General features: G+C 30.5%; 55 protein-coding genes, 1 pseudogene and 1 riboswitch. Of the genes and pseudogenes, 50 read left to right on the top strand and 6 right to left on the bottom strand.

The window, feature by feature from the left end:
* Positions 1-223 precede the first annotated feature (223 nt).
* The 3 genes from RR409_RS12205 to RR409_RS12195 all read right to left on the bottom strand — a co-directional run bounded on the left by RR409_RS12205 (position 224) and on the right by RR409_RS12195 (position 4,144).
* Positions 224-1,291, bottom strand: coding sequence for an XdhC/CoxI family protein (locus RR409_RS12205; protein WP_332558038.1), 1,068 nt, complete (start codon positions 1,289-1,291; stop codon positions 224-226).
* Between the two features lie 541 nt (positions 1,292-1,832).
* Positions 1,833-3,560 carry an MFS transporter gene (locus tag RR409_RS12200; protein WP_332558037.1) on the bottom strand — a complete coding sequence of 576 codons (1,728 nt, stop codon included), beginning with the start codon at positions 3,558-3,560 and terminating at the stop codon, positions 1,833-1,835.
* Positions 3,561-3,610: 50 nt separating this feature from the next.
* Complete coding sequence (locus RR409_RS12195; protein WP_332558036.1) at positions 3,611-4,144, bottom strand: helix-turn-helix domain-containing protein; 534 nt, start codon at positions 4,142-4,144, stop codon at positions 3,611-3,613.
* Between the two features lie 362 nt (positions 4,145-4,506).
* On the opposite strand from RR409_RS12195, the gene RR409_RS12190 reads away from it, so the two are divergent.
* The 3 genes from RR409_RS12190 to RR409_RS12180 all read left to right on the top strand — a co-directional run bounded on the left by RR409_RS12190 (position 4,507) and on the right by RR409_RS12180 (position 7,446).
* Positions 4,507-4,956 carry an NUDIX domain-containing protein gene (locus RR409_RS12190; protein WP_332558035.1) on the top strand — a complete coding sequence of 150 codons (450 nt, stop codon included), beginning with the start codon at positions 4,507-4,509 and terminating at the stop codon, positions 4,954-4,956.
* A 171-nt stretch (positions 4,957-5,127) separates the two neighbouring features.
* Complete coding sequence (locus RR409_RS12185) at positions 5,128-5,664, top strand: signal peptidase II (RefSeq protein WP_332558034.1); 537 nt, start codon at positions 5,128-5,130, stop codon at positions 5,662-5,664.
* Between the two features lie 375 nt (positions 5,665-6,039).
* Positions 6,040-7,446: an amidase family protein gene (locus RR409_RS12180; RefSeq protein ID WP_332558033.1), complete on the top strand. Its 1,407-nt coding sequence runs from the start codon at positions 6,040-6,042 to the stop codon at positions 7,444-7,446.
* Positions 7,447-7,752: 306 nt separating this feature from the next.
* On the opposite strand, the gene RR409_RS12175 is transcribed toward RR409_RS12180, so the two are convergent.
* Positions 7,753-8,304: a hypothetical protein gene (locus RR409_RS12175; RefSeq protein WP_332558032.1), complete on the bottom strand. Its 552-nt coding sequence runs from the start codon at positions 8,302-8,304 to the stop codon at positions 7,753-7,755.
* A gap of 272 nt (positions 8,305-8,576) precedes the next feature.
* Here RR409_RS12175 and RR409_RS12170 point away from each other — a divergent pair, with 272 nt between their 5' ends.
* The 18 genes from RR409_RS12170 to RR409_RS12085 all read left to right on the top strand — a co-directional run bounded on the left by RR409_RS12170 (position 8,577) and on the right by RR409_RS12085 (position 22,762).
* A complete protein-coding gene (locus RR409_RS12170; RefSeq protein ID WP_332558031.1) occupies positions 8,577-9,098 on the top strand; it encodes an STM3941 family protein in 522 nt (173 codons plus the stop codon).
* 97 nt (positions 9,099-9,195) lie between these two features.
* Positions 9,196-9,456 (top strand): TfoX/Sxy family protein, encoded by a 261-nt coding sequence (locus RR409_RS12165; RefSeq protein ID WP_332558030.1) that lies wholly within the window; start codon positions 9,196-9,198, stop codon positions 9,454-9,456.
* 43 nt (positions 9,457-9,499) lie between these two features.
* On the top strand, positions 9,500-10,144 hold the full coding sequence (locus tag RR409_RS12160) for a class I SAM-dependent methyltransferase (protein WP_332558029.1): 645 nt from the start codon (positions 9,500-9,502) through the stop codon (positions 10,142-10,144).
* A gap of 460 nt (positions 10,145-10,604) precedes the next feature.
* Complete coding sequence (locus RR409_RS12155) at positions 10,605-11,189, top strand: YdcF family protein (RefSeq protein WP_332558028.1); 585 nt, start codon at positions 10,605-10,607, stop codon at positions 11,187-11,189.
* Between the two features lie 88 nt (positions 11,190-11,277).
* Positions 11,278-11,820, top strand: a complete 543-nt coding sequence (locus RR409_RS12150) for a GNAT family protein (RefSeq protein ID WP_332558027.1) — start codon at positions 11,278-11,280, stop codon at positions 11,818-11,820.
* Between the two features lie 320 nt (positions 11,821-12,140).
* The gene (locus RR409_RS12145; protein WP_332558026.1) at positions 12,141-12,539 is read left to right on the top strand and encodes a GNAT family N-acetyltransferase; all 399 of its coding nucleotides are present in this window, start codon (positions 12,141-12,143) and stop codon (positions 12,537-12,539) included.
* A 96-nt stretch (positions 12,540-12,635) separates the two neighbouring features.
* Positions 12,636-13,163, top strand: a complete 528-nt coding sequence (locus RR409_RS12140; protein ID WP_332558025.1) for a GNAT family N-acetyltransferase — start codon at positions 12,636-12,638, stop codon at positions 13,161-13,163.
* Between the two features lie 80 nt (positions 13,164-13,243).
* A complete protein-coding gene (locus tag RR409_RS12135) occupies positions 13,244-14,137 on the top strand; it encodes a hypothetical protein (RefSeq protein WP_332558024.1) in 894 nt (297 codons plus the stop codon).
* A 133-nt stretch (positions 14,138-14,270) separates the two neighbouring features.
* On the top strand, positions 14,271-14,558 hold the full coding sequence (locus tag RR409_RS12130) for a sodium ion-translocating decarboxylase subunit beta (protein ID WP_332558023.1): 288 nt from the start codon (positions 14,271-14,273) through the stop codon (positions 14,556-14,558).
* 200 nt (positions 14,559-14,758) lie between these two features.
* On the top strand, positions 14,759-15,664 hold the full coding sequence (locus RR409_RS12125) for a helix-turn-helix domain-containing protein (protein WP_332558022.1): 906 nt from the start codon (positions 14,759-14,761) through the stop codon (positions 15,662-15,664).
* A 295-nt stretch (positions 15,665-15,959) separates the two neighbouring features.
* On the top strand, positions 15,960-16,433 hold the full coding sequence (locus RR409_RS12120) for a GNAT family N-acetyltransferase (protein WP_332558021.1): 474 nt from the start codon (positions 15,960-15,962) through the stop codon (positions 16,431-16,433).
* 62 nt (positions 16,434-16,495) lie between these two features.
* Positions 16,496-17,023 carry a GNAT family N-acetyltransferase gene (locus RR409_RS12115; protein ID WP_332558020.1) on the top strand — a complete coding sequence of 176 codons (528 nt, stop codon included), beginning with the start codon at positions 16,496-16,498 and terminating at the stop codon, positions 17,021-17,023.
* A 272-nt stretch (positions 17,024-17,295) separates the two neighbouring features.
* Positions 17,296-17,745, top strand: a complete 450-nt coding sequence (locus tag RR409_RS12110) for an NUDIX domain-containing protein (protein ID WP_332558019.1) — start codon at positions 17,296-17,298, stop codon at positions 17,743-17,745.
* 170 nt (positions 17,746-17,915) lie between these two features.
* Positions 17,916-18,515, top strand: a complete 600-nt coding sequence (locus RR409_RS12105) for a DUF3137 domain-containing protein (RefSeq protein ID WP_332558018.1) — start codon at positions 17,916-17,918, stop codon at positions 18,513-18,515.
* A 150-nt stretch (positions 18,516-18,665) separates the two neighbouring features.
* On the top strand, positions 18,666-19,622 hold the full coding sequence (locus tag RR409_RS12100; RefSeq protein WP_332558017.1) for a GNAT family N-acetyltransferase: 957 nt from the start codon (positions 18,666-18,668) through the stop codon (positions 19,620-19,622).
* 4 nt (positions 19,623-19,626) lie between these two features.
* The gene (gene murC, locus RR409_RS12095) at positions 19,627-21,051 is read left to right on the top strand and encodes a UDP-N-acetylmuramate--L-alanine ligase (protein ID WP_332558016.1); all 1,425 of its coding nucleotides are present in this window, start codon (positions 19,627-19,629) and stop codon (positions 21,049-21,051) included.
* Positions 21,052-21,207: 156 nt separating this feature from the next.
* The gene (locus RR409_RS12090) at positions 21,208-21,723 is read left to right on the top strand and encodes a hypothetical protein (protein ID WP_332558015.1); all 516 of its coding nucleotides are present in this window, start codon (positions 21,208-21,210) and stop codon (positions 21,721-21,723) included.
* A gap of 370 nt (positions 21,724-22,093) precedes the next feature.
* Positions 22,094-22,762, top strand: coding sequence for an epoxyqueuosine reductase (locus RR409_RS12085; RefSeq protein WP_332558014.1), 669 nt, complete (start codon positions 22,094-22,096; stop codon positions 22,760-22,762).
* Positions 22,763-22,945: 183 nt separating this feature from the next.
* Here the strand turns inward: RR409_RS12085 and RR409_RS12080 are convergent, their stop codons facing one another.
* Positions 22,946-23,392 (bottom strand): hypothetical protein, encoded by a 447-nt coding sequence (locus RR409_RS12080; RefSeq protein WP_332558013.1) that lies wholly within the window; start codon positions 23,390-23,392, stop codon positions 22,946-22,948.
* Positions 23,393-23,764: 372 nt separating this feature from the next.
* Here RR409_RS12080 and RR409_RS12075 point away from each other — a divergent pair, with 372 nt between their 5' ends.
* The 28 genes and pseudogenes from RR409_RS12075 to RR409_RS11940 all read left to right on the top strand — a co-directional run bounded on the left by RR409_RS12075 (position 23,765) and on the right by RR409_RS11940 (position 45,094).
* Entirely contained in the window at positions 23,765-24,649 is an 885-nt protein-coding gene (locus RR409_RS12075) for a class I SAM-dependent methyltransferase (protein ID WP_332558012.1), read from the top strand.
* Between the two features lie 190 nt (positions 24,650-24,839).
* The gene (locus RR409_RS12070) at positions 24,840-25,505 is read left to right on the top strand and encodes a UDP-N-acetylglucosamine pyrophosphorylase (protein WP_332558011.1); all 666 of its coding nucleotides are present in this window, start codon (positions 24,840-24,842) and stop codon (positions 25,503-25,505) included.
* A gap of 139 nt (positions 25,506-25,644) precedes the next feature.
* The gene (locus tag RR409_RS12065; RefSeq protein WP_332558010.1) at positions 25,645-25,968 is read left to right on the top strand and encodes a DUF3784 domain-containing protein; all 324 of its coding nucleotides are present in this window, start codon (positions 25,645-25,647) and stop codon (positions 25,966-25,968) included.
* Positions 25,969-26,033: 65 nt separating this feature from the next.
* On the top strand, positions 26,034-26,702 hold the full coding sequence (locus RR409_RS12060; protein WP_332558009.1) for a stage II sporulation protein M: 669 nt from the start codon (positions 26,034-26,036) through the stop codon (positions 26,700-26,702).
* Positions 26,703-26,934: 232 nt separating this feature from the next.
* Positions 26,935-27,030, top strand: a riboswitch (guanidine-I (ykkC/yxkD leader).
* A 105-nt stretch (positions 27,031-27,135) separates the two neighbouring features.
* Positions 27,136-27,456: a quaternary ammonium compound efflux SMR transporter SugE gene (gene sugE, locus RR409_RS12055; protein WP_332558008.1), complete on the top strand. Its 321-nt coding sequence runs from the start codon at positions 27,136-27,138 to the stop codon at positions 27,454-27,456.
* 207 nt (positions 27,457-27,663) lie between these two features.
* Complete coding sequence (locus RR409_RS12050; RefSeq protein WP_332558007.1) at positions 27,664-28,371, top strand: B3/4 domain-containing protein; 708 nt, start codon at positions 27,664-27,666, stop codon at positions 28,369-28,371.
* An 18-nt stretch (positions 28,372-28,389) separates the two neighbouring features.
* Positions 28,390-29,079: a radical SAM protein gene (locus tag RR409_RS12045; protein WP_332558006.1), complete on the top strand. Its 690-nt coding sequence runs from the start codon at positions 28,390-28,392 to the stop codon at positions 29,077-29,079.
* A gap of 687 nt (positions 29,080-29,766) precedes the next feature.
* Entirely contained in the window at positions 29,767-30,891 is a 1,125-nt protein-coding gene (locus RR409_RS12040) for a radical SAM protein (protein ID WP_332558005.1), read from the top strand.
* Between the two features lie 456 nt (positions 30,892-31,347).
* Entirely contained in the window at positions 31,348-31,620 is a 273-nt protein-coding gene (locus tag RR409_RS12035; protein ID WP_332558004.1) for an ABC transporter substrate-binding protein, read from the top strand.
* 255 nt (positions 31,621-31,875) lie between these two features.
* Positions 31,876-32,718 carry a GNAT family N-acetyltransferase gene (locus RR409_RS12030; RefSeq protein WP_332558003.1) on the top strand — a complete coding sequence of 281 codons (843 nt, stop codon included), beginning with the start codon at positions 31,876-31,878 and terminating at the stop codon, positions 32,716-32,718.
* A gap of 334 nt (positions 32,719-33,052) precedes the next feature.
* On the top strand, positions 33,053-33,682 hold the full coding sequence (locus tag RR409_RS12025; RefSeq protein ID WP_332558002.1) for a hypothetical protein: 630 nt from the start codon (positions 33,053-33,055) through the stop codon (positions 33,680-33,682).
* A 150-nt stretch (positions 33,683-33,832) separates the two neighbouring features.
* Positions 33,833-34,783, top strand: a complete 951-nt coding sequence (locus RR409_RS12020; protein ID WP_332558001.1) for a DUF2971 domain-containing protein — start codon at positions 33,833-33,835, stop codon at positions 34,781-34,783.
* 188 nt (positions 34,784-34,971) lie between these two features.
* Positions 34,972-35,319, top strand: a pseudogene (locus RR409_RS12015) (type II toxin-antitoxin system PemK/MazF family toxin); the annotation flags it as partial.
* A complete protein-coding gene (locus RR409_RS12010; RefSeq protein ID WP_332558057.1) occupies positions 35,302-35,862 on the top strand; it encodes an ATP-binding protein in 561 nt (186 codons plus the stop codon). The pseudogene RR409_RS12015 and the gene RR409_RS12010, both read left to right, overlap by 18 nt.
* A gap of 234 nt (positions 35,863-36,096) precedes the next feature.
* Positions 36,097-36,534 carry a helix-turn-helix transcriptional regulator gene (locus RR409_RS12005; protein ID WP_332558000.1) on the top strand — a complete coding sequence of 146 codons (438 nt, stop codon included), beginning with the start codon at positions 36,097-36,099 and terminating at the stop codon, positions 36,532-36,534.
* 118 nt (positions 36,535-36,652) lie between these two features.
* Positions 36,653-37,189 (top strand): hypothetical protein, encoded by a 537-nt coding sequence (locus RR409_RS12000; RefSeq protein ID WP_332557999.1) that lies wholly within the window; start codon positions 36,653-36,655, stop codon positions 37,187-37,189.
* Between the two features lie 38 nt (positions 37,190-37,227).
* Positions 37,228-37,389: a hypothetical protein gene (locus RR409_RS11995; protein WP_332557998.1), complete on the top strand. Its 162-nt coding sequence runs from the start codon at positions 37,228-37,230 to the stop codon at positions 37,387-37,389.
* Positions 37,340-38,842 (top strand): recombinase family protein, encoded by a 1,503-nt coding sequence (locus tag RR409_RS11990; protein WP_332557997.1) that lies wholly within the window; start codon positions 37,340-37,342, stop codon positions 38,840-38,842. The genes RR409_RS11995 and RR409_RS11990 overlap by 50 nt, the downstream gene beginning before the upstream one ends.
* A complete protein-coding gene (locus RR409_RS11985; RefSeq protein ID WP_332557996.1) occupies positions 38,799-40,433 on the top strand; it encodes a recombinase family protein in 1,635 nt (544 codons plus the stop codon). The genes RR409_RS11990 and RR409_RS11985 overlap by 44 nt, the downstream gene beginning before the upstream one ends.
* Before the next feature lie 149 nt (positions 40,434-40,582).
* Positions 40,583-41,242: a hypothetical protein gene (locus RR409_RS11980; protein WP_332557995.1), complete on the top strand. Its 660-nt coding sequence runs from the start codon at positions 40,583-40,585 to the stop codon at positions 41,240-41,242.
* A 299-nt stretch (positions 41,243-41,541) separates the two neighbouring features.
* Positions 41,542-41,886, top strand: a complete 345-nt coding sequence (locus tag RR409_RS11975; protein ID WP_332557994.1) for a hypothetical protein — start codon at positions 41,542-41,544, stop codon at positions 41,884-41,886.
* Positions 41,887-41,958: 72 nt separating this feature from the next.
* A complete protein-coding gene (locus RR409_RS11970; RefSeq protein ID WP_332557993.1) occupies positions 41,959-42,159 on the top strand; it encodes a hypothetical protein in 201 nt (66 codons plus the stop codon).
* Positions 42,160-42,233: 74 nt separating this feature from the next.
* Positions 42,234-42,473, top strand: coding sequence for a hypothetical protein (locus RR409_RS11965; RefSeq protein ID WP_332557992.1), 240 nt, complete (start codon positions 42,234-42,236; stop codon positions 42,471-42,473).
* Between the two features lie 113 nt (positions 42,474-42,586).
* The gene (locus tag RR409_RS11960) at positions 42,587-43,087 is read left to right on the top strand and encodes a hypothetical protein (protein WP_332557991.1); all 501 of its coding nucleotides are present in this window, start codon (positions 42,587-42,589) and stop codon (positions 43,085-43,087) included.
* 78 nt (positions 43,088-43,165) lie between these two features.
* On the top strand, positions 43,166-43,468 hold the full coding sequence (locus RR409_RS11955) for a hypothetical protein (protein ID WP_332557990.1): 303 nt from the start codon (positions 43,166-43,168) through the stop codon (positions 43,466-43,468).
* Positions 43,469-43,539: 71 nt separating this feature from the next.
* Positions 43,540-44,001: a hypothetical protein gene (locus RR409_RS11950; RefSeq protein WP_332557989.1), complete on the top strand. Its 462-nt coding sequence runs from the start codon at positions 43,540-43,542 to the stop codon at positions 43,999-44,001.
* Positions 44,002-44,045: 44 nt separating this feature from the next.
* Positions 44,046-44,321, top strand: coding sequence for a hypothetical protein (locus RR409_RS11945; RefSeq protein ID WP_332557988.1), 276 nt, complete (start codon positions 44,046-44,048; stop codon positions 44,319-44,321).
* Positions 44,322-44,698: 377 nt separating this feature from the next.
* On the top strand, positions 44,699-45,094 hold the full coding sequence (locus RR409_RS11940; protein ID WP_332557987.1) for a hypothetical protein: 396 nt from the start codon (positions 44,699-44,701) through the stop codon (positions 45,092-45,094).
* A 141-nt stretch (positions 45,095-45,235) separates the two neighbouring features.
* Here RR409_RS11940 and RR409_RS11935 read toward each other — a convergent pair whose 3' ends face one another.
* Positions 45,236-45,406, bottom strand: a complete 171-nt coding sequence (locus RR409_RS11935; RefSeq protein ID WP_332557986.1) for a hypothetical protein — start codon at positions 45,404-45,406, stop codon at positions 45,236-45,238.
* 196 nt (positions 45,407-45,602) lie between these two features.
* Here RR409_RS11935 and RR409_RS11930 point away from each other — a divergent pair, with 196 nt between their 5' ends.
* A complete protein-coding gene (locus RR409_RS11930; RefSeq protein WP_332557985.1) occupies positions 45,603-47,267 on the top strand; it encodes a recombinase family protein in 1,665 nt (554 codons plus the stop codon).
* Positions 47,268-47,314 lie beyond the last annotated feature (47 nt).

Below are 47,314 nucleotides of genomic sequence, written 5' to 3'. Positions count from 1 at the left end.
TTCCATTGATTTTTTTCATATCGTCACTCCAAACATAAATTTATATTTTTCTTTATGGCTTAATGGTGATCAAACTTAATAACCATTAAATTAAAGAGAAGCATATTTAAATTAGTAATTATAATATATAGATTTTATGATACCTATATTATATTAGCATTTATTCTAGATAAATGCCAATTAACTACCTTTTGGAATGATAGTATTGCACATGAGTTTACAATTAAAGAACTTCCACTAGAACTTCCATAGTTCCACCACAAACCATGCCTTCAGATTCTGCTACTTCCCCAGTCATATCAACATGTTCAATGAAAAATCCCTTGGTTAGCATGATTTCTCTTGCCTTAGTTATTACTCCTGATTCGCTACAACCTCCACCTATACTTCCAATGGTTCTACCATCTAAATAAGCCACCATTTTAGCACCTGCTTTTCTTGGAACAGAACCTTTAGAAGATAATATAGTTATAAGAGCTCTTGGAATTTGTGATTTCTCACAGAGATTTTGTGCTACTTCAATATCAAGTTCAGGAAGAATAAAGGGTTCATTAGCCCTATTAGTAACACCTTTATTTTTGAAGCTAATAAGCTGAGATACTATGGAAATTGCAATTTCATCTGGAGTGATGGCACCTATATCTAAACCAATAGGAGAATTAACTAATTGAAGCTTATCCTTAGAAAACCCTTCCTCTAATAATTCTTCCATCATACCTTTTACCCTTCTCTTTGACCCAATCATTCCAACATAACTAAGGTCATAGTTTAAAACTTCACGCAAAACTACTCCATCATGTCTATGACCTCTTGTGATAATAACAACAAAATCAGAGCTTCTTAGATTAATTAAATCAAAGGACTTCTCAAAGGATTCACAAATAATTTCTTCCGCTTCTGGAAAACGTGAGGAATTAGCGAAAAAAGGTCTGTCATCTATAACATTAACAGAAAAGCCTACCCTTGCTGCAAATTCTGATAGGGGCTTGGCTATATGTCCACCTCCAAATACAATTAAACGAGGTTTTGGGATGAAAGGCTCAATTAAAAGAGCTTTATTTTCTTCTAGATGAATTATTTGAAGCTTTCCGGTATCCAAAGAAACGCCAATATGTTCATTGATCTTATCATTAAAAGGAAAAACTTTGTTATCTATATCTCTATTAGTTAAAAGCATTTTATCAGAAATTAAGCCAGTTATTGGAGTAGTTAAATCGAGATAGGTTAAAACTGCACACTTATTACCCTGATTAATTTTTGTCAGTAAGGTTTTATATAAATCTTCAAACATTTTATCGACCCCCAGTATGAAATTTTTACATAACAAACTTTCTATATAAGAATATTATAATACAAATTTTGGAAAATGTAATTAGAATCCATAAATGGTATACGGGGCATAAAGTAAAGTAGAAAATTATTAAGCGATGACCAAGTTCATTTTGATGAGGCACTTTTGGAAGGAGATTTGAATAACAAAGTAATCTTTCTTAGAACAAAGCCGCCCTTAGGAACAAAAAGATTTTGTTGAATCAAAACTTGATTTTTACTACAAGACTCCCACTTTAAGTTTGGTTAAATACTGATGAGTAGGGGACAATCATTCTTCAAAGATGTTGTTAAATCCTAGTAGGCTAATTGGGTCTAATAGCTTAGCACGCAGATTTACACTTAACAAAATGCCTTTGTAAACAAAAAAATTTTGTTACACAAAAGCAATTTTATAAACTGAAGAGAAGTCAATTATATAAGCTTCAAAAACACTGCTAAAAAGGCGCTAGGAATAAAATTCCCAACGCCTTTTTATATATGAAATAAAATGAAGAGGTCGTTTAACTATTTAAGTTAGGATCTATTTTAACTGACTTAGTCTTACTCTTAAGCATTATTGATAAAACTAAGCCGATAAAAGCGATAACTGCAGCTCCTATGAATAGTTTACTAAAACCACTATTCAAGGTGTTTTGGAAAGTGCTTTCTATTAGGGCTCTAGAGCCCTCCATTTGAGTGAGATAATCAGTTTTCATTGCAGCAATAGTTGCATCTGGGGAAACTCCTGGAGGAAGTTTACCAGTTAAAGCTTGTTTTATCATTGGTGCAACTTTATCTAGCATAGTAGAAGCAAAATCCTTAAGTACATCTACAACAGTAGTTACATCAGCACTTTGAAGGCTAGCTAAAGCTTCAGGAGAAATGCTATCACCACTAAAGGCAGAAGTTGGAGCACCTGTGCCCATAGATATCTTTGGCATAACCGCCATTAAGTCACCTTGAAGATTTTTCGCTGCATTTGTAATGAAATTAATAAGAAGGTTTGGAGAAATTGCAACTCCAATTGATCTTATTAAGGATAAGGTTGCTTGAGCTGTAGCGGTTTCATCCTCAGATACATTAGCTTGAATTAAGTAGTTAAGGGGAGTACCCATAGTGAACCCCATTCCAAAGCCAATGAAAGCAAGTCCAAGGCCTAAAGTGTAAATGGAAGGATAACTAATAGCTAAGGTAGCCATAACTAAAGTTCCAATAAACATACAAGAGAACCCTAAAACCAAGATAAATTTAGCTGAAAACTTATCTATAAGCTTGCCGCCGAAAGGTGCACAAAAACCAGCAAACACAGCCATTAAGGTTACAAGATAACCTCCTGAACCAGTTTTTATCTTAAGTACATTCTCACCAAATTGAGGAATGAAAATTATTCCCATCATCCCCGCTCCAGTCATAAAGCCTATAGCAAGGGTTAGAGCTATTTCACGACTAGTAAAGTATTTTAAATTTATTACTGGATCTTCTGCTCTTTTCTCAACAAATAAGAAAATAGGAAGAAGTATAAGGAAAGCTATTAAATAAGGATATACATTTGTAGCTTTTATACTATTTGCAAAGTCATGGAATTTTAAGTTAGTTAAAGCATACATAAGACAAAGAATTAGTGCAGTTACAACAAAGCTTCCTGTGATATCCATCTTTGTTGAAGGCTTTTTCTCACTTTCATCTTTGATTCTAAAAGATGCTATAACCACCATAATACATATTGGTACGTTTATTAAAAATAAAATTCCCCAATTAGAAGTTCCTGCAATGTCTAACAGAAAAGAACCAGCTGTTGGTCCTAACACATTGGCAATTCCGTAGATTCCACCAACTAGTCCAAGGGCAGCACCTCTTTTTTCAGGGGGGAAGCTCTCAGCCACGAAAGCAGTAGCTATTGGAATAATTCCTCCACCACCTAGAGCTTGAATAACCCTAGATATTAACAAGAAGGAAAAACCTCCATAGTAGTTAGATAGGCCACATAATAAAGAACCTATACCGAAAATAATAATACTAAAAGTAAATAATTTCTTTTTACCATATCTATCAGACAGCTTACCAGCTAAAGGCATAGATACAGCATAAGCCAAAGTGTAAATGGTAATTATCCAAATACTATCACTTGCAGAGATGGATAAAGAATTTGCCATAACTGTCCTTGCAGGAGAAACTATACCAGAGTCAAGAGCTCCAATAAAGATACCAAGCAAAAACATAACTAGTAATAATTTTTTGTCATTTTTCATTTTTTTCTCCTTTCTGAATGGTGTTCATTTAAAACTAAAAAAATAATATATTAATTTAAATTTAATATATTATAAAAGTCTTCAAAAGTTAAATCCTTTTCCCTTGGTATAAAAAACATAACAGGCACGAGGATTTTTGCAAGTTTAAAAGAACTTAAGCAAGGGTTTATTTCTCCCTTGGATATTGAAGTGTTTAGCATACCTTCCACAATAGTATGTAGCTGGGAAAAAATCTTTTCCCTAGGGCATTGGTTTGCATTGTTTGCCGTCATAGCTGTGAATACTTCAGAATAAGTATTGAAAAAGCTATCTAACTGCTGAGATAAAGTCAGAAGTTTAGTTCTTATTGTTTCATCACTAGAGGATAAGTTATCTATATTAATTAGAACTTTCATCCAATGATTAAGAACGATTTCTCTAACCAAATCATCTTTATTAGAAAAGTAATTATAAAAAGTACCTACAGCAATGCCAGAGTTTTTTGCTACATCTCTAATATTAAGATTGTTATATCCATTAGCATGAAGCATTTCGATACCTTCTGAAAGAAGGGTTTCTTTTACGTTTTCTAAAATTTTTGGCATTGGTTCTCCTTTCATTTTTCAAAAAAATGTTTTATGAACAGGATTCATTATAAAATTATTATACTCCTCATATAAAATTTTAGCAATAAGATTAATAAAGTTTTGTGATGTAAAACTTCAAGTTATAGGGGTATGCTTACTTGTCCAAGCTTCATTCATTATATGGAAATGTGTTAAAGGGTATTTTCATATTTTTTCGAAAATTTGGTGATTTAATGGTAAAATATAACTATGGAGTAATTTTCAAGGGAAGTGCATTGTGAATTAAGCAATTTTTTCGTGATATGCAAATAAGAAATACATTTAGATTTGTGCAGAATAAATGAATCTATGAAGAAACAAAAGAAAGGAAAATGCTAAAAATGGATTATGTGAAATACATACGTGATAGAGTTGGACACGATGCAATAAATTTAACTGGAGTAAATCTACTAATAATTAATGAAAAGGATGAAGTTCTACTTCAAAGGAGAGGAACCTTTCCATACAAGTGGGGATTAGTTGGTGGAATCACAGAGCTTGGAGAATCCCTAGAAAACACTGCCATAAGGGAAGCAAAGGAAGAAACAGGACTTGAGGTTAAGGAAGTAAACTTTCTTGGCATTACCTCAGGAGAAAAATGTTATATTGAGTTTCCTCATGGAGATAAGGCTTATTTTATTACCATTGGATATTTTACAAAGGAATTTAGTGGAACTTTAAAGATAGATGACTTGGAAACTAAAGAGTTGAGGTTTTTTAGTTATGAAGAACTACCAAATAATATACCAGCCACCCATAAAATCATGTTAGATAAATATTATAGGAAGTAATGCATTGGTACTTCTCACATTTTGTGATCAATTTATTCATTTGGCTTAAAATCAATAAAAATTATCACTGAATAAATGAAGTTATACAGTAGTTGTATGATAAAATAGGACTAGAATATCTATTCACAAAGAGATTTTAAAAGACACATTATTTGTATTGGGTGGTGCAGAATGAATATGAAGATTCAAAACAAAATAACCTGGCTAACAGTGCTGATTTTAGTAACAATAGAGCAAGTGATTAAAGTTGTAATTAATAATAACTTTCTTGATAAAACAGTTGCTATATTGCCTCCGGTGGTGTACTTTGAACCTATGTTTAATAGGGATTATTCATGGTTTAACTCCATGCTGCAATTAGGAGTGAGCAAGTGGTTACATATTATAATAGTAGCAATTATGGGGACATTGATATATTTGTTTTATAGATATCTAAATCATAAATTTGGGTCAAATAAATTTATTAATGTTATGTATGCCTTTATATTCTCAGGTGCTATGTGTTCCCTTATTGATAAGGTGTTTTGGAATGGCAGCTTAGATTATATATTAATAAATGGTTTTTTCACCTTTGACTTAAAGGATGTATATGTTAATGTTTTTGTTGGATTATTAATCCTATCCATGTTTATAAAAAACAAAGTTTTAGAGCAAATTGATGATAATATAGTAAAAGACTTCACTAAGTATGTTTTAAAAGGCTTATAAAAAATAATTAGTTATGGAAAAGAGCACTAGTCTTTAGGAGATTAAGTGCTCTTTTTTTTATGCTAGTTTCACTTGGAGAAAAGTTAAATAAGGAAAATACTTAAAGGTGATACAAAGCATTATTATTTTCATAGTTAAAGTAAGCGTAACGTAAGACTTATAAATTTATTTATAGAGGCAAGTAAATAAAAAGCCTAGGCTTATCTAAACATACCTCTGTTTAATGAAGACTTTTAGAAAGTACTCAGTTTGATAAAGAAAAAAACGATTTAAATTTGAAAGGTATCTTTTCTGTAGCTTAATACCATAAAATTACTTATAATATATATAGTGGTAAAATGTTTACGGTTAAGTTATGTAATGGGGGCGAATATAATGGAAAATTTAAATATACTACAAATTCAGGCATTGATAGAGGAAGGTAAGTTAACGTCAAGTGAATTAACGCAGTATTATATAGAAAGAATAAAGAAATATAATGATAAGTTTAATGCGGTGTCAGAAATCAATGAAGAGGCCATTAAACTCTCTAATGAATTAGATGAGGAGAGAAGGGTTAGTGGCAGAAGAAGTCTCCTTCATGGAATTCCAGTGCTACTTAAGGATAATATAAATACGGACTGTAACAAGAAGTTACACACTACAGCAGGAGCTATAGTTTTAAAAGATTTATATGCTAATTATGATGCCTTTATTGTTAAGAAGTTAAAGGACGCCGGGGCGGTTATCCTTGGTAAGACAAAGCTTTCAGAGTTTGCCAACTTTATATCAGTGGATTCTCCTAATGGCTTTAGTGCTCTTGGGGGACAAGTTATAAATCCTTATGGAAATTTTGATGTAGGGGGATCGAGTTCAGGTTCTGGAGTAGCTGCTGCGACAGGAATGTGCCAGGTTGCCATTGGAACTGAAACCTCTGGGTCCATCATAAGTCCAGCTTCTAGAAATTCTGTAGTAGGAGTGAAACCAACTGTAGGACTTGTAAGTAGATATGGAATTGTTCCATTATCTTGGACCCAAGACATTGCAGGGCCCATCACAAGGAATGTGATAGATTCAGCTATAACTTTAAACATTATTAGTGGAAAAGATGTTAAAGATAAAACTACTTATGGACTGGAAGAAAGAGAAATTCCAAATTATCTAGACTTATTAGATGAAAACTCCATAAAAGGTATTTCTATAGGGGTGCCAAGCTGCAATTTTAATGAGGATGAAGATGAGGAAACCTTAGAGGTATTTAAGGAAGCTATAAGGGATTTAGAAAAATTAGGAGCTAACATTGTAGAGGTAAATATTAATGAAGAGAAATATGATATAAATGGAGATGTGTTGTTTTATGAATTCCCCAAAGCTTTAGAGGAGTACTTTAAAACCTTAGGGGATTTGGCTCCAGTAAAAACCTTACAAGAGGTTGTTGATTTTAATAAGGAAAACTTAAAAGAAAGAGTTCCATATGATCAAAGAAGATTTGAAAAATCCGTGGAATTTGAAAAGGACTTTGAGGAAAAGTATTCTTCAGCCCTTGAAAACAGCGTTAAATATGGTAAGGAAATAGATGTAGTGATGAAGGAACATAATTTAGATGTTTTAGTTTCTGCAAACACTAACGGAGTAGACATTGCAGCTAGAGTAGGGTATCCTTCTGTTACAGTTCCAGCTGGGTATACAAAAAACAATGAGCCAGTGGGGTTAACCTTTACTTCTACAAGTTTTACTGAGGAGAAGTTGTTAGCTTATGCATATGCTTATGAATGTGCATACAATAAGAGAAAGAATCCATAGTAGAAGAATTATATAGGGAAATATTTAATCACATTCTGCAAGGATAAGTGTACCAGCTTTTTTAGGTAGGAGTCGTCCTTAGTAAGCGAAACTTTGGTGGGAGCGAAATCTCCTTCCAAAGGGGCTTACCAAAATGAACTTGCTCATTATTTAATTATATAAAATTGAGAGTTACATATGATGCGGTGAGCCAATAAACATATGTAACCCAGGCTTTACTAAAGCCTACAAACAGTATTGTGGAGTGGAAACATCCGTAGATTTTTATAAATCAAATTTGTGGAGCCACTTAATAGTATCAAAGAATTAGTCTGAAAGACTATTACCAATATTGAATATGTAGTCTTCTATATGACTTCTAGTGTATATAGGAATTATAATATCTTCTCTAATTGTTTCATTTATAGCTGAAGTGTTTTTTGATAAGGTTTCAAGAAATGCCTTATGTTCACTCAAGAACTTTCTATCCGATTCATTGAATTCACTTATATCTTTTTCTTTTAACGTTTTCATTGTATCCATTGTACTAAGGACTTTCTTTGAAAAATCTATAGATAAGTTTTTTATATTTTTATCAGCTATAGTATATTCATTTAAGTTAAAAAACCAATTCATAGTATTACGTAGTCTGCTTTGTTCGGCGCTTAGTACGGTATTTTTGAAATCATTACTAACATCAGTACTGGATGCTAGTTTTTCAAGGGATTCTATCGAATAAGAGTCTTCCATCAGTTTTGTTGTTTCAGTTCTGAATAACCCCAAAAGATTTTGTGAGTATTTTACGTTTTGTGATAGCAAATAAACCACAAGTACTCCCAGAATTACCTGTGCAATTGACCGTATTTTTTCATATCTCATAATTAACCTCCATATCCATAAGTTGTAAGTAAATTATAACACAAAAAACATGTAAATTATTATTCACAATCAAATCAGTTCTATCACAAATTTGGAGCAGAGGTTATAACACAAGATAGTCAGATGGGTGGTAGACTTTTGGTAGATGTGTTCTTGGGAGATATGTTGATAATGAAAAGGAATATTGAGAAGTCGTTAAAGAAATATATAGGATTATAAGAGAAGGTAAAATGAATTATGTATAGATAATTCATTTTGTGAAAGGTGAGAAAATGAAGGAAGTAATAATTAATGAAAATAAAAGCAAGATGATAAAACTTTTAATATTAGGAAGTGTCATGCTACTTGCTAGTATCTATATTTTAGTAAATGGATTAATCGAGACTAAGGCATTTTTTATAATTATGGGGGCAGTGGCTACGATTTTTTTTGGTGGTTGTTTTATATTTATCGTTAAAAGGGCACTAAATCCTAAACCATTACTATTGATAGGAGAAAATGGCATAACAGATATGTCAACTGCTTCTAGCGTTGGATTCATCTCATGGGAAGAAATTCAAGCTATAAAGGTTCAAAAAAGTTTTACTGAAAAGTTCATAGGGATAACTGTTTATGATTTAGATAAATTAATGAAAAGGATTTCTCCAGGGAAACAAATAGTTATGAAAATAAGCTTAATTTTAAAATATACACCTATATCAATATCTTTAAACACAGCAGAGATAGAATTTGATACAGTGCTTGCTTTATTACAGAATAAGTTAGAAGAGCATAGGATGAACCCAAAAGAATAATTAATTATTACTATACAGATTGGATGTAGCTTATATATACTAATAAGATTCATAGGTTTATTGAAACATGCACAAGAAGAAAAAAGGAGAGGTTTTTATGGAAAAATTATCAGATATGCCTAACATTGGTTCAACCTTAGAAAAGAAACTTATGAAGGTTGATATATTAGATCCTGAAACTTTAAAACAATTAGGAAGTAAAGAGGCCTTTATAAGGATAAGAAATATTGATGATACTGCTTGCTTAAATATGCTTTGTGCCCTAGAGGGGGCGGTGCAAGGTATGAGGTGGCATGGTTTATCACCTGAAGATAAGAAGGATTTAAAGGATTTTTTTCAGATATTGCAAAGGGGATAAATTATTTTCTTAATATTAGATATTTTATTTTGTGGAGGTTGTAATGATTAATTCAAAAGAATGGAATTGGGCAGTGGTAAAAGATGATATTTGGAATGAACCAAGTGAAGATATTTATTATTATGTGGACAGGTGGAAAAAGAAGAACTTTAAGTGTTTCTTAGACCTAGGGTGTGGACTTGGAAGGCATTCTATTTTATTTGCTAAAAATGGTTTTGATGCCCATGGTCTTGATTTATCTCAGTATGGAATAGATGGGTTAAATAAAAAAGCTACAGAATTGGGGCTAAATATTAAAACCACCATTGGAGATATTAATAAACTACCTTTTGAGGAAAATATGTTTCATTGTTTATTAGCTTATCACGTAATATCTCATACAGACACCAAGGGAATTAAAATTATCATAAGTGAAATCAACAGAGTATTAAAAAGTCAGGGAGAATTTTTTATTACTTTATGCTCAAAAAATAGTCCGTCATTTACTGAAAAAGGTTATCCAAAAATTGATGAAAACACTATTATTAAGACTGAAGAACCAGAATTAAATGTTCCACATTTTTATTCAGACATAGATACTGTTAAGGATTTGCTTAAGGATTTTGAAATAATTAGAATTAGGCATATCGAAGATATTTTTAATGATTCAAGCAGTTGGCATTACTTTATTCATGGAAGAAAAAGATGATGGAATTATAGCATTAGATCATAATGATATCTATACCAGATATTATTTTTATAATGGATATACCATCAATTTAAAACAAACGAAAAATCCTATGGATTTTTAAAATGGTATTATGACTTTCAATATAATAAACAATTAATAGATAAAGATTTAATTATAGATGAAGTTCATTGCTCTCAAAGCTATGATAAATTTCAAAATATTGGTTTTATAGTTGAGCTGCTGTGCAGAAAAGTTTAGAAGAAAAGAAGAGTAATTAAGTTTGTTTGAGGTGTTCAGCAAACTTTTTTATTTAATAAAAGTATATACAGAGATGGCTTTGCTTGAAATTAATATGTAAGTAAAATACAAAAATGGTATAATTGGTTTATATTGTTTTAGCAAAAAGTTGATATTTACTACACTGGTGTTGTAAACGTAGTGTTAGATGCAATACCGAAGGTTAATGGAGGTTATAACAATGGGTTATCCATTTGATTGTATAAGTGATCTAGTATTTGTCAAAACAGATATACAGACTGCAGATATAATTTTAGTGCCAGGAGGTAGCCATCCACAATTGATGGAGAAGGCAGCAGAATTATATAAGCTGGGGTTAGCACCATATATATTACCAAGTGGGTCAGTTAATCCTAAAATACCAGAGTATAGTTCAGAATGGGAATTCTTAAAATCTATAGGAGTAAAATTAGGTGTACCAGAAGAAAGAATATTAAAGGAAAATCAAGCAACACATACTTTTGAAAATGCAGAGTTTTCATGGAGAGTAATAAAAGAAAATAAGATACCAGTAAAAAAGGCTATCTTGGTTTGTAAGGCATATCATTCAAGACGTGCACTACTAACATATCAATCTGTATTTCCTAAAGATATAGAAATTTTTGTTGTATACGTTTCAGACAAAAAAGAAATTAGAAAAGACAATTGGTTTTTGGATGAAGAAAAAATAAAAATCGTCATGGGGGAAGTTGTGAAAATAGGCAAGTACTTTGAACCTTATATAAAAAAATTTCAAGATGAAAAGAGCTCATCTATAGAGGATTAATGGAACAAAAGAGAAGGAGCATAGTTAGTTCACTTTTGTAATTTATGGGGAATTTAAATTTATTATTATGATTTATGGGGGATTTATAATGATTTATTACCAAGATGAAAATATTAAGATTAGAGAGATATGTAGTGAAGACGTCATTAGCTTATTTTCTTGTACAATAGACAAAGAATTAAACTTGCATGACCCAAGACCAATGCCTAACACAAGTAAAGAGTTAGTGGCTGAATGTATAAATTACTGTAATAGATTTGATATTGAAATAATGAATGAGAACATTGAAGATAGAAAATATAAGTATTTTATTATTACAAACAGTGATGGTAATTTTATAGGATTTATTAATTTTTTTGGCATAGACAAAGTTAAAAAACAAGGTGAAATGGGAGTAAGTATAGCAGATAAGCGATATTGGAAAAAAGGTGTTGGCTACACCGCAATAAATGTAGTAACAAAATATATATTCGATAACATGGAAATTAATAGAATATACATTGAGACTGGTGAAACTAATAAACCTGCATTAGGATTATTTCATAAACTTGGTTTTAATAAATGCGGAGAGTACCTTGAAGATGAGGATTTCAAATTCATAGTTATGGAAAAATGGAGGACTTATTCTTAGAGAATAGGTTGCAGCGTTTCTTATATGATGAATTAACAGAGTTTTTTTCATATGGATACTTTATATTAAGTAAGTATGTGACACCACTCATGCGCTAACAATGCACTCAAGTCCACTCTGGATAGTAGAGGGTAAGCCTTAGAAGAAGCAAAAGCACATTCTTTTGCCAAGCAAGGTCTCGCTAAGGCTCAGGAGCGTCTTTAATTGATAAACCTTATTTAAAAAGCCATGGTTACTTAAACCTAGAAATAATAAAATAAGACGGTTCAATAAAAAAGTGTGAAATATAGATAGATACATTTAATAAAGGAGATTAATTAATGGAAGTTAGATTTACAACAGAATTACCACAAAAAGAAGATTTATTTAATCTTTATGAACATCTTGATTGGAATAGGTTTTTGAAGTTAGATTCAAAGCAGTTGTTAAAAGCTATGAAGGGTTCTTATTTTTCTGTTTACGCATATTCTGAAAATAGTTTGATAGCCACTGGAAGAATTATTTCTGATGGTGTAATGAATGCTTATCTATGTGGGTTAGGTGTACATTGCGATTATAGGCATAAAGGTATTGCAACAAAAATAATAAAAATGCTAATACAGCATTGCAGAGAAAACAATCTTCATATTCAATTCTTTTGTGAGGAGCATTTAGTACCATTTTATGAGGAAATGGGTTTTGATAAATTTGCAATAGGTATGAAAGTAAAAGAGGACTAATGGCACATAATGAGTAGATTATAGTTAGCTTATTTTTGTAATTTAAAGTAAGCTAATATTTACAGATTATTATCTTTGAAAATAAGGGGGGTAGAAATGATTTATTATAATAATGATACTTTAACTATACGCTCCATGATGGAAAGTGACATAGAAAAATTTGTTCATGGTTTCACAGAGCAAGGTTGGCATAAATCATATGAATTATTTAATGAATATTACAATCAGCAAGAAAATAATGAAAAATTAGTTATTGTTGCAGAAATAGGTGGTGATGTTGCTGGTTATGTAACATTACTTCCATATACTAAAGTTGGTCCTTTTGCATATAGGAACATACCTGAAATCGTTGACTTTAATGTGCTTATTAAGCATCAAAAAAGAGGTATCGGGAATAAGATTATGGATATTGCCGAGAATCTTGCAAGAGACAAAAGTGACTATGTTTCTCTTTCAGTAGGTATTCATAGTGGATATGGTTCTGCTCAAAGAATGTATGTAAAACGAGGATATATTCCAGATGGCACAGGGGTTTGGTATAACGGAAAACAATTAGAACCCTACTCAAAATGTGAAAATGATGATGATTTGACATTATACTTTTTGAAGTTCTTAAAAGAATGAAAAGAATATTTATTTAGTTAACAAAATTAAAAAACGAGATAAAAGAAAAAATATCATTACAAGATAAAAGGGGGATTATATTGGACAGTAAAACTTATAAAGAGTTGGGAATAGGGGCATGTATTAGCTTTTTCGTTGCTTTGTTTGGTGTAATATCATCTTATAAAGCTTTTATAAGGTATGGAACCGACAAGTATATAGGCGAAACTCAATCTATTAGTTATTATCTTAATAATATTTTAGAAGTATTTTTTATAGTTAGCATTATATTAGTATTATACTTTTGCTTGAAAATCATTATTAAGGCTTTCAAAGATCTTCAAAACAAAAGGGGTGAAGGGGCTTTAATAAGTGCCTTTGGTTTTCTATCAAGTTCTGTGCTTATAGTAATGGCACTAGTATCTGAATATAGTTTAGGGCTGCTTTATGATTTTTTAAATGGTTCACTTGAAGTATTTATTGCAACCTTAATTGATATACCTTCTTTAATTGGCATACTGACATGCATATATTTTTACTTTATTCTTCTCTTTCATCTTAAAAAATCACAAGGTAGTGATTTAAAGAATTATAAAAAGCTTGGAATTGGTGCAGGTGCAAGCTTCATAGTTTCTTTCTTTGCAGTTATATCAAGAAAAGTATTTAGTCAACAGGTTTCTAATGATGAACGTTTAATAATATATGTAAGCTACTGTTTTGGTAGGATTCTAATAGCCTTTTCTTTAATTGGTATGATAATGGGACTTTATTTTTTATTTAAAATTATAGTAAAAGTTCTTATAGATTACAAAAAGAACAAACTAGAAAAAAGAATGTTATTTTTATATGGATTTTTAGCAAGTATCTCCATTTTAATATTAACATCTGTTTATGTACTAATAGATGTCACACTTCCATTTTATATAGCTATGTTTACTTGTATATATTTTTATATTAGTTATTTTCTTCAAGTACTAAAGAAAAACAAAAAGTAAATATAAATAATTGGAGTTTCTAAAATGAAATATATTAATTAAGATAAAGGTTCATTAAAAGTCTCACTCACAACAAAGCCATGGTAAATGAGCAATTGTAACTTATTGCGTATATATATGAGGTGAATAGAAAATGAAAGCATTTAAGAATAAAAAGGTAATTACTGTACTTACTATAACAACTACTATAATAACTCTTATTAGTGCAAGTTTTAGTTTTTTGGTCCGTACCTATGTATCTTATAGATTTAACATTAATTTAAATAAAGCGAGTTCAATAGGTATAATCGGTGGTTCAGATGGACCAACATCTATTTTTATAGCTGGTATACCTTCTTCAAATTCTATTACTTTAATTTTTGCATTACTATCAATAGTTGGATTTGTATATTTAATTTCTATGAAAAGATTCCAGAAGTAACTTTGATTTAATGGAGTCATGAATGATATAAAAGTAGGCCTGAATGTCCGTCAATCACAAGAGTGATATTAATGAACTTTAGTAAAAAAATTGTGTGTAACTTATAGCGTATTTATAAGGGTACTACATATTTGTACCTAGATTGCAGGGTAGTTTAATACTGCCTTTGCTAAAATTAAAGTATGAAAGGAGGGTGCAGTATGGAATGGATAGAGAGAATAACAGCAACCATAGATTACATTGAAAGTCATTTAGATGACGATATTATGTATGATGAAGTAGCAAAAATTGCTTGCTGCTCAATGCATCAGTTTGGACGTGTCTTTTCTTATATTACAGGAAAATCTTTATCAGAATATATTCGTCAAAGGCGATTAACTCTTTCAGCATTAGATTTACAAAGTGGCAATACAAAAGTGATTGATATAGCAATGAAGTATGGATATAGTTCTCCTGATGCATTTACTCGTGCTTTTGTAGAAATGCATGGGGTCACACCAAAGGCAGCACGCACTTTAGGGGTAAGGCTTAAAGCTTATCCACGCATCACCTTTCATATTTTAATAAAGGGAGATGTAGAAATGGAGTATCGTATCGAAGAAAAACAAGAAATTAATTTGGTTGGAATGGTTAGACAGCTTAAAAGGCAATCAGCAAATGAAACTGCTAATGATTGGAAAGAAGCTTCGGGTGAGATATGGAATACATGGAATGAATTTTTAAATGAAGGTACAGATGAGAAACTAGCATGTAGTTATAAGCTTTATCGTAAACCTATGTGGCAGATGGGCTTTACAAAAACTTTGGATAACGGTGAAACTATACTTGCAATTGGAGCAGAAGCAGATTCAAATACTATAACAAATTTGCAGAATTATACTATCCCAGCAAATACATGGGCAATATTTACCGTAAAAGGTAGCCTAAGTGGTAAAGAGCATCCAATAGATGCTATGTGGGCAAGAATAACAACAGAATGGTTTTCAACGTGCGGGTATAAGAGGTCTGCTGACTATGAAATTGAGGTTTATCCACCCGGAGATACAAATTCTGATGATTATACTTGTGAAATTTGGGTTCCTATTACCAAAGAAAAGTTATTTTAGCTCATGGTTGAAAATTTTCTTATAAACAATAGTTTAAATACCGTATTATTCAGAAGTGAATTTTACGGTATTTTTGCGTTGCAATTCAAATATAGTGAGACATAACCTTTGAATTTAAACATAAGAACAATGTTCGTTGAAAGCTGAATGATACAGTTTTAAATAATAAAAGTTATCTTAAGTATATGGAAATTAATGCAATAAAATGGTAAATATGATACGCTTTTCTTATGGGTTTAGACATAGTTGTAATATATTGTGAAATAAAGCTAGTACTAATATGAGAGGTGATACTATGGGGATTGATATTGAAGTAAGGCTGGCTACACTAGATGATTTATTCTCTTGGATGGAATTAATTAGATTAGTAAGTTGGAATTTTCCAGGTCTTGAAACTGAGGAATTGATTACAAGCTATCAGGACACCGTTATAAAAAATATAAATAGAAACACTGCAATTTGTGCTACGAATCATGAAGTGGTAGTTGGTATATTATTATTTTCGGTTAACCACAGTATGCTTTCTTGCATGGCTGTTCATCCTAGCTATAGAAGATATGGAATTGCAACTAAAATGATAGATCTAATGCTGACTCAATTACCTAACAATATTGACATAGTTGTTACAACTTTTCGAGAAGAGGATGAAAAGGGGATTGCCCCTCGTGAATTGTATAAAAAGATTGGCTTTACCGAAGGCGAGTTATGCTATGAGTTTAATCATCCACAACAGAGATTTATCCTGCATAGAAATGATCGGAATTCATAGTGTGTTAATTCACTCTTTTCTTAAATAGTTATAAATAAATAACTCAATAAAGGAGAATTACTATGAAAACACCAGTTTTAGAAACAGAGAGGTTAATACTCAGACCATTTAAAATGGAGGATGTAAAAGATGTATTTGACGGATGGGAAAGTGATCCTGACGTTGCAAAGTATATGACATGGACGAGCCATAATGATATTAATAAAACGATAGATTGGTTAAAATTTGAAACTGACCAGATTGAAAAAGATGAATGGTACAGATTTGCTTTAATAAAAAAGGAAACAGGAGAATTAATAGGAACTGGTCTCATTTACTATGCTCACCAAGTACTATGCTGGACAGTAGGCTATAACCTTGCAAAGAAATACTGGGGAAAAGGTTACACAATGGAGGCAATGAAAGAAATATTGAAATTTGCAAAAGAAAAATTAGAAATAAATGAAATCATCGGTAGTCATGCAAAAGAAAATATAGCATCAGAAAATGTAATTAGGAAATTGGGATTCCAATATGAAAAAGACATCCCCTATGAATGCAACAACGGAACAGTAATGAGAGAAGGAAAATTACATAGATTATATTTATAAAACATGTATGAATTCCAATTTACAGAGTTGAAAAATACACAATTTTTGGTGTTAGTATGCCATAAACTTCTTATTAAGTGACGTAAGCAAAACTTACGTCGTTTTTAATTTAAAGGATATAGCAAATTAAACTTAAAAATTTATATTAGGTTTTAATATAAAGGATTTTTTGAACTATTATGGAATATAATTGCAAAGGTATAATTGTAATATATAGTAAATATAAAATACATTTAAGAGCTTAACACAATTATTAGAAAGGAAGAAAAAGTATGTTCATTCAAGAAATAGAGTGTGGTAATAAAATTGATGGTATTAAATATATAGAGAGAATAGGGGCATATGCACTGATTGTTAATTCAGATAATGAAATTGCTTTAGTAAGAAGAGATAATAATTATTTCTTGCCAGGTGGTGGAGTTGAGAAGGATGAGACTTTTGAAGAATGTTTAAAAAGAGAATGCTCAGAGGAGCTAGGATACAATTTAGAGATAGTTGAGTACGTTGGAAAGTTATCGAATTATACTAAATCTATTAGACATAATAAATACTTTAAATTAGTTGGACATTTTTATATAGGGAAGTTATTAGACATTAACTATTTAAAAATCGAAGAAGATCATGAACTTATTTGGGTTCCTATTAAGGACTCCGCAGAAAAAATGCAGGAAGAATTTCAAGCATATGCTATAAAGGAATATATAAAACAGCAAAATTTATAATATATTCTGAGTCAGATTATTCTTATATGATGCTTAATAGAGTTTTTTAATATGGATAATTTTATATTAAGAAAGTATGCGATATGCTTAATAAGCTAATAGTGCACTCAAGTTCGCTTTAAACATATGTTTATTTATAAATGATTTAAATGTTAAGAGGGGGAAATTTTATGGGATTATTTGGTCCAAGTAAAAAAGAAATTTGGCAACAGCTAGCTGGGGAAATTCAGGCTGATTATGTAAATAAGGGGTTTTGGTCGGGGGACAGAGTAGAAGCCCACATAGATAATTGGATAGTTGTATTAGACACCTATACTGTATCCACAGGAAAATCATCAATAACATATACAAGGATGAGAGCACCTTTTGTTAATCTTAATAATTTCTATTTTAAAATATATAGATCTGGAATTTTCACTGGGCTTGGTAAGATTTTAGGCATGGAAGACATAAACATTGGGTACGAGGAGTTTGATGAGGATTTCGTTATAAAAAGCAATAGTGAAGAAAAGGTAATGCAGTTATTTTCAAATAAAAGCATCAGGGATTTAATACAAGAACAGCCACAAATCAGTCTTGAAATAAAAGATGATGAGGGATTCTTCAATACACGTTTTCCTGAAGGGATAGACGAATTATACTTCCAGGTCACTGGAGTTATAAAGGATATTGATAGACTTAAAGAACTATATGAGCTTTTCGCACTGGTACTGAAGGAATTGTGCAACATGGGCTTAGCAAGTGTTGAGGAGCCAGGAGTAGTATTATAGTTCACATCGAAAATTCTTTTAAGTCAAATGATAATTTTAAGTGAGTTTCTAAGCTTTAACGAGCTTAAGTTTGGTTGATATTAAAGAAAATATTTCTTACATTTCGTGGGGATTTAAAAGAATTTATAAATTATTAAGTGGGGTAAGAAAATGCAATTTGAAAAGCTAAATGAAAAGTATATAGAAGATGCAGTGAAGCTAGCTCAAGCACAATATGATATGGAGCAAAAACATATAAAAGCTTTATATGAAAAGGATTATAAAGAGATTCTCACTGCGTCCATACAGGATATGTTTAAGGGTAACTACGGAACAGTGGCAGTTGAGAGAGGAAAGGTAGTGGGATACTTAAGCTTTTGGGGAGGCATCAAGGAGCAGTTTGGGAAGGTGAAAGGCTCATTTTCTCCAATGTTTGCAAATGCTTATGATGGAGAAGAAAGGGGTAAAATAGTATCACTTCTATTTCAACATGCATCAGAGGAAATGATTAAGGAAGAGATTTTAAGTTATGCAATTTGTGCATATAGTCATGATACTGAAGTCATCACAGCCTTGTCATTGAATGGATTTGGCATCAGGTGTAGCGATGCAATCAGAAATGTTCACAAGCCGCTGAATATTGAATTTAACTCAAACTATTCCTATGAGGAAATACATTATAGCAAAGCAGGTTCTTTGTTATCATTAAAGAACAGTTTGGCGAGGCATATGGGAAGGAGCCCTATATATTTTCCAAATAAAGAGCTCTCTGAAGAGAGTTTTATTGAGCTTTGTCATAAGAGACAATCACGTTTCTTTGTTGCTAAGGATAAATCAGAAATAATAGGATATTTTGAGGTTGATAATTCTGGAGAAACCTTTATTACTGAAGAACCAGACTATCTCCATATTTGTGGAGCATATTTAAAAGAAAACTATCGTGGTAAAAATATACTTCAGAGTTTACTTTCCTTTGTTCTTGAAACATTAAAAAATCATGGGGTAAATCGTTTAGGGGTGGACTGCGAAACAATTAATCCCACTGCATTAAGATTTTGGGGAAAGTATTTTGATAGTTATACCTATAGCTTTGTTAGAAGAATTGATGAAAGAATTCAAAAGGAGTAATTTTATGGATAGGAAGTTACATGTACATTTCATGGGAATAGGCGGAAGTGGAATGGCGCCTATTGCAGTAATAGCAAAGAAAACAGGATTTGAAGTGTCTGGATGTGATTGTAATGAAGCAAGTTATTATAGTGAGGCACTACGTGAAAGTGGAATTGATATAAAGTTAGGGCATAGCGAAGAACATTTAGAGGGTGTGGACATTTTAGCAGTTACACCTGCTGTTTTTGATATTAATCCTAACCATCCTGAAATTGTTGAAGGAAGAAAAAGGAATATATTAATGACCTGGCAGGAATTTATGGGTAAATATCTTCATAACGATAAATTCCTCGTTGCAATAGCAGGTACTCACGGAAAATCAACTACTACAATCTTAACAGGACTTGCATTAGAAGCTGGTGGACTAGATCCAATAGTAGAAGCAGGAACTGTATACAAGCCATGGGGAGGCGGTTTTAGAATATCAGAGTCCAATTATTTTGTTTGTGAGGCAGATGAATTTAATTGTAATTTTTTAAACTACTCTCCATCCCTAATTATCATCAATAACATTGAGATGGATCATCCTGAGTTTTTCAATGACTTTACAGAATTTAAGTTGGCGTTTAAAAGGTTTATTGGGAACATGAAGCACCAAGGTACTCTTATAGTAAATGAAGAAAGTGAAGGAATAAGAGACGTACTAATAGAAATGAAAAAGTGGCTGCAAGAGAAAAACATTAAGGTGATTGGATATTATTTAAAAGATAAATTTGATTTTCCGTTCAGTGCTGAGTATAAGGGTGAAATTAATAGCTTTACTGAAGATGGGGTAGAATTTCAGGTTTATGGACCAAACTTTAAAGAGGCTTTTAAGCTAGGTCTTCTGGGAGCACACAATGTTTCAAATTCCTTAGGCGTGCTTGGGGCTGCTATTGAATTGGGGATAGATCTAGAAACTCTTAAAGGTGTTTTTGAAAAATATAAAGGCATTGGAAGAAGAACTGAACTGATTGATGAAGTGAATGGAATAAAAGTATTTGATGATTATGGACACCATCCTACTGCCATAGCAGCAGTTTTGGACACATTTAAGACTACTTATCCAAACAAAAAAGTATATGCAATAGTTGAACCTCATCAAATATCAAGATTAAAGTTATTTCCAAAGGAACTAATTGCTGCATTAAATAAAGCAGATGAAGCAATAGTAACAAAAACTTATGTTGGTAGAGAAATTAACAAAAATCTAGAACCTGTGGATATGAATTTCCTTGTGAGTAAAGTTGATGCTGGTAAGGCTTCCTATATCGAAGATTTCAAAAATGTTGCGGATACAATTTCTTCAAAAGCCAAAGAGGGTGATATAATCATTGTTTTTGGTGCTGGGAATTCTCATAAACTTACTAAGTTAATCGTTGAAGGTTTAAAAAACAATAAATATTAAACTTTAGTACAACATCACTTTATATTATTTTATTTGGAATTTAACAGGGCATTCATTGTTGAATGTCCTTAAATTTAATTTAAAATTCATCAATGACCGAACTTTCATTGATGAAAATTAGTAAAACGGTGAAGTCTATTTAAGGGGGATTCAGTTTTGAAAAAGAAAATTTCCTTAATTTTAATGTTATTGGTGTTTCTTATAACATTGGTGGCATTCCCTAAAAAGGAAGATAAATTAACTTTAAAAGATGACTCAAAAGTATTGGCAAAAGTAAATGGAGCAAATATAACACAACAGAAGGTAGACACTTTGAGAAAATCCAGCATTTTTTCTGAAAAGGAAATGATAGAAAAGCTCATTAATGACGAGCTGTTATTGATAAAAGCTAAAGATTTAAAAATAAAAGTTACAGATAAAGAAGCAAAAGCAGAAGCGGAGAAGAATAGGGAATTAATAAAAAGGGCAGACGATATAGAAGATGTAAAGGCAACCATAGATGATATAATCCTAAGATTAGGAGTAACCGAAGAGGAATATTGGGATAAATATGCTATCCAAAGTTATAAAAGATTAATCACCATTGGCAAAACAAGACAGAGTTTGGGAGCCGATGTTGATAAAGCCTTAAAACAGTTAAGAGAAGAAGTAAAAATAGAATATTATAATTAGGATTAAGACTATCCTTGAATAAATGGCTTTATCCTTTATGAGCACTTGGTATGATACCTAAAAATCATTAATAAAACTTTAATTCAAGGTACATATTCAATGAAATCTTATCTGATTTTCAAGTGGATATCATTATCGAATTAGTTAGTGTAGATAGAGATATCATAAAGGCTAAAAGAGTAATTGAAAGTTGCTTAGTATGTAATGGGCTATGTAAATGCTAGGGATATTTTCCCAATATGTTATGGGTAGCACATTTTCATTTATGAATCAATTATGAGGTTGCTGCAACCATAAACGGAATGTTAACATTTAAGCAGAAGTTTTATAAATAAATTTATAATGGACAATCTGATTAGAGGTGTTATATATGCTAAGTGAGTTAATTTCTGAGTTAAATATCCGTGGTGCTAATTTTGTTAAAACAGTTGATATATCAATGCTATCGGAAAAAGAAAATAGAGGATACCATACGGCTATCTTAATAGGGATAATTCTAAGTCCCGAGTTTATCCTGGGTTTTTCAAAAGGAGATATGACAGTCCGTTCCAAGTATGGGGATAAGGAGCACCTTACTCAGGAACTTTCAGAATGGGCGGCAGATTTTATCGTTGAAAGAGGTTTTAAAGCCTTTGCTCAATCAGATGGAAATATAATAAATGGATACTTTGAAGAAGCCACAAAAACTTCTGTACTCCCACATAAGAAAATTGCTATATTATCAGGAGTGGGATGGATTGGTAAAAACAATTTATTGATTACTGAAGAATATGGGTGTGCATTATGTATAGGTACCGTTTTAACAAATGCACCATTACCTATTGAAAATAGGCAGATGGTAATGCCTAAATGTGGTGGTTGTAATGTTTGTAAAGATATATGCCCTACCAATGTAATTCACGGTACTACTTGGGAGCCAGGTATGAACAGAGATTTAATAGTTGATGTATACCACTGTGAATGCTGCTTAAAGTGTCTAGTACATTGTCCATGGACGCAAAATTATATGAAGAATAATATAACAACTAAGACAAATTAATTTATGATTTTCTTAAAAAGTGACTAACGGGGGTAAAATACTATCTTCTTAAATTTTACAGTGAATTTAAATTTAAATAAAAAGGCTATCTCAAATTCAACAACTAATTTGAGATAGCCTTTTTGTATTAAAGACCCAGCAAGCTGCTTAGGTCTAACAGCTCAAGAGGGATTATCATTTTACTTATTTCTTAATACTTTTATAAAAATCCATTATAAAAGTAAAGTCAATTTCTCCGTTAACAACTGTAAAAGCTTTTTCATTGATCATGATTTCCTTACCCACTGGAGTAATAATATTAACTTTATCGTTCTGATAAAGCATCAGTGTGCTCGTATTTACATCCATATTTGGGTATAAATCTTTAGCATCAATAGCATCAGTTGATTTGCGTTTAAATTCAAATTTATTAAGGTAGTTAACTAATTCTTCTATTTTATCTTTATCTGTTGTAGAAATAAAATCGTCATTTTCTCCAGTTGGATTTTCTATTTTTATTGTTGTTATTTTATTAGGGTTCATAGATAGAGTCTGTTGAAAATCTTTAGTTGCGTATTTATTGTAATTGTATCCTAATATTAATATGGCAACCATAACTACACCAATGATAAAATACATTGATTTCTTCAAAGCAACACCTCCTTAGAATTTGATATTTTATTTTAGTAAATCTACATATATTACCATAATAACAGTAAAATAATGTATTTGCACTTCTTTCTGATTAATTGATGATAAATTAATGGAAATAAAATTCAAATATTTTAATAAACTTATGAGTATTACCTTAAGGAAATTAGGTGAACCATAAAAACATATCAAGGAGAAATTAGATATACTCCTAGAGCAAGAATATGGTAAAATATGATATAACAGTAAAATAAAGTGGATTATTAATATAGATGAAAATAATTATTATATTAATTAGATTTAAGAAAAAATTAGTTTGTTTATAAATTTTATTGTTATATATATTTTTTAATTAAAAGGGGTTAATGAAGGATGTATAAAGAAATTCTTGGTTTATTAAAATGTCCAAAATGTAATGGGGAATTAAGTTTAACTATTGAAAGCGAAGAAAACAGTGAGATTGTTGAAGGAAAATTAAGCTGTAAGGATGGTCATCATTGGGTTATTAGGGAGGGAGTAATAAATTTCGGTTCCGTAGAGCAAGAGTTTGCAAATAATTGGACAGAAGCTTATGAACAGTATAATGATGAGGAAATGGATAAAATATCATCAGAGGCAAATCCCAAAAACCAAACAATATTAGTGGATAAAGTTAAAAAGTATATGATTGATAGAATAAATAGTAAAGAGAATGAATTTATATTAGATATTGCAACTGGTAGGGGAGCATTATTTATAGAAATGGTGAAACAACTGAAAGTTGAATCACAAATAATATGTACGGACTTGAGCTTTGTAGTATTAAAAAATGATAGATTAAGAGCTAAAAAAATTAATCCTCAAATAAAAGCAAACTATATAGCTTGTGATGCAACCAATCTGCCTTTTAAGGATAATACAATTGATATTGCTTTGTCTCTTTTTGGAATTGCTAACATGCTAAATATTGCGCCTGATGGAATAAAAGAAGCTAAAAGGGTACTAAAAGTGGGACAACCATTGCTTGATAGTTATGTGATTATTAAAGAAGACTCTGAAGGATTTAAAACGCTAAAGGGATTCTGTGAAGAAAATAAGGTTATTGGCGCAGAAGAATTCACAATAAAAACTGGAGTGGAAGAAGCTCATATTGAAGCAGGGTTTGAGAGTACAGATATGATAACTATTGGGGAATCAATAGGAGAAAAAAATGATCTTGATTTACTACCTTTTCAGGGAGAATGGTTTTCTATAGTTATTGCTGAATGTAAAAAATAAAGGAACCGCTATAAATGCCTTTTAAAGTACTATAATATGAATATTATTTTTAAATATAGTCTGAAAAACTTCAAAGCAAAATGGATATGGTGATATTAATATCCAATCTTTTTAAAGGTTGTATTAAACTCTGGGTTAATAGTTGATACAACCTTATAATTTATTGCGAAATACATTAAGGAGGATTATTATGGGGATTTATGTTGATGAACTTTTTACATTGAGTGAATTAGATGCACAAGCAATATTTTGTGGGGTTAAGTATCCTTGGGAAGTTCTTGCAAGTATTAATACTTTTATTTTTGAATACGCAAAAACTCTGCCTAATGATTTTGAAAGAATAGAGGAATTTATATGGGTTGGCAAAGGCACTACTATTGAAAAAAGTGCTCTGATAAAAGGTCCTGCGATAATTGGTTATAATTGCGAAATCAGACATTCTGCTTATATTAGAGGAAATGTTATCATTGGTAATGATGTTGTTGTTGGAAACTCAACTGAAATTAAGAATTCAATTCTGTTTAACAAAGTGCAGGTTCCACATTATAATTATGTTAGTGATTCAATATTAGGGTATAAATCCCATTTAGGGGCAGGTGCAATAACCTCTAATTTAAAGTCTAATGGAACATTGGTAAAAGTAAAATATGGTACAGATATTATTGAAACTGGTTTAAGAAAATTTGGTGCAATTTTAGGTGACTCATCGGAAGTAGGATGTAATGCAGTTTTAAACCCAGGGACAATATTAGGAAAAGATAGTATCGTTTATCCATTATGTTCTGTGAGGGGTTATATTCCAGAGAATAGTATTTTGAAAAGTAGTGGTGAAATTGTAGAGAGAAAACAAAGTTAAGTAATTAGAATATTTGTCCAGGATTTCGTTTCTAGAAGTAAGTTTTACAGTATTTTACTTCACCACATTCTTATATTGTGACTCAACTGTAAAATGTTGCGAAATAATTCAGGTATTAACTACAATAAGGTGGGGTAATATGGAGACGGTTATGTCGTTTATTGCACCTGTAGTATTAAGGGTGTTGGCTGTAATAATTAATACGGGAAAAGCAAATTTTTTGATTGCTGGATATAATACTGCATCACAGGAAGAAAAGAATAAAATAGATGAAAAAGCACTATCTAAATTTATGGGAAAGTTTCTTTTCATCTTAGGTTTAATTCAATTCGTTATTCCACTTTCTAAACTCTTAAAATTTGATGATTTTAGGGTTATCTTAGCATGTGTGAATGTGGTATTTATTGTAGCTGCGATTAGTGGAGTTATTTATATGAATACAAGTAAGAGGTTTCAAAAGTAAACACTTTGAATGAGGAATATTCTTACATTACGAACTAATAAATCTTTATATAAGGAGATATCAAGATGAAAGTAGAAGAAACATATGAACAATTAGAGAGTATACCTCCCAAAAATTCACTAAGAGATATATTAAAGAAAATATACATAGAAGAATTGGCACAGCTGCATAGGAATATTAAGAAATTTTTTGTGTTAACTATCATATTGTTTTTCGGAACAGCTCTTATAACATTTATTATATTTAATGTATTTCCGGATAATGTTAGTTCATTGATAGAGAAAATGGCTCAATCTTACAATATAGATGCAGATCCTTTTACACTAAAGGAATCAATAATTATTTTTCTGCACAATTTTACAGTATGTGTATTTAGTATTTTTTTCGGAATGATTCCATTTGTATTTATACCAGCTTTTACTTGTATCAGTAATGGATATGCACTAGGATTGGTACTAGCGTCATACAGTATTCTCAAGGAAAATGTATTCCTGGTACTTTTAACTGGAGTAGTTCCTCATGCAATATTTGAAATTCCTGTGATACTATATTCCTTCAGTATAGGTATATGGTTATGTAAGAGAAATACAAGGTACCTAATCACAAAGAAGGAATCTGATGGACATGCTACTCGGATAATAAAAGCTTTTAAATTTATTGTTATTCCTGCACTACTCATAGCAGCATTGATAGAAACCTTTGTTACGCCTATATTGATGAATGCAGTTAAATAAGGATTTTCATAAAAAGATAAGTTAATAGGACATATATTTAGTAGGGCATCTTCTTAAAAGTCACTTAGAGGGTTACAAGAATCAATTAATTGATTTAATAAGAAAAGTTAAAGGAACCAAGGTTAACAGTAAAATTCTTCAAAGAAAAATTGAGTTGACTTAGATTTATTACTATGCTAAATTAAATTCATAAGTTGCAACTTATAAATTAGAAATTACAAAAAGTTAATATATTTAAGTTTTCTAGGGTTCCGCAGTTTATAACTGGCAGGTCCGAGAGAAAACGCACAGTTAATTGTGTACACGGAAGGATAAAAGCCTGGGAGATATTTTAATAATATTTCTTATGGCTTTTTTTATTTTTGTTTTCTTTTAAATAAGCCATGAGATATTAATATACAATTTAACACACTAATTTATGGAGGTAAAGTTTATGGAATGGATTTATTTAGTTATAGCAGGTGTTTTCGAAGTAGGCTGGGCAATGGGATTGAAGTACTCACAAGGATTTACAAAAATATTACCTAGCATATTAACAGTTATAGGAATGATTGCAAGTTTCTATTTCTTATCATTATCTTTAAAAAGTTTACCACTTGGCAATGCATATGCAATTTGGACAGGAATAGGAACTGTTGGCACTGTAGTGTTAGGTATTATTTTATTTAAAGAACCAGTTAATGCAATGCGTATAATTTGTATTGGATTCATAGTAATTGGAATAGTTGGTCTTAAGCTAATATCAGTAGAGTAATAATGGCTAGAGTTTAAAAATATAAAAAATAAGCAATATTATAGAAGGGCTTTCATGGTGAGATTTCAACCTAGTCATCAGCATAAGCCTTAATGGAACCATAGCTGGTTCTTGTATAAATTAAATTCAAACATTGCTTCAAGATAAAGAGAAGCAATTAGGGTAAAACATGTAGCTATGCGATTTTAATATAAAGGAGGATTTTTAATGAAAAAGTTTGTCATTAAAGATGAGTTTTGGAGTCTATTTCCAAGTGCAAGGATTGGAGTTGTTGTGTGTCATGATATAGATAACACTATAAAAGATGAAGCTGCATATAAGGAAATGCTTTTAAGTTCAGAAAAGGAAGCCTTAAAATATTTGCAGAATGCAGAATTTAGCGGTAACGAAGTTATAAAAGTATGGAGAGAGGCGTTTCAAAAATTTAAAACAAAGAAGGGTGCAAGGTCATCTATTGAGGCATTGCTAAAGAGAATACATAATGGAAACCATTTAGGGACGATTAATCCTCTAGTTGATATTTACAACTCTATTTCATTAAGATATGCATTGCCCTGCGGTGGTGAGGATATGGATAAATTTAGTGGAGATATAACCTTGACTAAGGCAGTTGGAAATGAAGAATTTGTTACCTTAGGAACGGATAAAAATGAGCCACCCTATGAAGGTGAGATAATATATAAAGATAATGAGGGAGCAATTTGCAGATGCTGGAATTGGCGTGAATCTGTTAGAACCATGCTCACTGAAAATACAAAGAATGCCTTTTTGTGCATCGAATTAGTTGATGAAAAAAGAACAGAAGAGTTTGAAAATGCACTAAAAGATTTAGAGAAAATAGTACAGGATTGTTTAGGCGGAACATGTAAGGCTTCAATTCTTGATATTAATAATAAAGAAGTAACAATAGATTAATTTGAGGGGGATAAGGTGATGGGTGGTTTTAGTTATAAAGATATTTATATTGAAGATAGTAAAAGGGTACTGGAGGTGAACATACTTCCAGAAAAACATTGCAACTTTGATTGTATATTTTGTCCTATTGGAAGATCACAAAATAAGGTGGATAATCAAAAGTCATTTGATGAAATGGAGAATTCATTAAAAGAACTAGAAAATATTTTACAAAATAGTAATGTAGACTTAGTTTTTATTAACTCAAAGGGCGAGGCATTTGTAAATGATAAAATTGTTGATGTTATTGATTTAATTAAAGGTAAGGGAGTATCTGTAAGATTACTTTCAAATGGATACCTGCTGGGTAGGGATGAATATATAGGAATTGCCAATATGTGTGATGAAGTTATTGGTGAACTAAAAGTAATATCTGAAGAACATTTTCAAAAAATTCAAAGACCAATTGATGGGTATACAATGAAAGAACATATTTCAAATATGGCTTCTTTTAATAAACAATACCATGGTAAATTCATATTTGAAATTACCATAATTAAGGGCTATAACGATGATGAAGAATCAATTCAGAAATTGAAAAATGTTATTAAGGAAATATCTCCAGACAAAATAATAGTTGTAAGAATTGATGATGAACCATTTAAGAAAAAACTTGGTATAACTGATGAAAGACTTGAGGAAATTTCAAATGCATTACTAAATATTTAGTATTGTTGATATATCATATTCCTAATAAAGCACTAAGAGGGTGATAAAATATCACCCTCTTAATTTATACAGTGAATCCAAAGTTAAACACCTCAGTTTTGCATATACTACTTCTTAATACTAAAAAATTTGAATGAGGCTTAATTTGAATCCAAAGCAAAACAAGAGAAGAACTTATTAATTTGATAAAGAAAAGTTAAAAGAACCAAGGTTAACAGCCTTGGTTCTCTTGCGTTTCAAAGTGTTTTTCAAAATAAGGCTGAAAATAGGTTTTGGATAGATTGGTAAAATAGTGGATGATTACCTTAATGTGTTAGATGTAGATGGGGTTGCTGGGTGGTATAATTAAAGTATTGGTTTATAAGTCTAAGAAGGTATTAGGGCATTAGTACTGTAAATCAACTTGTTATCTTAAAGTGGAGTTACTACATTGGATATAAAAAATGGCAAGGGAGTTCTAGTTGGATTATTAACTTTCATAATTGTCAATATTGTGTTTAGTAAGGCAAAAATTGAAAATGTTAAAGAATAATGTTAAATTTGAACTTTTTATTTACATACAAAATAGTGCAATTGATATATAATTAGATTTGTTCATGTATGTCTTCTGAAGAAGAATATGTGAAAAAGCACAGCAAGAAGACTTAAATTTAGTCTTCAGGAGGAACAATTAGAGGAGGATATATTATGAAGATTTCGAAGAAAGATGCGTTGTCATGGTTTGAGTTTTTTTCAATGTTGCCAGAGGAAGAGGAACTAATGATAAAACAACAAGAAATCATTTACGCTACCTTTGCACAAATTGAGGAAGCCATTGATAACAGAAATGATAAATTAATGTCAGAAATTAAAGAGTTAAAAACTCTGAAAAATAGAACTTTTTTTGTGGGAAGTGAAAGCAAATTTCCAAAAGGATGTAGTTCTTGTTTAATGGGAACTGGACTTAGTGCAATTAGAAAAACTAACAAATGTAACATAGAGTGCAAGTTTTGTTACAATTATGGAGAACTAGATAATATTCCTCCAGTTGGGGAAGGTATGTGGGAAATTGGAGGCACGAAATTTTATGAGAAGGATATTGATTTACTTCTTTCCACCTACAAAAAACCTACTGGAATTTCCTATGTTTATTTAGAGCCATTCATGGAAATTGAAAAATACTATTCGGTAGTAAAGAAATTTAGAGATGCAGGGATTCATCAACATCTATATACAAATGGTATTTTAGCTACTGAAGAGACATTGAAAGCATTAGGTGAAGCTGGTCTTGACGAAATTCGTTTCAACTTGGGAGCTGCAAATTGTTCTGATAAAGTTATTAAGAATATTGGAATAGCGAAAAAATACATTAAAAATGTAGGTATTGAAACTCCAATGACTCCTGAGTTTTTCGAAGCTTTCTTTAAGAAAAAAGAGGCGATTTTAGACACAAAACTGGATTTTATCAATTGTGCAGAATTACATTTAAATGAGAATAACATAGACAATTATTATGGAGAAAACATGTATATTTCTAGACGTGGCTATATATCTCCAATTTGGAGTAGGGAATTAACTCTGAAATTCATGAAAATAGCCGACGAAGAAAAGTGGGATTTAGTAGTTCATGATTGCTCAAACCATACAAAATTTGCTAGAGATTTAAATTTGAGTAGCAAAGAAGGTAAATGGTTCGGAGCTAGTAGTTATGGCTGTGAGTTTGCAAGGATTCCATACGAAGCATTTTTACCAATATTACGTGATGAAAATTTCAAATTTTTAAGTGAAGAAGAATTACCTGAAGGATATAAACCAGGAGAGTTGTTTTTTTAGAGAGTAGTTTCCTTTATTTTTGAATAGGGACACGAAGTTTTAAGCTTTTTCATATATCCAAAGTATTAACCAATATTTAGTGTTTTCTTCAAGAACGAATCAAAGAGTGATAGTTTGTCTATCACTCTTTTTATTTTGCTTAAAATCTCAATATCTTATTTTAGTACAACTAAAAATTTTAATGGAAAATATGAAGATAAGTTAGTGACAAAAGCAATTAATGGATTTATAAAGAATAGTTAAAATAACAAGGGTTAACAGCCTTGGCATTCTTGAGGTTTAAAGCATTTTCTCGAAATAAAGCTAAAGAATAAGCTTTGGTAAATTATTATTTAATAACACTTTTTCTCATTAAATCATATTATGAACTATGCACGAGGACGAAAGCATAAAATTAAATTCCAAGGAGTTCTAAAAATTAATGAACTAAGAGGAAGAGTTTTAAGGAGGCTAACCATGAAGAAAAAATATCTCAAGTTAACAGCTGTTGTTACATTTCTATTCATCTTTGCTACAGCTTTTATGGGCTGTCAGCCAAAGAAAGACACTACAGTGACCAAGATAAGACTTAATGAAGTTACTAGATCAATATTCTATGCACCAATGTATGCTGCAATGAATGAAGGTTTCTTTAAAGAAGAAGGACTAGAAATTGAACTTACCACAGGGCAGGGAGCAGATACAACTACTTCAAAACCACAGGTCTTAAGGTGGAACCATTGTACATAAAAGTTGAGAGAAAGAGAAGAAGGAATTAAGTTTGCTGAGATGATCAGTAAACTTTTTTCTTTAGAGGGAAATGGAGATAAAGAGACTTTTTCCCAAATACTATGTGTAAAAAAAATACATAAATGGTATAATTGGTTTATGTATTTTGTTGAATAAAGGTGATATTCTCGACATTAGTTTCGGAAATCCACTAGTTAGGTGAAATGCTGGACATAATTAGAGGTATATGTTAATTAAAGAAAAAGGAGAATAAATATGATTAGAGATTATAAACAATCTGATATTAATGAAATAATTAGGATATATACATTAGAATATAAGGCAATGCCAGAAGAAATCGAAACTTTAAAGTCTGCATCTAAAATCTTGGTATATGATGATAATGGAATTCAAGGGTTTATGCATTTAATTTTAAGTGGTAGTTATTGCTATATGGAAATGGGAGTTATATCTAATGAGTTAATAAAATCTGTGGGCTTTAAACTATGGGAAGAGGCTAAAAAACTTTTTATAGAGAAATCTATAAATTTCATTGAGGTTTTTCATGTGAAAGATAACCTAAACTGGCAACAGTTATTTAATGAAATTGGATTTGAATATTGGTATTCTGTATATCGTTTTGCATATAAGGGAGATGGATTTAATGAACCTGATATTCGTGCAGTTAAATATGAAGATAAGTATTACGAGGATAAAATAAGGCTTGAAAGTGAATCCTTCTCAGTATTAAGAAGAGAAAATGATATTAAACCATATAATTGGTATTTAAGCGCAAGTAAAGAGGCAATTGAAAATAACAGAAAAGCAACACTTAAAGAAAAAGAATACATTTTTCTATTTTTTGAAGACAATGAAATTATAGGAGCCTCAATGGTTAAAAATGCTGAAATTGATTTATTATTTGTTAATATCAAATACCAAGGAAAAGGTTACGGTAAGAAAATTTTAGAATTTACAATAAATAGAGGTTTAGAACAGAATGCAACAAGCGTGAATTTAAATGCATTAGCCAGTAATGAGAAAGCACTAAAGCTATATAAAAACGTAGGATTTAAAGTTGTACAAGCGCAAGATGCGAGAAGGCTAATTATAAAATGATATATTTCACATGCGAAACAGTAGAGGCACTTCACCTAACAAAATGTTGCCGTGCGCCTTGGCTTGACTAAAATTGAAATTCGGGATAACCCATGAAGTCATTTAAATAAAAGCACTGAAACATTATAAAGTATCGGCAAGTCACATTTCACAGCCCAAGTGCAGTCGCACACAGAAGGCAATTTGTATTTTTATAAAATATAAGAATGTGGTTAATGTTCGTACACCAGCTAATATATTGCTTAAAGATTTGTTAAGAGTACAAGAGGCTATAGCTAGACTTAAGGCACGTAATCTACAAATTATATACTTCAAATTTAATGGAGGGAATTTTATGAACAGGAGTTCAGGTAACGTTGAATTTCCAATATGGATTATTGGTGATTCGGAACCAGATAGATGGAAGAATTTATTAGATAAGCCTTTTGATTCTAGGCACCCTATTAGGCATAATATTATTACTTCTGTATTTGATGTGATGCAGGATAAAGTTTATAGAAATAATCGAAAACGTATTGAAACTTCTCAAATATATATTCGCAATGCAGTGGCTGATGTAAGTTTGAAGCCAGAAAGAAATCAGCTGTTATGGTCTACAGAACTTTGCCATGAAATTAATATCTTGAAGAATCTTTGTAATAAACATAATCCAGTATTAATTTTTACATTTGGTTCTTTTTCATATGAGTTTACTCTTAGGATGCTTCAAAAGGAGCAACATAAATATAATTTTTGGACAACTGAAAGATTAGGGGATGAATTTAGGAAGAATATATCTTCTAACTTACAAGACACCCCAATAATAATACCTCTATTACATAGAAGTATTGCAGGGGGGCACTTTATAAAAAGTCATGAAAATTACTGTGGGAACTCTGGGGCCAATTATTTTGATTATGTTGGTGCAGAGTTAGCGAGCATTGTTATAAAAACATTAGAAGATAGTGATATATGGATAAAATAACGACGTCCAACAAAATGCACAAGTTCGCTTTGTATGAGAAGACTGCAAAGCGCACCTGCGAAACCAAGTGCACAGTCGCTTTAGGATTCTCGACGTCTTAAACAAGCGACGTTATACGACAACTATACCTAGTATATAATGGAGGTTTACATGAGCAGATGTTTTTACCATTATTGTAGCTTAGATACATTTATAGCTATAATTTCAAATAAAAGTTTAAGACTATGTGACTTAAGTAAAACAAATGACTATATGGAACGCAAATGGATACTTAATGTTTTAGAAGATTCACTTATTAAAGCATTTGAGAAAAGCAAAATTACCATTAATTTAAAAGAAGATTATTGGTATGATAAGGGAATATATAATCATCTTACATTTATACTAGATATGCTTAAACATTCTGTTGAGAGTTCAAGTTATATTACGTGTTTTTCAAGAAATGGAGATTTGTTAAGTCAGTGGAGAGCATATGGAGATGATGGAAAAGGGGTTTCAATTGGATTTAGTTCACAGTTAATTTCTAAAGCTATAAGCAGAAAGAATAAAGTTTATTTTGAAGATGTTTTATATGAATTAGATGAACAGATAGAGGAAATAGAATTTGCTGTTGAAAACGCAATTAACTACATGAAAAACATGTTTGAATGTGACGAGTTGAGAGTGAGTGATGATTTTAATGAGTATTTTGTTGAAGAATTTGATGCTTTCTGCGAAGTTGTTTGTGATGATTTAGCTGAGATTAGTTGCTATATGAAAAATCCCTCTTTTAAAGAAGAAGATGAAGTAAGAATTATATATTCTCCAGATATGACTACTGAATCTTTTGACGGTGACTTAAAAGAAATTTTTACTCAGAAAAAAAGATTTAATAACTATGTTTTGAACCCACTCAATTATTTTGCTAGGAATGACCAGATAATTGGTTATGCAGATTTAGAATTTGATAAGTTGATTATCAAAGATATTATAACAGAAATTAATATTGGACCTAGTTCGCGAGTAACTGAAGAAGATATTTTCTTCTTGTTGAGCAAATATGGTTATAATGCACGTAATATTCGTTTTAATAATTCAAAATCATCATATAGATTAAAGTAATGAATAGGGTACTTAGTGCAAAGTTTTTGGTACAGCCGACGTATCAATGCACTCAAGTCTGCTTTGGTTTAGCGTGGTTAAGCCTTCGAAGAACCAAAGCCAAGTCTGGCTAGGTCAAGAAACGCCTTGAGTGCGAGACGTTAGTCGGCATTACAGTAGCATGAAAGATTAATAGGGGGAATGAAATAATGGGAAATTACCTAGTCAAACGAGGGGACATATTCTATGCTGATTTATCTCCTAGTGTTGGTGCAGAACAAGGAGGTATTAGACCTGTACTTATTATTCAAAATGATATTGGCAATAGATACTCTTCGACATTAATAGTTGCTGCAATAACCTCACAGATTAACAGAGCAAAAATTCCTACACATGTTGAAATAAGTTCACAACGCTGTGGTTTAAATCGTGATAGCGTAGTACTTTTAGAACAAGTAAGAACTATAGATAAAATAAGATTAAGAGATAAAATTGGTTCATTAGATAAAGAAATTATGGAAAAAGTTATGACAGCTCATATGATAGCATGTGGTGTAATTGATCCTAAGGGTAATGAAGAGATAATAGATAATTTCCATGGTTATGTATTAGACAGTGAAGTTGATATTATAGAGGATTACGAAAATGAATTTAAAGAGATTAAGGGAGTAGGACTTAATCCTATAAATACAATAAATAGCACTATATCTGAATATGCAGCATCATTTTTAAATAGCCAAGGTGGAAGAATATATTATGGGATAACAAATGATAGGGTTATTAAGGGTGTTAAAGCTAATCCTGAGAAAAAGGACGAGATTAACAGAATTATTTACAATAATCTAGCTAATATTCAACCACCGATATCACCAGATTATTTTGAAATCAATTATTATCCTATCTTAAATTCTTCAAATGAAGCTATAGAAGATTTATATATAATAGAAGTCATAACACCGTTATCTTATGATAGGTCAGCAATATACTTCATTAATGGTAATAACTTATTTGTTAGAGTAAATGGAGTAAAGAAGAAATTATGTGGAAACGAGATAGTGAGTTTTATAAGAAAGAAATTATTAGAAGAAACATTCAAATGATTTCAACAAGTTGCAAAATTGTATTATCGCCTAACACAGTACTCCCATTCATTGTGCTACAATGGGGAAAACTTTGGAGTAACTACAACACACTTGGAGTAGGGATTACAAATTGTGGATAAGGATGTGTGTTTTGATGTAACCTAAAGTGCGTCTTTTATAATTATACAATTCAATGGAACTGTATAATTATAAAAAACTTGTCCATAATTTAGTATGGAGGGGTGGTTGTCCATGATATATAAAGTTTTCGGGGAAAAGGTAAGAGAATATAGAAAGAAAAAGGATTTAACAACACTAGAGTTAGCTGAGCAGTTAAATATTTCTTCAGGATTATTAAATAATATTGAGAATGGAAAGTCAGATTCTTTTCAACTTGAATTATTAAATAAAATGGTACAAGTCTTGGATATTCCACTAAAGGAAGTACCGATATTTTATGATTATAATGATGAGCTAACTTTGATTAAAAATTATGATAACGTAAGTATAAAAGCTGATTTAAGCAAAATAAAGAATAAGGAATCTTTCCAAAGTTTCTTAGAAGAATTTATTAAAATGTATATGGAATTTTTACCTATGGTGAAGGATGAAGAAGAGTTTAATAAGTTAATGATAAGTCAAATAAAGCTTAATATAGAAACATCTTTTAAAGTTAAAAATATAAAGTAATTAAGATCTAGTTTTCTAGGTCTTTTTTTTTATTATCTTAAATCCATTAAAATGGATTCATTTTAGTGAATAATATTATTTCTTTTGCACATGCTATTATCACAAGGCGGTGTTAAAAGTGAGTAAACCTATCAATAAATACCTATCTTTTGATATTACCCTTCACAAAACCTTATCTAAGTTCAACCAACAGCCTAGTGGTCAAGTCACATCTCTTGATAATTTACTAAGTATCTTACACGATAATTGGTTATCACTAGGCTACAATTCCCAAAAAGAAGAAGAAATTTATAGAATGAGAGCAGTAAGTGCTTTAATTAAATACTATTCCAATCCTAAGGATAAAGGAGAGGAAATCATACTAGTTGATAAGTTTATAAAGGCAAATGAGAACAAAACCATATACTTTGCTAAGGTTGATAAACTTCACTTTGTAGATGAAGACACATTAGAAATAATAGATTACAAGTCAGGTTGGCACATTCCCCCTAAATCACACATTTATAATTCCAATAAAGTTTACCAAACTCTTTTCTGCATATATTCAAAGTTTGGATGTTTTCCACAACAATACAGTTTTTATTATCTTCGGCACAATTTTAAATACACTATGTCTATTGATGAGATATTTCGCAAAAAAAATTCTAAAGCATAAGGCATTATTTATTAATTAGCACTAAAGGAGGATGCAATATGAATAAGGAAATAGAAGTCATTTTTAAGGACGAGGTTGATTTTAGTAATAGGTTTATGAAATTTCTAATAGATTTGTTAGTAGAAAGCAATGAGCTATTAGGAGAGGAATGTGACACAGGTACAATCAGAACAGGAGATGATAAAACAAATGATAAGTAATCCCTATTCTTATGCGGCGATTTACACAAGGATATCAGGTAAAAATCAAAGTGAATCAATTGAAGCACAAATAGCAAGAGGCGAAGAAATGGCTTTGCAAAATAATCTTTTAATTTACAAAGTTTATAAAGAAGAGATATCGGCTACTAAAAATAAAATTAAGGATCGTGAAGCATTATATAATATGCTTGAGGATGCAAAAGCTGGTTATTTCAAACATCTAATTGTTTTTAGGCGAGATAGACTAGCAAGGATTTTTGACGACTACTTAGAGATAAAAAATAAGTTACTAAAATATGGTGTTACGATTCTTTTTACTAACGATTTTCAGGTTCCAATAGATAATTCACCTCTATCCAGTTTTCTTGATAATATTATTATGGCAGTTGCAGAATTGGAGCCTAAATATATAAGAGAAAGAGTAGAAGCAGGGTTAAAAGTGAAAATAGAGAAGGGAGAATATTTTAGGAATAAACCACGTGGATACAAGATTGTAAAAGAAGATGGCATTAAAAAGTACAAGATAGATGAAAATCATGAAAGATATATTAAAGCTATATTTAAAACATTCTTAGAAGAAGATATAAAAACTATAGACCAACTATTTAATCGTTTAGCGATTAAAGGGTTAATTCCCAGCAATTTAAGAAAGCATGAAGTAGTAGATATACTAACTCATTCAATCTATGCTGGACTAGAGTTAAAAGATAAAGAGAAACATAGATTTGATGGCTTTAAGTTAATAGAAATTAGTACGGGGGATGTAGTAGACATATCTCTAAATCATTTTCGTGAGTATACGAATGTAGATAAGATAGTTGAAATTAAAGATTGGCATAAAATTGCAGAAAAGCTATCTGCAATTGAGGAAAATAGTAATAAAAGATCCTTTAATCCATATAAAAAGGTACTTTTGAATGTAGTATTTTGTAAGAAGTGCAATAAACCTATGACAGCAAATAGAAAGTATTATAAATGCGGTAAGTGTGGAACCTTATTTAAGTTTGAGGAAGTAATTAAATGGGTTGAGAAAGAATTGTTAGACGCTAAGGTTACTTCTAATATATGTAATGAAATTAAGAATGAAATAGAGAGTAGAATTAATAAAGAAGTTAAGGAAAGAGAAGAAGAGTTAGCTAAGAAAGCTATGTGTATAAGAGAGTTTGTAGAAAGGCTAACAGAGGACCCAACAGATGAGTATTTAAGAAAATCTATTGAGAGCTTAGTTGATGAAGAAAATATAATAAAGAAGGATCTCTATTATAAAAAGTACAAAGTTAGACTTATAAAAAACTCAAAGTCAGATTCAATATCTGATTTGATAATTAAGAAAATAAAAGAAAGAAAGGATAATTGGAATTCACTAAAAGAAGTAATTGATTGTTTTGTAGAAAAGGTGGTATTGAATAATGGATCATCTAAAAAATGCACAGTCGAATACAAGGAATTCTGACGTAGCTGCAATTTATGCAAGGGTATCTACAAGTAGACAAAGCAAAAAGGGTTATTCTCTAGAAAATCAAATAGAACAAGCTGATAAATTTGCAGAAAACAAATATATTATACCTGATGAACTTATTTTTATAGAAGATTCGTCAGCATCAAAGTTTTATAACAGGGAAATAGACTATGAGTCAGAAGACTCAGGATTTATAAATAGGGTTCAGCTTCAAAGATTGATACATTATGCAAAAAAGAATAAATTTAAGCATTTACTTGTTTATACAAGAGATAGGCTATCAAGAGTTGTAGAAGAATCACTACAAATAGAGTCTATGTTAAAAAAATGTGGAGTTGAAATTCATTATACAAAAAAGGGGGAATCCTTAAATAGTGAAAATGAGAACATCAATAGATTCCTTCATCTCATACTTTCATCGGTAGCTGAACTTGAAAGTTCGGTTTTGTCTACAAGAGTAAAGGAAGGGAATAAGTCTTGCATTGAAAAAGGACTTTGGGCTGGTGGTAGAATACCAATAGGGTATATAAGAAAAGCGGTAAAAGGAAATCATGGTAAGGTAAATTCTAGACTTGTAAAATCTGAGTTTGAAAGAAAAGTTATTGAAGAAGTATTTAAGCTATATCAAGTAGGACTGGGATATGAAAGAATAGCAAATAGAATGAATGAGCAACATGGATATATATCTTGGACGAAGGGGAAGGTTGAAGCAATAATAAAGAATGAAACATATACAGGAAATGTGGCTTGGAATAGACGAGGAGGAAGAAGAAATCCTATAAAGCATGAAGATATTGTTAAAGCAAAGCATAATTCACAGCTTGAAATAATAAATAAAATTAATTGGAATGAAGTAGTAAAACTTAGAAAAGAGAGAGAAGAAAATCCAGATCCATATCTTCACCAAACACCATTTATTCTTAAGGATAAATTATATTGTGAAATATGCAAAAAGAAGATGTTAAATAAAAATCCAGGCAAGAACAAAAAGCCTGTTTATTATTGTGATAATGAGAATGGTAAGCATGATAAAACATGCTATCATAGAATGCCTATAGATAAGGTTGAAACAGCATTTTTTCAGCATATTAATAAACTTATTTCTAATAAAATGCAAGAATATAGTGAACTATATTACTATTATGAGATGAACTTTAATGAAAGAAAAAGCTCGAATGAATCCTTTCTTCAAGAGTTAAAGAAAAGAATAGGAGTACTAAAAGAAAAAAATGAAACTATGAAGAAACTTATTGTAGATGAAAAAAGTAATAGTATTCAGAAGGCAATTAAAAGTCAAATCATTTATAATGAAAATATATTGGTAAAGTATGAAGAAGTGGAGAAAAGATATGAAAGCTTGATTAAAAAACCACTAATTATGCCAGAGGCTTTTGAAAAGGAAGTTAATAACTTTATTAATAAAATATTTCTAAGTCAGAGCTGCAATTACGATAATGAATTTGATTCTGTAAATAAGCCACGATTTGCTAAAAGAAACTTCATAATTCATTTTATTGATAAAGTTTATGTTTCATATAATAAACAGTTAGAAAGTGTGACAATATCAACAATAGAATTACTTTAAACATATAGCCTAAGTATTGGGTTATATGTTTTTGTAATTTATGGGGAATTGTTGAATATATTTTTTATAACGGTAGGTCAACCCTCTGTTTCGGTATACCGAAACAGAGGGTTGACCCACCATTAATTTAAGTAAAATGGAGTGTTAACATGGAATTTGAAAAAACTTTACAAGATAGTTTACTTGAAATTTATAAAGAGGCTATAGAAGGAAATGAAAATCCAAATACTATAAGATCACTGATAAAGTCAAAGGGACTAGCTGATATAACTATTTCAGCTATTAAGAAAAATATTAAATTGGAATTAGGTCTAGAGTGGGATACAGATACAAAAAAATGGAATAAGTGCGATCAAATAAGTTTTTTAAGTTCTAATGAAGAAAAATTAGATGAGCTAAACCAAGAAAAGATAATGGAGCAAGTAAATGAGAATTTATCCGATATTGAAAAAGAAATAGAAAAAAATACAATAGTAGAAGAGGATAAATCACCTGAAGTTGTTATAGAAAAAACCAAAGAAGTAAATTCCAGCGTTAATTCTGTTAAAAGTTCAATTAATAATATAATCAAAAATGCACAATTAGAAAGATTAAGTGAATTAACTCTAGAGTTAGCTTTAGATAAGGAAGCTGAAGAAATTGAAAAGGTAGATATGCAAATCATTATAAACAATATGGGAACAATGCTGAATAATATGGATACAATGCTAAAGTATATGAACAAGTTACAAGAAAAAATGAAGCAAATATCTAAAAATTTTAATAAGCTCACTGATGCTCTACATGAAGGTTTAAAGGATTCATTATAGCAGTAATTTAAAATTCATATTCTAAATTAGATAACTATTTCTAATATTGTTTGGGCTTATAGATAATATTATCTTTTTAATAGTACAACAAATTTAATACAATTGCTAAGATAATAACATTTGTCACTAAAGGAAATAATATATTAATCTATATTTTAAATGTATGTTTATAATTATCCCTTGTTTAAAGAGCACTTTGGGATATAGATGTAGAATTTTATTATAAAATACATTAGATATTAATTCACATCAGTAATTAAGTACGAAGTAAAGTTTTTCGGTTTTGGAGGTATGAAGAAGTGACAAAAAGTAAGAAGATTAAACATTTAAAAAATAATAAATGCCGAGTTATAAAGATTGAAAAGGATGCTTTGCTTGAGTTTGTATATGAAACCATTATAGATAGATTAGAACAATACTTTGATATATTAGATTGTACAACTGTTGTGAGTCATCATGAATTTAATTCTGAAACTGGTGAATATATTTGCTTAATAAATCATAATAAAGAAAAGTTGCCTGATGATATTGATATACACGAGTTGTTATCAAAAATGGAGAGGACAACTACAACTTTATTTTCACCAAACCGGTATAAAGAAATGTCATTTGATGAAATCAGAGTATTATTAAAGGAATCCTGATAAATGAGTTGGTACGCAACATTCTTAAGTTATGTAATAAAAGTAGGAAATTGCGAAAGAGGTATTTAAACTATGAAAAAAGTTTATAAGAGAGAAGCTTGGCTTTTAGATGAAGATGTTTTATTGGCAGGATACACTGCAAAACGTAAATTTATTCCTCACAATAAGGGGTGCGGGTTTTCAAGTCAGAAAATCAGTAAGAAAGATATAGGAATTGTTTTATTTTACAATAAAGAACAAGCATTGAAAACTGGATTTCAAGTTTATGAATGAATTGGCAATCGTAAAAAATTACGAAGTATTGAAAATTTAAGCTATATAACTGATTAGCAATCAGTGGTGATATTTTGATTATTGAGATTGAAGGTTTTTTAAACAGTCAAATTTTGCTTACAGGTAAAAAGTGTTCTAAACAACAATTGAAGCAAATGTATTTTCAGGCTAAAAAGATAACTTTTGAATTAAAAGATTTTCCCAATGTGTTTTGCAGACTTTATAATTTTGAACGTTTAGTTTATTCAGATGATATTATGGTTGATTATGTATTAGATACTGATACTGACAGAATTTATTCACCTTTGTATTAGTTAATTAATTGGAACCCTTTGGGAAAAGTCCACTTTGATTTGTTACCTTTTTTCGTATTAGGTGTCGCAAATAAAAAATACACGTAAGAAATAGCTTTGGAAAGGAATAGAGATTGGTGAGAATTATAGACAACGTAGTTCTAAACTTCTATTTGAATAGTAAGGAACAGGCAAAGTTACTTAAATGTTTTTTGTCCGATAATCAGCAAATATTGTTTCCTTTTAAGGAAAGTTGGCTTATTTCGGAGGAAGACGATCAATGTATTAGTGATGAAGAAAAAGAGTTTATTTTAAATAGAACAGTTGTAATAAGCAAAGAACATATCTTTTATTGGACTCAAGAAGATGGTGAAAATATATATTGGTATTCTCCCCAAGATACTAATGAATTAGTAAATTTAATTGAAAAGAACTCCTATGATTATATTTGCATTATTTTAGAAAAGGGTAAGAATATAAAGGAGTATACATATCTCATATCAACTGAAGAAAATTATTCAATTTCAGAAGATGATACTTGTAGTGCTTTATTAGTTAATGAAAAAATTAGAAATAGTTTTCAAGATAAGGTTGTTCCCAAAATAAAAGAAAAATTTAAATTAGATTTATCTTAAACAGCTTATAATGTAATTATCTTATGAGGCTAGGAAACTATAACTATTATACAATTAATAACTTAGGAGATGAGATACATGAATGATGGAAATTTCATAAGGCACATTGGGGATTATAGAATACATGATAGTAGGATAAAAACAATTGAGTCAGACAAAACCAATACTCAAGTATCTTTAATAAGTGAAGATAAAGAAATTATTATAGTAAAGTTTATAGAAGTTAAATCAGTAAGCTATAATAATGCTGAAGGTATGATAATTTATTCAATTAGTGAGATGAAAGAGCAAATGCCATTCCGTAAATTTGTGTTTGTAAATTGGGATGAAGAAGATCATTCTTCACTTGAAATAGTTGCACAAGATTGTATAATTCAATAAATAGATTCAAGGTTAAGATGTAATGTTCATATATGGTGAATTAACTAAACAATTAGTATAGGGAGGTTAATATGGATAATATTGATTATAGGGATAATGATGATCTTTTTTTGTATGACTCCGTTATAGAAAGTTTAGAGGTAAACCATAAAGATAAATCAGTAATTTTTCATATTTTAAAAGTAATTCATAGAATTGATAGAGAGCATGGATTCACCTATAAAGTCAAAAGTGGAATTCTAGCATTTACAGAAGTACTATATGCAAATATACCATACAGCATGGAGTTCGGGGAATGGAGTGAGTTTTATCGTTCAGCAATATTAGATTCATCTGAACTATTGGAAAAAATAAAAAAGCGATCAAATCCAGCAATTAAGAAGATAAAAGAACAACTGAAGCATGTTTATTTAGGGGTAGATAACGGCGATGTGTATAACGAAATAAATATTATATGCTCAAACTTTTATTTTGAATTCGACTCGGAAGAATTTATATTGCATGATGATTTTGAGTGGTTATATGATGAATAGCGTTGCATAGTCTTCTAAAACTGTGAAGCAAAGAGGTGATAGGAATGTATGTACCAAATACACTTGATGGTGCAAAAGTAATATTATACACTGACAATAAAGCATCAAATAACTTTGGCTATGTAAGGTATGAAGACCATGATGAATTTATTACTGCTTTAGCAATAGCAAAATATGATAAAGACAAAAACTATTATTTGTTTGATTGTAATTTAGGGTGGGAAGTAATTGGTGATACATTGCATTCAACAATTGATGAAGCAAAATTTTATGCAGAGAACTCTATAAAAGTTGGTGAAATTACTTGGAATGAAATTTAGATTGCAACTGCTTCAGCTTGAAGTTCCTCAAAGAATTTAACAGTAATTTGTTGCGAATTAACAATAATAGATATAGGGAGTAGTTTATGATGGATGAAATTGCCAATCAATATCTAAGTGGCATAATTTAATATCATAAATAAGTAAAGAAGATATCACATTAGAAGACGCAACAAAGAAGTCAATTAAAAGTAAGGTATAGTTATGAAGAGGTATTTAATATGAATTTCAACCTAAAGAATATATTTAAAAATAAGAAAAAAATAGTGAAGCAATATAAATTCCCGTTAGAATATTACTCTAGGATTAGTTTGCTATATATATTTTTTCTAATATTGCTTAATTTTATAGTATTACCAAGCCTTAAGGAAATATTTATGCTGCTATATCCACTTACACTAATAAATTTTATAATTGATTTGTTTTTCAGTTGTGCTCTAATTGGTATTATATATTTTGATATTGATTGCATTAGTGCTATTTTAAAAAGACAGTACTTAGAAGTGACAAATGAATATGTAAAGGTTAAAAGTTTATTTAGAACAAAAATTATTAATTGGACTGATGTAGAGATTGTTGGGGAAATGGAGAGTTACCCAAATAATATTCTCTTTGGAATAATAGTCTGGAAATATGGTGAGGAAGGCCTTAAATCAATTTTATATGGTAACAGTCTAGTTATAGATTTTAATAAATATTCTCAATTAGATAAATATGAGTTTTGTGATGCTATGCAGAGAAAAAGAAGGAATAGTTATAGAAAGAGATTTTAAACGAACTACTTCTTGATAAAAAAGAATTAATTGATTTAATTATGAAAAAGTAAAAGAGTCCAAGGTTCGCCTTGGATTTTTTTGCGTATACTCTTATGAGTTAATTTTATATTTTTACATATACTAAATTTACATATACAATCAAATTACATTTTCATTCTTAAGTTCATTTAATAATAACTTTAAACCATCTTTATCAAGCATTCCCTTTAAAGTCTTATAAAAACTTTCTACCTTAATTTCCTCATATTTTCTCATTTCATCTTCAGTTTCAGGATAATTTAGCTTAACTTTTATATTTGGCTTAGCCATAATTGCTCCATATTAAAATTGCTTCTATTAATACATTATTACCCCTATTTTAAATTATTCCTATTTTAAATCCCATTATTTAATCAAGTCCCACTACTTAGTTTCATAAACTTAAAGTAAGTAGATTTTTGTGTTCATGTAAAAATTAATTTTGAATATTTAAAGTCTTTATTTTCATATAGTTATGGAGGTGTCTATGAAAGCTGCTATATACGCAAGAAAATCCGTTGCAACAGAAAAAGGAGAATCAATAGATAACCAAATACAATTATGTAAGGAGTATGGCTCAAGGCTAGGAGTTAAGGAGTTTATTATTTATAAGGATGAGGGTTTTAGTGGAGGAAATATAAATAGGCCTAGCTTTAAGAATATGATGAAGGATGCTAAGGATAAAAAGTTTAATGTTCTTATTTGTTATCGACTGGATAGAATTTCTCGTAGTGTAGCTGATTTTTCTTCTACCCTTGATGAATTACAGGGTAAGAATATTGATTTTATATCCATAAAAGAACAGTTTGATACTTCAACCCCCATAGGTAGAGCTATGGTTTATATATCCTCTGTGTTTGCACAGTTAGAACGGGAAACCATAGCTGAAAGAATTAGGGATAATATGATGGAACTAGCTAAGACAGGTAGATGGCTTGGGGGAACCACTCCTCTTGGATATAAGTCAGAAGCAGTAGAGTATGTTGATGAAAGTGGAAAAAATAAAAAGATGTATAAGCTTATAGAAGTTCCCGAAGAAATTGAAATAGTAAAACTAATTTATGATCTTTATATTAAAAAGAAAGGCTTCCCATCTGTTGCAACCTACCTTTGCAAAAATAATTATAAGGGTAAAACTGGTGGAGAGTTTTCAAGAACTTCTGTGGAGCAAATTATTAAAAATCCAGTGTATGCTATTGCTGATGAGAGGATAGAAAAGTTTTTTCAAAACCATGGAGCTATAACCTACGGAGAGTTTAATAGTATTAATGGTATCATGCCTTACAATAAACGAGAAAATGGAAAGAAGGATAAACCAATAAGCGAGTGGATAGTTGCAGTAGGAAATCATAAGGGGATTATACCAAGTAAGCTTTGGATAAAGTGTCAGGCAATCAATAATGAAAATATGGAGAAGGCTTCACCTAGGTCAGGTACGGGGAATAAGTTTTTACTATCAGGAATGATGGTTTGTGGAATTTGTGGAAGTGGTATGAGTTCTTGGAGTAAGAAAATTAAAAAAACAGGTGATATTGCAAGGTATTATAGATGTAATTTAAAAGCCAGAGCTGCCAGTAGGTGTGATAGCAAAATGCTTAATGCGGAAGTAGCCGAAGATCTAATTCTTTCAAAAATTACTGCTATTGATATAAATCAGCTTATTGCAAAGATAGAAAGGGACAATAGTGAGGTAGCAGCTCATTCAGAAATAGATGAAAGTATTTTAAAGCTTAATAAGAGCATTGAGGATAATAAAAAATCTATTCAAGGGTTAATTAGAAAACTAGCATTATTAGAAGATTTATCAATAATTAATTTAATTCAAGGTGAAATTAGTAAATTAAATGAGGAAAACAAGAAGTTAGAGGAAGAACTATTAGGTTTAAAGTCACAAAAGGAACCTATGGAAACTCTAAATGAGTATATTGAATATATAAATGAGAGTCTTAAAAACTTTAAGTCCACTATGAATTTAATTAAGGAAACGTCTAAAAAGAGAGAGGTTTTAAAAGCCATTGTAGATAGCATTGTTTGGGATAGTAAAAATGAAGAGCTTATAGTAAACATCAGTGGCTCTTCTCCAAAGCTGCCTGAAGGTATTGTTAGAAGACGAAATAACAATAAACTGTGGATTGATGAGGGTTGCAGATAAAACCATGCAACAACTTCTCAGCGGAAATGCAGACATAGGTTTCTCAG

The organism is Clostridium sp., from assembly GCF_036642255.1.
Lineage (GTDB): Bacteria > Bacillota > Clostridia > Clostridiales > Clostridiaceae > Clostridium_J.
This window is presented reverse-complemented; position numbering and strand designations above follow the sequence as displayed.

Excerpts from the sequence above, each read along its gene's own strand:
- RR409_RS12045 (WP_332558006.1), top strand. The coding sequence starts at position 28,390 with ATGGGTGGTTTTAGTTATAAAGATATTTATATTGAAGATAGTAAAAGG.
- RR409_RS12035 (WP_332558004.1), top strand. The coding sequence starts at position 31,348 with ATGAAGAAAAAATATCTCAAGTTAACAGCTGTTGTTACATTTCTATTC.
- RR409_RS11955 (WP_332557990.1), top strand. The coding sequence starts at position 43,166 with ATGAATGATGGAAATTTCATAAGGCACATTGGGGATTATAGAATACAT.
- RR409_RS12120 (WP_332558021.1), top strand. The coding sequence starts at position 15,960 with ATGGGGATTGATATTGAAGTAAGGCTGGCTACACTAGATGATTTATTC.
- RR409_RS12130 (WP_332558023.1), top strand. The coding sequence starts at position 14,271 with ATGAAAGCATTTAAGAATAAAAAGGTAATTACTGTACTTACTATAACA.
- RR409_RS12025 (WP_332558002.1), top strand. The coding sequence starts at position 33,053 with ATGAACAGGAGTTCAGGTAACGTTGAATTTCCAATATGGATTATTGGT.
- RR409_RS12040 (WP_332558005.1), top strand. The coding sequence starts at position 29,767 with ATGAAGATTTCGAAGAAAGATGCGTTGTCATGGTTTGAGTTTTTTTCA.
- sugE (WP_332558008.1), top strand. The coding sequence starts at position 27,136 with ATGGAATGGATTTATTTAGTTATAGCAGGTGTTTTCGAAGTAGGCTGG.
- RR409_RS12175 (WP_332558032.1), bottom strand. The coding sequence starts at position 8,304 with ATGAGATATGAAAAAATACGGTCAATTGCACAGGTAATTCTGGGAGTA.
- RR409_RS11985 (WP_332557996.1), top strand. The coding sequence starts at position 38,799 with ATGGATCATCTAAAAAATGCACAGTCGAATACAAGGAATTCTGACGTA.
- murC (WP_332558016.1), top strand. The coding sequence starts at position 19,627 with ATGGATAGGAAGTTACATGTACATTTCATGGGAATAGGCGGAAGTGGA.
- RR409_RS12150 (WP_332558027.1), top strand. The coding sequence starts at position 11,278 with ATGATTTATTACCAAGATGAAAATATTAAGATTAGAGAGATATGTAGT.
- RR409_RS12110 (WP_332558019.1), top strand. The coding sequence starts at position 17,296 with ATGTTCATTCAAGAAATAGAGTGTGGTAATAAAATTGATGGTATTAAA.
- RR409_RS12125 (WP_332558022.1), top strand. The coding sequence starts at position 14,759 with ATGGAATGGATAGAGAGAATAACAGCAACCATAGATTACATTGAAAGT.
- RR409_RS12185 (WP_332558034.1), top strand. The coding sequence starts at position 5,128 with ATGAATATGAAGATTCAAAACAAAATAACCTGGCTAACAGTGCTGATT.
- RR409_RS12065 (WP_332558010.1), top strand. The coding sequence starts at position 25,645 with ATGGAGACGGTTATGTCGTTTATTGCACCTGTAGTATTAAGGGTGTTG.
- RR409_RS11945 (WP_332557988.1), top strand. The coding sequence starts at position 44,046 with ATGTATGTACCAAATACACTTGATGGTGCAAAAGTAATATTATACACT.
- RR409_RS12100 (WP_332558017.1), top strand. The coding sequence starts at position 18,666 with ATGCAATTTGAAAAGCTAAATGAAAAGTATATAGAAGATGCAGTGAAG.
- RR409_RS12155 (WP_332558028.1), top strand. The coding sequence starts at position 10,605 with ATGGGTTATCCATTTGATTGTATAAGTGATCTAGTATTTGTCAAAACA.
- RR409_RS11930 (WP_332557985.1), top strand. The coding sequence starts at position 45,603 with ATGAAAGCTGCTATATACGCAAGAAAATCCGTTGCAACAGAAAAAGGA.
- RR409_RS12030 (WP_332558003.1), top strand. The coding sequence starts at position 31,876 with ATGATTAGAGATTATAAACAATCTGATATTAATGAAATAATTAGGATA.
- RR409_RS12115 (WP_332558020.1), top strand. The coding sequence starts at position 16,496 with ATGAAAACACCAGTTTTAGAAACAGAGAGGTTAATACTCAGACCATTT.
- RR409_RS12180 (WP_332558033.1), top strand. The coding sequence starts at position 6,040 with ATGGAAAATTTAAATATACTACAAATTCAGGCATTGATAGAGGAAGGT.
- RR409_RS12190 (WP_332558035.1), top strand. The coding sequence starts at position 4,507 with ATGGATTATGTGAAATACATACGTGATAGAGTTGGACACGATGCAATA.
- RR409_RS12020 (WP_332558001.1), top strand. The coding sequence starts at position 33,833 with ATGAGCAGATGTTTTTACCATTATTGTAGCTTAGATACATTTATAGCT.
- RR409_RS11950 (WP_332557989.1), top strand. The coding sequence starts at position 43,540 with ATGGATAATATTGATTATAGGGATAATGATGATCTTTTTTTGTATGAC.
- RR409_RS11935 (WP_332557986.1), bottom strand. The coding sequence starts at position 45,406 with ATGGCTAAGCCAAATATAAAAGTTAAGCTAAATTATCCTGAAACTGAA.
- RR409_RS12170 (WP_332558031.1), top strand. The coding sequence starts at position 8,577 with ATGAAGGAAGTAATAATTAATGAAAATAAAAGCAAGATGATAAAACTT.
- RR409_RS12010 (WP_332558057.1), top strand. The coding sequence starts at position 35,302 with ATGATAGCATGTGGTGTAATTGATCCTAAGGGTAATGAAGAGATAATA.
- RR409_RS11940 (WP_332557987.1), top strand. The coding sequence starts at position 44,699 with ATGCTGCTATATCCACTTACACTAATAAATTTTATAATTGATTTGTTT.
- RR409_RS12070 (WP_332558011.1), top strand. The coding sequence starts at position 24,840 with ATGGGGATTTATGTTGATGAACTTTTTACATTGAGTGAATTAGATGCA.
- RR409_RS11995 (WP_332557998.1), top strand. The coding sequence starts at position 37,228 with ATGAATAAGGAAATAGAAGTCATTTTTAAGGACGAGGTTGATTTTAGT.
- RR409_RS12195 (WP_332558036.1), bottom strand. The coding sequence starts at position 4,144 with ATGCCAAAAATTTTAGAAAACGTAAAAGAAACCCTTCTTTCAGAAGGT.
- RR409_RS12200 (WP_332558037.1), bottom strand. The coding sequence starts at position 3,560 with ATGAAAAATGACAAAAAATTATTACTAGTTATGTTTTTGCTTGGTATC.
- RR409_RS12050 (WP_332558007.1), top strand. The coding sequence starts at position 27,664 with ATGAAAAAGTTTGTCATTAAAGATGAGTTTTGGAGTCTATTTCCAAGT.
- RR409_RS12005 (WP_332558000.1), top strand. The coding sequence starts at position 36,097 with ATGATATATAAAGTTTTCGGGGAAAAGGTAAGAGAATATAGAAAGAAA.
- RR409_RS11980 (WP_332557995.1), top strand. The coding sequence starts at position 40,583 with ATGGAATTTGAAAAAACTTTACAAGATAGTTTACTTGAAATTTATAAA.
- RR409_RS12160 (WP_332558029.1), top strand. The coding sequence starts at position 9,500 with ATGATTAATTCAAAAGAATGGAATTGGGCAGTGGTAAAAGATGATATT.
- RR409_RS12060 (WP_332558009.1), top strand. The coding sequence starts at position 26,034 with ATGAAAGTAGAAGAAACATATGAACAATTAGAGAGTATACCTCCCAAA.
- RR409_RS12085 (WP_332558014.1), top strand. The coding sequence starts at position 22,094 with ATGCTAAGTGAGTTAATTTCTGAGTTAAATATCCGTGGTGCTAATTTT.
- RR409_RS12075 (WP_332558012.1), top strand. The coding sequence starts at position 23,765 with ATGTATAAAGAAATTCTTGGTTTATTAAAATGTCCAAAATGTAATGGG.
- RR409_RS12140 (WP_332558025.1), top strand. The coding sequence starts at position 12,636 with ATGATTTATTATAATAATGATACTTTAACTATACGCTCCATGATGGAA.
- RR409_RS12205 (WP_332558038.1), bottom strand. The coding sequence starts at position 1,291 with ATGTTTGAAGATTTATATAAAACCTTACTGACAAAAATTAATCAGGGT.
- RR409_RS12145 (WP_332558026.1), top strand. The coding sequence starts at position 12,141 with ATGGAAGTTAGATTTACAACAGAATTACCACAAAAAGAAGATTTATTT.
- RR409_RS12105 (WP_332558018.1), top strand. The coding sequence starts at position 17,916 with ATGGGATTATTTGGTCCAAGTAAAAAAGAAATTTGGCAACAGCTAGCT.
- RR409_RS11970 (WP_332557993.1), top strand. The coding sequence starts at position 41,959 with ATGAAAAAAGTTTATAAGAGAGAAGCTTGGCTTTTAGATGAAGATGTT.
- RR409_RS12165 (WP_332558030.1), top strand. The coding sequence starts at position 9,196 with ATGGAAAAATTATCAGATATGCCTAACATTGGTTCAACCTTAGAAAAG.